The organism is Niallia sp. M35 (assembly GCF_050971705.1).
GTDB lineage: Bacteria > Bacillota > Bacilli > Bacillales > Cytobacillaceae > Niallia > Niallia circulans_A.
Map to the genome: position 1 here is coordinate 1 of NZ_JBPCEP010000017.1, position 57,385 is coordinate 57,385.

Sequence of the window (57,385 nt, forward strand, 5' to 3'; positions counted from 1 at the left end):
TTTAAAAGAATGTATATGTATAAACTAAGACAAACTCCTAATTACCGAATTAGGAGTTTGTCGACAGTCTGAGAGAAGCTTATCACATAGTGATAAGCTTCTCTCACGATGCAGTCCCCTTTAAAGCTACTAAATTATTCTCATATTAATAAAGTCCATAAGTTCCTATATATATATTGCACAATTACCTATTTGGCTAATATAAAAAAAGAGCTGATGATTATTTTTCTAATTAATGCTCAAACAATTTCTTTTTTGTATCACTCCCAACCCTTACATACATCCACCCATTCCTCTACATTTCCGTATATATAAAGTTCTTCATTGGTTAATTCAATAGCTGAATTGCTACTGCCGCAAGCCGGAAAGACCGTATTAAATCGCTTCAATGATTCATCCATGTAGACAGGTAAATCTTCCGTTAATCCAAAAGGACAAACACCGCCTATAGCATGACCAGTTTTCTCTAAAACTTCTTCTGGTGAAAGCATCCTTGGTTTTTCCGAAAAAGCTTGTTTGAATTTTTTATTATCAATTTTAGCATCACCTGCTGTAACAATTAATATCGCATTATTATCCTTACGAAATGACAATGTCTTCGCTATCCTTTGTGGTTCTACCCCTAAAGTTTCAGCTGCCTCCAAAACCGTTGCACTAGAAGTTGTAAATAGTCGTATATCTTTCTCTTTATTCCATTTACTTAGATATGCTTGTACATTTTCTAACGACAATGACGGACCCCCTTTAGAATTTTCATAATATTTTAAATATATCACTTAACAGATCTCAGCTCAAATACTTTTTCCTGCACTCCATTACGCCTAAAAAAAAGTGTCCTCTAACTAACAAAGGACACTTTCTATATTGTGTAGACACAATATAGACAATTGGTTTAGAAAGTAATTAGTTTTTTGAATTCCTTAAACCCAATAATATAGCTTGCTGCAATTAACGCATTAATAAAGAGGATATAAAATAAGCCAATAATATAAACTTTGTATTTTTTCCACTTTTTTTTCATTTGTTGTCCCACCTTTATAACTATTAATATCCTCTTTATTGGTAAATTTATGTATACATAAATTAATACTAATAATAATTTTTTAATCCACTCATACTAATTTTATAAAATCTTCTTCAAATCAAGGATAAAAAGTGGTGACATACATGTTAAGTTTTATCTTACACTATCCTAGCAATATTGAAATCGAACAAGAAAAAGAAAAATTAACTCAACTTTCCATCGATCATTGGCTGCAGCATGACTTTTTGTCGACGAACTGGTGGATTCTATTTCTCGCAACCATTATTCCTTATTTTATTTGGTGGAAACTTGTAGATAAAAATCGTTTTTTTGAAATTTTTTCTTATGGGATGGTGTGTGCCACTTTTTGCATGATCCTTGATGTTATTGGTACTGAGTTTATGCTATGGAGCTATCCAGACAAAATTATCCCCATTATCAGTCCTCTCATTCCTGCTAATTTGGTCATTATTCCGATAACGGCTATGATTGTCTATCAATATTTTACAAATTGGAAACACTTTATGTTAGCGACATTAGGTTGGTCGATTCTATTCTCTTATATTATTGAACCATTATTTATGCTTCGAAAAATGTTTATATTAGGCGAGTATTGGTCCCATACAAGATCTTTTATTGGTTTTATCATACTAGGCGTTATCTTAAAAAGTATTTTTGAAAAGATAAAAAAGGCACTTCCTAATTAACCTTTTCTTTTATATCACATATAATTTTCATTTTTTCACAAACTAACGAAAGTAATAACTTAAAAAGGAGGGAACAAAGATGAAAGATCCTAATGTAAAAAATGCGAACTTTCAAGATCGATTAGGTCTAGATGAAGATGAACAAGAAATGAATGGTTTATACGGCATGGCGGAAACAAAAGAAGAAGATGTGCGTCATAACTCAAATAGTCAATTAAAGCAATAACTAAAAAAGCCCCTGCAGCATACATATTAGACTACAGGGGCATTTAATCTTATATTTTTTTTCTTTCTATCGCTTTTAACATCGCTGTTTCGATCTCTTCATAACTTGTACAGCGACATATATTCGATTCTAGCCATTCTTTTATTTTTTCTTTATCAGGATTCTCTTCATTTAGAAGCAATGCATGGCCGTTCATAATAAACCCAGATGTACAATACCCACATTGGAAAGCAAATTCCTCGATAAATGTTTGTTGAAGAGGACTATTCTCTAATCCTTCTATAGTTATTACTTCCTTTCCAACAGCTTCTATTGCAAGCATTAAACACGATTTCATCGCCATTTGATCAACCATAATGGTACATGCGCCACAATCTCCATTGAAACAGCCAGGCTTAGATCCTGTTAAAAATAAATCTTCCCTTAATACTGCTAGTAGGGTTTGATATGGAGGAATGACTACTAAATGATTTTCCCCGTTGACACGTAACTTCATCGTCAGCAAATTAGGTTCTTTTTCGACCATTAATCTCCCTCCAGTCGTGCTATTACTTTTTCTAAAAGATCTGTAAGCACAAATATACGGTATTCATCTGATCCCTCGACATCATTTAAAATGGGCCCAGGTAATTGATTTACGATTTGATTGATTCGTTCTTGCCGACTGAGCACTCGATTATTGATTATATTTTCTAATATGAGGGAACGGAACGGATAAGGGCATAAACCACTAAAGGCCATTCGCATTTCACCATCTATTTCTAATGCAGCAATGGTAATTAACGGATAACCGGTTTCCCATTGCTGCCTCACTTTAATGGCAATGTACGCACAAGTTATGTACCTTTTTTCAATAAATGCCTGCACAAATAATTCTCCATCTGGAAGCTGTAATTGCTGATGGAAAACATCATGAATATATTCTGTTCTCAATCCATTTTTGCCAGCAAGCACAAGAATGCTGTCTGTCAAAAGAAAAGGTAAAACAGCCTCTCGATAAAAAATAGCACCGCAAATATTACCACCAACTGTTATTTTATTTCTCGCAGTACGATCGGCAATTTCTTTGCAGACATCTGTTAGTAATGGAAAATGATTATGTTCCTCTATTTCAGTTAGAGTGAGACAGGAACCATAAACAAGATAGTCTTCTGTCAGCTGATGAACAAGGCAAGCTGGAATATCTTTAATATCAATGGCTACATCAATGTTTAACTGTTGAACTCTTTGTAATGTGAGGATTTCTGTGCCACCAGCATAATAAGCAGGTTGTCGTTTTTCCGTCTTTGTTTTGGCAAACTGTGCAAATGCTTGACCGATAGTAGATGTCTTCTTAAATTCAAAGTCCATGTACTTCCTCCTTTGTCTGCCGCCAGATGGATTCTGGAGTCAAAGGCAGCCGGACTAATTCATGATTAACTGCTTTTGAAAGTGCATTTGCTATTGCTGCAGGAATACCGATCAAACCATGTTCGCCTGCTCCTCTTGCTCCAAACGGCGCTTCTAAATGAGGTGTTTTTATTATTGCTACCTCATATTTAGGATGTTCGCCAAACCTTAGAGGCCGATAGGTTCGTAATTGCAGATTAAGAATCCTCCCATTCTCATCAAAATAAAAGGCTTCCCTTCCAGCCCAAGCAATGCCCATGCTCATGGCCCCTTTAATTTGTCCCAGTACTCCTTTGTAGTTCAATACCTCGCCAATATCTACAACGGTTATTGCTTTAAGGATTTTGTAGCGAAATGTTTTTATGTCTATCTCTATTTCGACTCCTTGTGCTGCGACTGCCCATTCAGGACCAGGATTCCCTGCACCAGTTTCAGGGTCTAATTTCGTTAATCCAGTAAGTGTATAGCTTCCATTTGCAATAATTTGCCCACCAATAGAATTGCCATTGGGAAAGGTGTAACCATAAACAATATCTTTAAAAGGCACTAATTTTTGCGGATTATCTCGTAAATATACCGTTTCATTAGCAACCTCTATGTCATCTTCTGAAGCCCTTAATACGATTGCTCCCATTTTTTTCAGTTGGCGAATGGCATCATCTGCTGCAGCCATTACTGCTCTACCGGCCATTAACGTACCCCTGCTTGCTACTGTCTTCCAATGCTCTGGTTCTGTTTGTGTATCCACCGTCATTCTTACATGAATTCTCTCCACCTTCATTTGCATCTTCTCTGCTAAAATTTGTGCCAAGACCGTTTTTGTTCCCGTACCTATTTCCACTAAGCCTGACATAAGATTGATGCTCCCATCGGAGTTAAAGGTAATAACGGCACCCGAACTGACACCAGGACCAATAGTTGAATTTTTCCAGCTGCATGCGATTCCTTTTACGCGTACTTTATTAGGAGAAATTTCTTCTAATTGTCCTTTTTCCCATTCCATCATTTCATGTAATCGATCAATGCATTTTTCAACATTTCCAACTTTACTGCTTGTTAACAACACTTGTGTTGGTGTGGTATCACCAGGACGGATTACATTTATACTGCGAAACCGAAGAGGATCCATTCTCACTTTTTTTGCCAGCATATCCATTGCTCTTTCAAAAGCAAAATGTACCTCTCCATGACTGAAGCCCCTATATGGAGCAGGATATGGATGATTGGTATATATACATAAAGCATCACACCAAACATTCTCTATTTTATAAGGTCCTGTACAATCAACCGCTCCAGCTGTACTAAGATGTGGAGATTTATCGGCATATGCGCCCCCATCAAATACGTATTTCAGTTTTGCAGCTGTTATTTTTCCGTCCTCTGTGCAAGCGAGCTGAATGGTTGCTTCTAAACCGATATGTACTGGCGAAACCGCAATATCTTCTTCTCTTGTATTAAATAAACGAACTTTTCGCCCGCCGACTGCTCTTGATGCAATAAAAGCAAAAATTTCAAGCTGTACAGATGCCTTGCCACCATAGCCACCACCAACAAAGGGGGTTTCCACCACAACCTTCCCTGTTTCCACCTTGAAATCCCTGCTGATAATTTTTTTCACCATATAAGGGGCTTGAGAGCTGGTTACAATTCGAACAATCCCGCTTTCGGTAATTTCACAAAGAGCTGCTCTTGTCTCCATTGCGGCATGATCGGATAAAGGAATGGAAAAATGAGATTCTATTTTGACTTCCCCTTCTTGCAAACCTGCCTGAATATCCCCTTTTCTGATCTTAGTATGATTAATAATATTTGTTCCTTCTACAGGGTATATTCCTTCGTCTTTTGTATAATCAAGCATATTTTCATGAAGAAGAGGTGCGTTTTCTTCAAGACCTTGAAGCGGTGAATTTACAATAGGTAGAGGGTCGTATTCAATGCGAATAAGCTGTGCTGCCTTTTTGGCAATAGGAATGGTTTCCGCTACAACAAGCGCAATTACTTCCCCATAATAACGAACTTTATTAACTGCAAGGGCCGGTCGATCAATTACTTCCTCCCCAATTAGAGGAAGATTATCTCCGAGAATTATTGCTCGTACGCCATCTAGCCTTTGTGCTTCTTCTATTTCAATGGAGCGAATATTTGCATGAGCATAAGAGCTTTTCACCATTTCCACATGTAGAGCATCACTAGCGAGATAATCAGCCGTATACCTTGCTCTCCCTGTCACTTTTTCGAGGGATTCTTTTCGAAAAACACTTTTTCCAATATACGTCACTGTGCCCCTCCTCCTTCTATTCCTCGAGATTATTCTAGAATGGATTTTATGAGATTATTCAATTATAAAAAAACTTGGTCAATAATAAACAAATCTCTATATGTATATGAGGATATTTTCAAAAATATAGGTGGTGTAAGCAAAAAAAAGGAAATTTTATGAATGGTTGAGGAAAATCCGTTAACCATTCTCATTGTCTAATGAAGAAAATAAACAAAAAAGAACAGTCTATAAATTTTGTAAAGGTTAATGAGGTAATGGCTACTATATAATAATTAAGTAGCTAGAACAATACAATCCATTACTTTTTTATTCTGAGGAGAATTCCATTATAAATGAAAGGATTAAACGGAGTAACCGGAATACACATAAAAAAAACAGCGCAACAAGACTGGAGAGCCTGCAATCATAAAGTAATCGCGACTAACCCAATCCTTCTGTATTCCGGCTCCGGTTCAAACCTTCATTATCTTCTCGAAATCTATTTAAGCACAGAGACGAAATTAAATTGTCCTTTTCGGAAAACTATTCAGATTCAAATAATCCCTTGTTTACTGAGAAAGAGCTTTCCTACTATCTTCTTAATCCCACCCCATCTTTTTACATAAATTGATAATGTGAGCAAGATGGTGCCGACCATGCCAGGCATACGTTCCCATTAATAATTCAATCGACTGCTTACCATTTTCAGGATGTAAAAATTCTTTTTTTCTATCATCAGTAAAGAGAATGGAGCGGAGTAAATACGTCCATCTTTCATGAAGTGAAGTAAGCAATTGGAGCGAGACAGAAAGAGGCAGTGCAGAATCGGCGAGCTCTGCCCATTGTGCTTCTTCATACGGCTTAATCGTCGGCTCTTTTTCTGTTAAAGTTAATTTTGTTCTGATATAGGCATTCATATGGCTATCTGCTACATGGTGCACCACTTGACGAATTGTCCAGCCGCCATCCCGATATGGAGTATCTAACTGTTCTTCATTTAAAGACACAACTGCTTTTGCTAGTTTATCAGGATATTCCTCCAATTCAGCAAGCCACTGTTGTAAGACTTCTTCGGTAATTTCGCTTTGCCATTCAAATAATCCAATTGGATATTTTTCATCCATATTTTTTATTCCTCCTTATTGACGTTGTAATTTTGAAAAGAGCTTCATTTCTCCAAAAATAATAAGATAGAATCGATCTTTGGCTCATATCCAATTTCCATGTAAATCTTATTGGACGTAGGATTTGTTATATCCGTATAAAGACTCGTAGAGGAAAATCCAGAGGATAATAATCGTTGTGTAAGCTCTGCAACACAATTTGATGCATACCCTCTTTTTCGGAATTCCTTTGGTGTATAAACAAAATTTATCGTTATATTATTTTTCGTCGGTCTGCTTGCATTAGCCATGCTGACTACCTGATTATTTACTTCCCAGAACGCTAGCCGATTACTATCAATCAGTTCTTCTGCCCGTTTAGCAGCTTGGTCCATTTCCATAGGCTCATTGATTGAAACTGCGAAATCATAAACCCATTGCTGGGTGATGGCCTGATCGCTTTTATTCGCCCATCTAAAAATACCAGTATGATCTGCCTTTTTCTTTAATTCCTTCAATTGATAAATACGTTGATCCATGCCAAGAACAACTTTTAAGTTGCGTAATGAGGCAATATGAATGGCAAGTTCTTCTACAATTGCTTTCTCTCCAATTAAACCAGGAATATCCGTGATACTTTCATGTACCAACTTGCTAATAAGTGGTAAATCATTAGGCAAAATCCTCTCAAATACTGCGACGATGATTTGTTTTGGATGTGTTTGCAATAACATGAGAACAGGTTGTTCATTATCATATAAGCCAGCCATTACAGGTGGCTTTACATCTTGATTAGCGTTCATTAAAATTCCAAGAGGCAATCCATTTACCGCTTCATCTTTCTCTAAATGAGGAATCATCACGTTCTTGAAATCTTCTAAATCATAAAACTTCTGTACTAGATACATAGCTGTTCTACTCCTATCATGAATAAATTTAAAGGTTAAAAAATTACGATTGACTTACTTCAATGAACGTTTTAATGGCTGGCGGGGTATAAGTAGTGAATTGATCAAGTAATTGTTTTGGATTAGAATCTACTATCGCAATGGAACGGTATTGCTCTTGTAAAAATTCCGCATCCGCCATATGATTAATTAATCCCACAAGAGGATCGTAATAATGATTAATATTCAAAATTCCTAAAGGTTTTTTATGTAATCCAAGCTGTGCCCAAGTAAATATCTCAAAAAATTCTTCCATCGTTCCTGCACCGCCAGGAAGAGTAATAAAGCCATCTGCAAGCTCAGTCATTTTTGCTTTTCGTTCATGCATGGACTTAACAATAATTAACTCACTTAAAGCTGGATGTGCTATCTCTTTTTCTTGCAAAAAGTCTGGAAGCACACCAATTACTTTACCACCAGCTTCCACCACACTGTCTGCAATGGCTCCCATTAAACCTACGCATGATCCACCATATACAAGTTCTAAATTTCTTCTTGCTAATTCCTTCCCTAACGCAATTGCTTCCTCCGTATAGATTGGCGAAGCACCTGTACTTGAACCACAGAACACAGCAATTTTTTTCACCTTGATCCCTCCATTTTAAGAATAGTACACTTTCTATTTACCAACCTGTGTTCAACAATGTTGAAATGGAAAAATTTTCTCCTTCCTATTATTCTAACTGGATTAACGGCTTAAAAGAAGTCTTATTTTCACTAATTCCCTATTATATTTTTATGATTTTCCTAAGATTCATAGCACATAAGAAAACGGGAACCTATTTTTCAAAAAAAAATAATAAAAAATAGGTTTATATTATTTCAAGATTGGGTAATTGAAACAAGAAATCATCTCTAAGTACACCTAATATCAAGGAGGTTTATAATGGAAGAAGGGAAGGTTTTGTATAAAGGCAGAGTGTTCAAAGTTTTATTTTGCTATGATACAGGTTACTGTGAAATTAGGGATATTTATAATGTTTTTAAGGTAGAACTCGTACATAATTCTCAGCTTACACAATTAGAAGATGTCTGCACACAATAGGTTTATTTTTTTGATAAAATGGAACACTTTTCTTTTCAGATATAAAAGTAAGCGCTATCCAGTTATTTTTCCCTAGATCAACTCCTTTTTTAGATTATTGACCATTTTACATATTTAACAATTTTTGATGAACTTGTCCACACCATAGTCGGTCACTTTCATATCATATAGTAAATCTATAGGTGGAGGTGACTGATATGTCTGAATATGGAGGCGGATTTGGAAGTAACTTTGCTTTAATCGTCGTATTATTTATTTTATTAATTATCATCGGTGCATCTTATGTAGGCGGTTATTAATTCATGTAAAGATTACTAAGGTCTCAAGAACAATCATATATGTGATTGTTCTTGAGGCTTTTTTCGTTTTTAGTATATCTAGTCTATTATTTATTAGTTGTAAGCCTTTAATGAAAAAGCCTTTTGTTCTACCTATGGGATTCTTGTCCATTCACTCTTCTACTTGTTTACATAGGATATATTGTAACTAGTAGAAGGAGGTGGCACACATGTCAGATTGTTATGGCGGTGGCGGCGGTTACAGTAGTAACTTCGCTTTAATAGTTGTATTGTTCATTTTATTAATTATCATTGGGGCTTCCTATTTAGGAAGTTATTAATCCGTAAAAAGAAAGCACGGTTTGTGCTTTCTTTTTTTGTCCTTTTTTGAATACAGATCCTCGCTTATACAAAAAAGGGCACCTATATATATTTAAACAGGTGCCCTTTCCTACTTGCATTAGAAGAATCTTCTTCTTGGTCTACAGTTATTTGAGTTATTAATGTCAGCTCCACAATCAAAATCTTCCACTACTGTTTCGTTTACTTGTCTTTCTGTTACAGGGAAAAAGTTTTCATTACGAACTACAGTTCTGTTTACATTGATGATTTCTGTTGGATGAATATTACGGATTCTGCGTTCATTTGTTGTTGTACGAACAACTGTTTTAGTTGGATGGATGATATCTTCTACTGGGGAAACACGATTAGAACATTTATTGCAATGTTTGTTATTACCTGAACCACCTACATTATTATTATGACGACCCATTCTCTTTCGCTCCTTTCAAATTTTGAATTTCACTTACAATATATATTATGTAAGGAAACAATGCTTGTCCGAGCTTTTATACTATTCTTTGTCAAAATATGCAGAACTACTAAGAGAAAAGTCTATTAATAGAAACGCGGATAATATGTCTAGTAAATATAGATGATTTTAATAAAGCTAAACACAAGGAAATCGGAGCATTTTATAATACCAGCAAACGATCTACAGCTAATGATTCACTAATTAGAACAAAAGCTTATAGATTCACAATCTAATATGATAGATTCCCCTTTTTTAGAAAGAACCCTACAAGTCTGAAATATCTATACTGGCTCCCATTCATCTGCAACAACATTCAATCTTATCTGTTCAAAAATAAAAAGCTATCTCCTCAGGAAAAAGCTTCTAAGCATACAATGGATGTCTCTTTTTTACAAAGGAGGCTGCTAAGATGGAACCCAACTTGAAAATGCGTGGCTGCTTCTTTTTTAGACAATAGGCCATTATGTATATGTCTGTGACTCCATACACCAGTATTGTACGCTGGGAGACAGTATTATCCTTTTTTACATAGATAATCTCAATTGGTCTTTTTTCTTTCCATGCTTTTTCTAATTGCTTTACCATCGTTAACTCCTCCTTCTTTTTCATTATACAAGAACATTCGTTCTTATTCAAGTCATTTGCGAACTAATGTTCTATCCTAAAAACTTTTTACTCTTTCGGGGAGATTTTTTTATCTTTGCTGTTAGACACCCATTTTAATAAAGACAACCAACTTTCCACAGAACTAAGAATAAGATAAAGCAAAAACAAAGGAGTTTTAAGATGAACCTAGCTATACCGCATAGGCTCGAAGGATATCCATTTTCCTCTCATAGCCAATGGAGCCAACTATCCAATTCTCCTCATCAAAAATATTTTACACCTTTTAATCTACCATCATATTCCTACAGTCTTTATAGGCAACCTAATCAAACTTCTATCCGAAAGAACCATTTACTTTCACAAATTACAAAAGCAATTAATGGAGAATATGCAGCCATTTCTTGTTATCATACCCTAAAAAATATCGCTCCTTCGAAAAAGGAACAAACAGTCATAACAGAAATTCGAAAAGATGAAATTAGACATTATAATACTTTTTCCAATTTATATACTCAATTAACAGGAAAAAAACACACACCAATAATGAAAGAAAAATGTCCAACTAATTATCGAAAAGGAATCGATGCTGCCTTTCTTGATGAACAAGAGACTGTCGATATGTATTTAGAAATCGCCTATAATACAACGAACCATCAAGTAAAAGAAGCTTTTTTAAGAGCCGCGCATGATGAGCAAAATCATGCCGTTTGGTTTTTATATTTTATGAAATAAAAGAGGTTAATCTATAATTAATAAGCTCCCCGGAGAAGTTATTCTTCAGTCATAGGGAGCTATCTTTCTTAAATTCAGCTTATTTTCCAATATAATGTAAGACAGTCGGAATACTAAATGAGAACAAAACAACTAAGCTAAAGAGTGTGCCGATTAACAAATAGCTATTTGTAAACTTCCCAGACAAAGTAAACCCTTTCAATTTTGAAAATAGGACAACTATAAAAAAAATTAAGATAGGTAAAAACGAAAATATAAATGCTACTAATAACGCGGCAAGCAATTGAAAAAACACTAATCCACTCATATTAGTAAAATGGCACCTCCACTTTTTCTATGATTACACTCGTACTATATGATAGATATAACGATTTATTACTGTTTTTCATGAGAACTTGACAAAGAAAAAAATAATCGTTTCTCTTTTTGTATGAATCCGTTTACATATATAATTATATAATTTCTTATTTCTTCCTCTTTACTTATTATCTATCTAACTTATTATACCATTTAACTAAACGAATTTTCTGATACGTAATCGTTTTTTTTAAAATGATGGATTACTAAACTCCTATTAACTCCTATTTACAGGTTTGTCTATAGTCTGAAATAATTATTATCATTTAGTTGTCATGAGACTACCTGTAATTAAAATAGCTTTAATTAGGAGGTGTTTCCATTGATTAAATTATTTAGAAAACGATGGATGCTCTTTGATCAAATAGTGAAGACTTATAAACCTTTTGTTACAGTTGATTATGGTGTCATATCTGTATCTCCAAATGACATCATCGGCCTTTCTACACCAGTTAATCAAGTAAAGAACAGCGATAAAATGAAAGAACTTCGAAATTCACTTGAACAAAAGGGCTGGCATGATGAATGTCCCGTCGATTTACATTTATATAGGCTTCCTAATGGGAAATATACAGTTGCAACAGACGGGAATCACCGTACCTATTTAGCAAATCAACTGGAGATACCAAAAATAAAAGCAATGGTTTCGCTCCTTATTCCAGAAACCTATATCCCGGAAAATATCAAAGCAAAAATCGAGGAATATGAACAGAAGGAAAAAACATACCGTTTCGAAGCAGAAAAGCTTAGTAAATCATTGCAAAGTCTTGGAGAAAAACGCAAAAAAGCTAAAGACGAATTCGCTTATAAAAACTTTTGTAAACTAATAGATGATATGTATAGTAAACGACAATATATGCTTCTTGGATTTGCCCGTTTTTTAAATTTAGTACCAAATGAAACAGCGGACTAATCCGCTGCTTTAGTGATTACTTCTCATCGTTACTCTTCTAGGCATGCATGGGAAAGGCTATAAATAGATCATATTTATAGCCTTCTTAAACCATTATAATTATGCTTTTACAGGAAGATGATGATGATCATGATGATGTTTCCCTTTGTGCTCTTTACCAATAGTAATACTATATTCTGCATTAAAAGGAATATTTAAAATAGTAACAGTTAAATCAAAACCGAAAATTGTAAATGGCATAAATTTCACCCCTTTATTAAAAGAATACCTCCAAGCAATCAAAGGATTTATTAATTGCTTGTCCTTTCCATATATAGTATGAAAATGGTGAAACAAATGATTGTGCCATTAATAATTTTTCTATAAAGAAAACCATAAAAAATAAGAAAGCAGCAGTACTGCCTTTGTTTAAATATAGATTTCTTAATTTTCCCTATAGTTAGTTTATATTGCTCAAATTCAGGTAAATATACATTAATTAACAATCAAAGGAGATTGCAACGGTGGATTCATTAAGAAAATTAAGTAATGATCACTTAATGACTGCATACTTTTCTGCAGTTAAACTCAAATTATCAAAAAGACGAATGGTACTTACTTTAAAAAGAAGTATCATTTTTTATTATCAGCTGTTAATCATGTCATCCCCCCTCATTAACCTCTTACCATTTTCCAATACTATTGGACTTCTTTCATAAATATAGTGGTTGTTAATCGCATTTTGGTTAGTTTTATTTCTTTCTCATAACAGTCTTGTTATAATAAAAAAAGATCAATACGAAGGGACTGAATTATGCACAGATATCAATATATAACCCCAAACTAAACTTATAAAATGGAGGGAAAATATTGATTACAGAATTACACACTACAAGACTATTATTAAGAAAAATGAGAGACTCAGATTCAACTAGTTTATTTCCGATTTGGTCGGATCCAGAAGTGACAAAATTTATGAATATCGACAGTTTCACAGAGGAAAGTCAAGCTAAAGAAATGATTTTTTTCTTAGATGAGCTAGCAAAGGAAGATAAAGCCATTCGCTACGCCATCATTGAGCGGGAATCGAACCAAATTATCGGTTCTTGTGGCTTTAATTTTATTGATTTTGACAATGCGAAAGCGGAAATAGGATATGAATTAAGCAAACTCCATTGGGGACAAGGATATGCAAAAGAAGCAATTTCATGCTTAATTCAATCTGCTTTTACTGATTTAAACCTAAATAGGATTGAAGCTAAAATCGAACCTGATAACTTTAATTCAATCAGACTTATAGAAAAGTTATCTTTTACTTACGAAGGAACTTTAAGAAAAGCGGAAAAGGCTAAGAATCGTTTTATTGATCTCAAATTGTATTCACTTTTAGCTTCAGATTAGATTTTTATTAATCAAATTCCTTCAAAAGCGGAGTGATTTATCATACGCTGCTTTTGAAGGATTATTCACGCTTCGTTTATCCCAGTAAGCAAAGCCGCTTAGAAGGAGGCTTGCATTATTTTTTCATACTATTACTGTAAACAACTGTTATATATCCTTTGAACCTTTATTTTTTGAAAAAACTTTTCTAGAAAGGCGTTGTTCCAAATCCTCATAATAGGCTAAAAATTGATTAGTCAACTTTAATTTTGGTAAAGTCAAATATACTAAAATGGATGACATAGTCGCAATGAATGCCCCAACGAAAACATCCATTGGATAATGTACTCCAACCCATATACGCGATATCCCAACAATAAGTGCAAGAATAACCCAAAACAACCAAATCCCTCTTTTAAACAAATAAAAGGATAGACAAATGGAAAAAAATAAAATTGTATGATCGCTTGGAAAAGAATTATCCACAGCCTTTTCAATCAATTTATTTACATTTAACAACTCTTCAAAAGGTTGATAATTTGAATGCAGTATTCCAGCTATTTTCCCTCCAATTTCTGCAAATAGGAAACTAACCATGGCACATAATACCATCATCCTATTTTTCTTCTTGCTACTGAACCAGAGCAGCAAAGTTGCAATAGCTAAGAAATAAACCATATACTCGGCAATGAGTATCATTGGTATATTCAAAAAGGTGTATTGCTTTCCTAAATCATTAATGTACCTAAATAAGTGAATATTAACCTCTGAAAAAATCATAAATATCTAAATCCTCTCTTTTGATATACTATGACTTTTAATTTAAAGTAAAATACGATTTTTCTCCTTCCAAATAGATAACATTTTTCTTTATAAACGAACAGTACTGTAATTTTAATGTGACAATAATGTTTGATTTATAGCTGGATTATTCAAAAATTCGACAATTTGAGCTTTTTCTTTTTTAAATCGTGCATTTTACTCTCTAAATCAACATGTCGTAAACTGCGAGGAGGTGCAATAATGCAGAATTGAATAAAAAAATAACTTGGTCCTGTCTGGAATTTTTTTGCATATAAAAAGCATCCATTTGAGGATGCTTTTTATGCTTTAAATTTTATTCACTATTTCTGAATATTTTTTAAATAGTTCTTCAATTTCTTCTGGTCTGACATCTTCTCCAAAAAGGTCTGCCTGTTTCACATGTAAGGCTAGTAACTCCATAATCATATCGTATTTATTTCTTCCTGTTGTTTTTAATTCCATCATTCCACCTCACCTCTTTTTCATATTTCGTCATAAAATCTTTTTATGTTTTAAGGTTCATTCCAAAACAAGGTAGAAGCATAAGGGATTACAATTGTTACAAAAACAATCAGAGAATTTCCAACAAGAGCAAAAGTCTTAAATATTCCTTTTTTGCCAACTATTCCTAAAACAAGACCGATTACAGGTAATACCCACATAAAGAATATAGCGAATTCTCTTTTAAAATTACTTGCGTCCCAAAAAAATCTTATAACACCTGTTAAAGATATAAAAAAGATAATAAAAGAAGCAATGCTAAAGAACTTTTTCATAGTTTCTCCCCCTACTGTTAAATATTACCACAAACAGAGTTTTATAAAAATAGGGAATATTAAGTTACTATTCTTTTTATTTCTCTTTTATTCATCTCATTATGCGCTTTAATTCTGCTATATACTGCTTTATTCTTTTTAATAAAAATCAACACAAAATTATAGATTTCCTTACTCTTTATTTCTCTTTCTAATTTTCATCATTGTATTTGCATTTCTTTGGAATTCATATGGCACGCGAACTTCTTCAACATCATGCCCATTATTTTTGAGTATCTTCACAATCTCATCTAAATGCTCGTATCTGTTTCCAGTAAGATCAACAAGTGGAAAGATACGAATTTCTTCTTTTGCTATCCGAAGCAATTCTGCAATCACATCGAGGTGAAATACTTTATTAAGACGATCACCGTATGTAAACAAAAAGTGTGCAGAGAGAATCAAGTCAAATTGTTCACTTTCAAACGGGAGTGAAGGCAATGTCACAGGAATATAGCAGCCAGGATTCTCTTTCATATCAGCTGCACAATCATTAAGTGCTTGGGTTCGGTGCTGCGCTAGATCTTTAACATCTTTAAAATAATCAAACACGTACTGTTCTTTTGCTTTTTCTACACTCTCCATTGCGTGTTCAAGATCTTTTCTCCCCTTATTGGCAAGCAATTCACCCGGATGATAATAAGCGATATCACATGCGGTGACTTCCAGTCCTTTTTGCTTGCCGATGGCTGTAAAAGAGCAGGCTCCTGCCGGACAGTCTAAAATCTTTTTTCCTTGTAATTCGTCTAACGAAAGTGAAAACATCTCCATATATTCCTCAAATGTTCTTCCGATAAAAACGATCCGTTCTAAATCTAACCCATTTTTACTCATATCTACTCATCCCCTTAATTTATAAAATAAAAAAGGGTCCTCATCCTAATAAAGGACGAGAAACCCCGTGGTACCACCTTCGTTCGTTTATTAAAAAATAAACGCACTTTACTATACAGAAACAATTTATAATTGCTCCATATATTGTCCTTTTTATCGGTAGGACATTCCGCCATAACCTACTATTCATTCAGCTTGGTTGCTCAGAAGCCCATTCAACAAAATTCCCATACCGATTCTCACCAACCATCAGCTCTCTAAAATGTTCCTAATGTTTACTCTTCTTCATCATCACATAATATATTTGGTTTTTATTTACCATTTTTCAAAGTGTTTTTTTTATTTTATTACCTATTTAAAAAATTGTCAAAATATTTTATGATTCACTAACTACACCATTGTATTACAATTCATTTAAGAGGTTAAATGACTTAACTTACTGTCAAAGATCCACTGAAAAACTGGATGGAATTCCATCATTCCATTCTACTAAAACTTTTTAAAACATCTGCATTTATTCAGAAGAAACTGATTAGGATAAACACAGAGAATTTAGTGAAGACTAATATTCCTAAATGATTAATAACCAAAGTTTATGCAAGCTTTACTTTTAAAACCATCACATATAAAAAGTCTCGGTATTTTATTAAATACCGAGACTTTTACTAATCAATACATTTCCATATACTGGTCGCGCTCCCATGGGTGCACTTGGACACGGAACATATCCCATTCAATCTCTTTAGCTTCTACAAAGTGATCAAAGATATGCTCGCCTAGAGCGTCAATCATTGTTTCATTTTGCTTTAGCTCATCTAATGCTTGCGCTAAAGTTGATGGTAAATCAACAATGCCTTCCGCAATTCTTTCTTCTTTGCTCATGATGTAGATATTTCGATCTACTGGAGCAGGAGGAGTCATTTGGTTTTCGATTCCGTCTAAACCTGCTTTTAATAAAGCTGCCATTGCTAAGTATGGGTTAGCAGCTGGATCTACACTACGTACTTCTACACGAGTACTTAAGCCACGTGAAGCTGGAATACGCATTAGTGGAGAACGATTTCTAGCAGACCATGCAACATAGCAAGGTGCTTCATAACCAGGTACTAGACGCTTATATGAGTTTACAGTCGGGTTAGTAATGGCTGTAAAGCTAGTAGCATGTTTACCGATACCAGCGATAAATTGCAATGCTGTTTCACTTAATTCTAATTCACCTTTTGGATCATAGAAAACATTTTCGCCATTTTTGAATAGAGAAAGGTTGCAGTGCATACCTGAACCATTCACACCAAATAATGGTTTTGGCATAAATGTTGCATGAAGTCCATGCTTGCGAGCAATTGTTTTAACAACTAATTTAAATGTTTGAATTTGATCACAAGCTGTAATTGCATCCGCGTATTTAAAATCAATTTCATGCTGTCCTGGTGCTACTTCATGGTGAGATGCTTCAATTTCAAAGCCCATCTCTTCCAATTCTAACACGATATCACGACGACAGTTTTCTCCTAAGTCTGTTGGTGCTAAATCGAAGTAACCACCATTATCATTAAGTTCTAAAGAAGGTGCGCCTTTTTCATCCAATTTAAATAAGAAAAATTCCGGCTCAGGCCCAAGATTGAAATCTGTGAATCCTAGATCTTCCATCTCTTTCAAGACTCTTTTAAGATTATTACGAGGATCTCCTCCAAATGGTGTTCCATCTGGATTGTAAATATCACAAATCAAACGTGCTACTTTTCCTTTTTCAGCAGTCCATGGGAATACTACCCAAGTGTTTAAATCAGGATATAGGTACATATCTGATTCTTCAATACGTACAAAGCCTTCGATAGAAGAACCATCAAACATCATTTTATTATCCAATGCCTTATCTAACTGACTAATTGGAATTTCCACGTTTTTGATTGTTCCTAGGATATCCGTGAACTGTAAACGGATAAATTTCACATCACTTTCACTTGCAAACCTTTTGATATCTTCTTTAGTGTAATTTTTAGCCACGACTATTCCTCCACTCCCTACTTTTCTTCTTATCTATTTTTGAAAATAACGAGACATGTCTCCTTGTCTCATAGAGGGACGATGAGTATCATTAAAACGACCTGCATTTAATAATTCTTTACGCAATAATTTACGCAAATCCTCATCAGATAATTCTCTGCGTGCTTTTTCTGCTTCTTTCTTTACTTCATCTGTCAGCACTTGTTTTTCTTGAACAGAGAATATTTGTTTAATTCCAGCAAGGTTTACTCCTTGATCAATTAGATCTTTAATCTCCAATAACTTATCAATATCCGATAATGAAAAAAGTCTTCTATTGCCATCCGATCTTGCTGGAGCCACTAATTCGTGTTCTTCATAGTAACGAATTTGTCGAGCAGACAGCTCTGTTAATTGCATGACAATACTTATTGGAAAAAGAGGCATCGATCGACGAATTTGACTACCAGACATAGCATTCGGCTCCTTTAAATTGATTTAATTCCCCTTCATTATATGATTGGGGAAAAAAGATGTCAACTAATGTTACAATTTCTTCCCAACTGATGTAACAGATTGTTATACTCAAATAGTAATCAGTTTTTGTTCTAATAATTGATTAATGGCAATACATATAGCAATTTTAACATGCGAGTACGTTAATCCCCCTTGAACATAAGCAACATACGGAGGTCGGATAGGTCCATCTGCTGTTAATTCAATACTTGCCCCTTGAATAAAAGTCCCAGCTGCCATAATGACATCATCTTCATATCCTGGCATGTAATTAGGATATGCCGTTACGTGGGAGTTTATCGGCGAAGCATATTGAATGGCTTGGCAAAAAGCAATCATTTTGTCTTTATCATCAAATTGAACAGATTGAATAAGATCCGTTCTTTTTGCATTCCAGCAAGGCGAAGAATTCATCCCCAATTTCTCCAGCATAGCTGCTGTGAAAATTGCTCCTTTTAAGCTTTGACCAACTATATGTGGAGCAAGAAAGAACCCTTGATACATTTCTTGTAAACTGTAAAGTGAAGCCCCTGCCTCCGCCCCAATACCTGGAGACGTCATGCGGTAAGAACAAGCTTTAACGAATTCCTCTTTTCCGACAATGTAGCCGCCTGTTTTAGCAATTCCCCCACCAGGGTTTTTGATTAAAGAACCTGCCATTAAATCAGCACCAACATGGCACGGCTCCAAATCTTCGACAAATTCCCCGTAGCAATTATCAACAAATACAACTACATCACTTTTAATTTCTTTAACAAAAGCAATCATTTTTTCTATTTCTTTAATGGAAAAGGAAGGTCTCGTTGCATAGCCCTTTGATCGCTGTATCCCAATCATTTTTGTATTTGCATGGATAGACGCAGCGATTTTTTCATAATCTGGCTGTCCATCTGGAAGTAAATTAACGCTGTTATATCCGATGTTAAACTCTCGCAGCGACCCAGTCCCTTCCCCTCGTATCCCAACAATTTCTTCTAATGTATCATACGGTTTGCCTGTAATATATAGAAGTTCATCGCCTGGTCGAAGGATTCCAAATAGCGCCGTACTGATAGCATGTGTTCCTGATATAATTTGTGGTCTCACTAAACCAGCTTCCCCGCCAAACACTTCCGCATAAATACTTTCCAAAGTATCGCGACCAATATCATCATATCCATACCCAGTAGACGGAATAAAATGTGATTCACTTACTTTGTGATTTTGAAAGCTTGCTAAGACACGAAATTGATTGGAATCAATTCTTTTATCGATTGATTGATGTACTTCCTTTATTTGTTCTTCCACTTCCATTACTAATGTTTCTAGCTGTGTTCCATATGTTAACTGTTTATACATTTATTTCTCCCATTCCTCTTTTTCTATCGACTTTTTATAGTTTAAAATAGCATGTTCTTTAAACGCATACCCTTTACACAAATAGTTTTGCGTTTCTTCATCAAAAATTAAGCTGCGCAGGACTGTTTCATTTTTTAGCTGCGACAATAATTTCCCGTTATTACTTTCAACCGTTGTTTCATAATATTCCATGTTTTCCATCATCATTTGTTCAATTGTCTGCTTTAGCTGTTCCCGGTCTTCTTTATCAAAAGCACTGATTAAAATACTTTCTGTTTTGGATGTAGGGACAAATTTTGGATGCACTAAATCCTTTTTATTATAGACCGTTAAATGCGGAATTGCAGGTATTTCCAAATCTTCAAGTAATTTATGTACGGTTTCCTCATGCTGATAATATTCCTCATTGGAACTATCCACAACGTGAAGCAATAAATCAGCTTCTCGGACCTCTTCTAAAGTAGAACGGAAAGCAGCAACTAATGTTGTTGGTAAATCTTGAATAAAGCCTACTGTGTCCGTAATCAGTGCCGAAAATCCGCTTGGCAAAATAATTTTGCGTGTCATTGGATCTAAAGTTGCAAACAAAATATCTTCTTCAAATGAATCTGCTTCCGAAAGGCGATTAAATAGTGTCGATTTACCGGCATTTGTATAGCCGACTAAGGCGATTTGGAATGCTCTGTTTTTCTTTCTTCTCTCTCGATAGCGATCACGATGCTCGACAATCACACTTAATTGCGTTTTAATATCATCAATTCTCCGTCTAATATGCCTTCTATCTGACTCAAGCTTTGTTTCACCAGGACCTCTTGTCCCAATCCCCGCTCCTAATCTCGATAATTGCAGACCTTGACCGCCTAAACGCGGCAATAAGTATTGTAATTGAGCAAGCTCTACTTGCAGCTTTCCTTCTTTCGATCTTGCTCGCGAAGCGAAAATATCTAAAATAAGCTGTGTACGATCAATAATTCTAGCGTTCAAATTTTTTGATACATTACGCACCTGACTTGGCGATAACTCATCATTAAAAATGATTAAGTCTGCTTCTAACTCCTCTGCAAGCATTTCTAGCTCTTCTACTTTTCCTTTGCCAATATATGTAGAAGGATGAATTCTTTCTCGCATTTGGGTTAGAGTAGCGACAACTTCTCCATTTGCTGTTTTCGTTAAATTCGCAAGTTCTTCCATCGAATATGCAAATCGGGCAGCATCATTTTGTGTCTCGCAGCCGACCAGGATTACTTTTTCTTTTTCTATTTTAGTTTCTTTCAAGTATGTAAACCTTCTTTCCATGTCGAACTTTATCTATTATAGCAAACAAACAATGTTTCTTCTATTTGCTCCTTATAAGGTTACCCAAAATATGTCTTAGTAAAAATGCCTTTTTAGAAAAATACAGAAAAAAGGTTATTCCACGAGAATTACTTCTTGTAGAATAACCTGCTATCCTTATTTTTCATGGGAGTTTAACATTAAATCATTACTTCTAAGAGTCATAAGTTCGTATTTATCATAATTACTTTCTAATAGTAACCTCATCGCTTGTGCTCTTATCGATTTTTCAATGATATTACGAATATAGCGGCCATTCGAAAAACTTTTTGGATGCTGGACATTTCGTACATATGAAAGATGTTCTTTAAGTTTTTTTTCTGCCTCATGACTTAAAGCATACTCCCTTTCTTTTAACATTCGATCAGCAATTTCCATTAGCTGATCTGTCGTATAATCGGGAAAGTCAATGACAAGCGGGAATCTGGAGTGAAGGCCAGGATTTAATGAGAGAAAAAAATCCATCTCTCTAGAATAGCCTGCTAATATTAGTATAAAATCATGCTGTTTATCTTCCATATGCTTGACTAATGTATCAATTGCTTCTTTCCCGAAATCCTTCTCTCCACCTCGACCTAAAGAATAGGCTTCATCAATAAATAAAATTCCGCCCATTGCTTTTTTCACGAGATCCCTTGTTTTTTGTGCTGTATGTCCGATATATTCACCAACTAAATCAGCACGCTCGGCTTCTATTAAATGCCCTTTTGATAAGACATTCATTTTTTGAAAAAGCTTGCCAATTAACCTCGCAACCGTTGTTTTACCAGTTCCTGGATTCCCTTTAAACATCATATGCAATGCTTGTTTTCCAGTTTTCAGGCCACTTTCTTCTCTTTTTTTATTTACATAAATCCATGCGTATATTTCTTTTATCATTTTTTTCATTTCATCCATGCCAACAAGACTTCCTAATTCCGCTTCAATTTCCCTAAGTGCTTCATGTTCACTCGGAACATTTCTGGGGATTGACTCAGCTTCTGGCTTTTCCTTTGGAAGAACCTTCTTTTTCTGTGAATTGATTACTACGCTGATCTGTCCATTATTCTTCATCCGGATTGGATGCTCCAAAAGCCACACCTCCTCTTAAAACAAAACGCTTTAAACACTTGCCCATCAAAAGCATTATTTATCACTATTTATAAGCCTTTTCATTGATTCATACTGTTTGCTACTATTCCCCATTGTTAATGTATATTCAGAACCTTTACTATTCATTAAACTATTTTAGATTATTTTTTTTAGTGCTTTCGAGGAGACTTCTGGAGAGTCCATTCTATGGAGTAAGTTATTATGCTGAAATAAAGAAATATTTCAAATATTATATTTAAGCAAAAAAGGAGATAAAATGGCTAGCATATTTTTAACTTCAAACGTTTTTTTACCGAAACAATTAAAGCTGAATTCTTATCCATACTAAATCAGTATAATTTGAACCCAAAAACTGTTATCAGACGACCAATATATTCTTTTTCATACACGAGAAAGGATAAAAAAAACAGACTAAACCTATATTTGATTTAGTCTGTTTCTCATTAAGCTATTCCATATTCATTTCCCTGCAAATGCCTATGTATCCCTATCTTTAACTCGATTGAACAATAGGACTTATATTTGCCCTATAATGAGACTATTTTACTGAACTTGCGTGCCTTCTAAATCAATCTGTACATTTTTTTGTGGAGCAAACGTAGAAATTGCATGCTTATAAACTAACTGCTGCTTACCTTCTGATTCAAATAATACCGTGAAATTATCGAAACCTTTTATAAATCCACGTATTTGGAATCCGTTTAATAAGAATACCGTTACGTTTGTGCCATCTTTACGTAATTGATTTAAAAACTGATCTTGAATATTAACTGATTGCTTCATGAAAATCCTCCTCTTTTCTCTCTACTATTATGTATTCGATTTAATCTCTAGCATTCCTTCTAAATAAGAAGAAATTTCCTGTATTTTTTTTGTTATGTCATTTGTTTTGACGGTTTCTGTCATATCATACCATTGTACATCCATTTTATTGCGAAACCAAGTTAATTGCCTTTTGGCATATCTTCTTGAATTTTGTTTTAACTCTTCAATCGATTCATGTAAGCTTAGAAGTCCATCGTAATACTTATAGATTTCCTTATAGCCAATTGCTTGAATGGACTGACAGTCTCTTATGCCTTGATGATAAAAATGCTCCACTTCCTCTAACAATCCATTTTCAAGCATTTGATCGACTCTTTTGTTAATTCGCTCATAAAGAATTTCTCTATCCATTGTCAAACCAATTAATGCTGTATCATAGAGTGGCTCTTGCTTCTGCTCTTTTTGGATTTCAGACATTTTTCTTCCCGTGACATGAAAGACCTCGAGTGCTCTTATTACACGTCGTACATTATGGTGATGGATAGCAGCTGCAGCCTCAGGATCTATTTCCTTCAGCCTGTCATGAATTCTTAAGCTTCCTTCTCTCTGCGCCATTTCTTCCAGTTTCATCCGAAACGCTTGATCTGAAGCTGTTTCTTGAAATTGATAATCGTATAAAACCGCTAGAATATACAAACCAGTTCCGCCTACAATAAATGGCAACTTTCCTCTTGCTGTAATCTCTGTTATTTTTTTGCGCACAAGCTCTTGAAATTGGGCGACGGAAAAACTTTCGTCTGGTTCTACAATATCAATTAAATGGTGCGGAACCCCTTGCATTTCTTCTGGAGAGATTTTTGCTGTCGCAATATCCATCCCCTTATATATTTGCATGGAATCTCCACTAATAATTTCTCCGTTGTATTTTTTAGCCAGTTCAATACTAAGATTAGTCTTTCCTACAGCAGTAGGTCCAATTAGCACCACAACTTTTTCTTTAATTGTCAAATGATTCAACTGCCTTTTACTAACATTTAGCCAAAATATATATAAGCTATTATTATTATTTTATCACATTCTTCCGCGCAGTTTAACCTGTAAGCATTATTACCAATCCTTTATGAAATATACGGAATTTTATCAATCAATTTTTATTTTTTCCTTCTCTGCTGAGTAAATGGTTACATTATTCTGTTACTTTCCCTTGTTCGGAAAAATCCCCTAGCCATAGTTTTATCCCTTTTTTCTCCGCTTCTGTAATAACTTGATAAGCTTCTTTCTCTTCCCCCAAGAGTATCTTCCCGATAATATTATTGGACGATGTAGGATGTATTTTTCTTTTTCAAAAAATCAGTGACAAAGCGAGTGATTTCTTTTACTTGGAGCTTGCCTCGATTTATTCAATAGGACCCCTCCCTAATATTTGTGTTAAATATCGAATTCTACTTCTTTTCTATTATTTCCATATATTTTTATAACATAGGGAGCATGGTTAAAGAGTTTTTGAATGTCTTCATGTTGGAAAAAGAATTGTATAGATCTTTTTAACTCTTTGGCTGTTTCGATGTTTTTCGCCCGATCTTCATCTGTTGTGAAGGCTAATTCAGTATATATATCGAATTTCAATTGCTCGTCTTCATATGTTGGATAGACATCATATACTTTATATTTGTCGCCGCCAAACATATAAGCTTCTAAAAGAGCTGGTACAATATTCCACATTGCTTTTTCCATCTCTACAACTTCTGCATCGACCTTTCCGAATGAGAAGTTCCATTCACTATCAAATTTTGTCATAATATTTTTGATTTCTTCCTTGATCATCGTTTCTTCTTCTTTTGGAATAGACTCAGATAAAAGGATTTCCCTTGATTCGCCAGATGAATCACTTACATAGTTTTGCATATAATAATAGGTATTTGATGTAAGTAATTCGTATATTTCTTGTTCCATTTCCAGCTGTTTATTCTCTGCTGTTTGTTCATCTGTTTGTTCATCTGTTTGTTCATCTGTTTGTTCTGCTTCAATCACTTGGTTCATCTCTTCATATCTAATTTCGTAATCCAAGTCCCTTTCCTTTAAATAAGATTCGATGAACATTGTTACCTCTTCTTTATTTTCTAAACTCTCTGCTGTGCTATATTGGACATATAAAATATTATTTTCCTCTTCTGGATAGGCATAAATATCGGTATAGCCTTTTTGTTGAATCTCCCTTCCTAGCTGAAACACGCCTCCCTCCTTATAAATTTTATATACATCCGGTCCGAGACTGACTCTCGTCTTTCCTAGCGTTTTCTGATTAATGGATCCACCAGCAAATAAAACAACTATCGTAAAGATAAGGAATAGTGCCTTTCGCTTACCTTTAAGGCGAGTTTCTATGTATTGGTTTTTCTTTTCAAAACGGAAAGAATCTAGTAAAAAATTTTTTGCGAGATTTATATCTTTATTTATAGCAGCTTCAACTTGTTCAATGGGAATTAACTTGCCATTATTTGTCCATAGAAGAAGGGCATCATAAATTATTATTTTCGCTTTTCTCTCAGAGATATGTAGATTCCGCGCTATTTTCTTATAAGAAAAGCCGTAATAATACTTTAGTAAAAAAGCAACTCGGGCATTTCCTTCTAGCAAACCTATTCGATTTAATAGTGTGCTAAAATCCAAATATTTATCATTACATTCATTATTTCGACTAAATTTAATATATTCCTTGATTACTGGTTTTGCCCATAAACGCTCAAAATGGCGATAGGACCACTTATCCTTTACTTGTTCTACCGCCATATTTAACAATTGTTCTGCTGTTACTCTATCTCCAGTTAATAAAAATGCTAGAAGATACCATTCATTTATATAGGCTTGTATTTGTTTCTTCCATTGTCTATGACGTCTATTCAGCGTATATTCCACCTTTCGCCATTCTCCATATATTACCTATATTTTAAAGGAAGATAGAATACTTGTCATTAACCATCTGTTTGAAAATTCAACTTTGAATAAATATTCTGGTTAAATTATAACTTACTTCTTTTTATTGTTGCGATATGTAATGGCATCTTAACTTAACCAAAAAAACTGCCTTTATTTTACAAAGCAGTTTTCAGCTTAGAATTCAGGATAATTCCAACATTCTATCCAATGCTATTTTTGCATTAGACGCTATTGGCTCTTCGACATTAATTCGATTCCTTTCAAAATTGTCTTCAATTGATTCTAAACACCATACGAGATGAGGTAAATCAATCCGATTCATTGTTAAACAAGCACACATATATGGGTTAAGGGAAATAATTTCTTTATCCGGGTGTTCTTTCATAATCCGATTAACTAGGTTCATTTCCGTACCAATAGCAAAAGCACTTCCAGACTCTGCATTTTCGATTACATCAATAATATAATTGGTTGAACCAGCTAAGTCAGCTGCCGCGACAACTTCTCTGCTGCACTCTGGATGGACAATAATTTTCATGTAAGGATATTGTTTTCTAACTTGCTCGACATTTTTCACGGTAAAATTTTCATGTACAGAACAATGACCTTTCCAGAGTATTACTTTAATATCTTCTATCACGCCTTCATAAACAAGTTCATTTTTAGCCGGATCCCAAATGGCCATTTGCTCTAAAGGAACCCCTAAATTATAGGCAGTATTTCTTCCAAGATGCTGATCTGGTAAAAATAGTAATCTTTCCTTTTTTGTAAAGGCCCAGGATACCATTTTTTCAGCATTAGAAGAAGTTACGGTTGCTCCCCCATTTTCTCCGACAAAGGCTTTAATGGCTGCTGTTGAATTTACATAGGTTAGTGGTATGATCGTGTCTCCGAACAATTCCTGCAGCTTGATCCATGCTCGATTAGTCTGATAAATATCGGCCATATCCGCCATCGAGCAACCCGCCCGCATATCTGGCAAGTAGACTTTCTGCTTCTCTGTAGTAAGGATATCAGCTGTTTCTGCCATGAAATGAACCCCGCAAAAGACAATAAACTCTGCTTCTGTATTTTCAGCCGCAACTTGCGCTAGCTTTAAGCTATCCCCTGTAGCATCAGAAAATTGAATAACTTCATCCTTTTGATAATGGTGACCTGGAATAAATAGTTTTTTGCCTAATCGATTCTTTACACTAACCACTCTTTCTTCTAATTCCGCATTTGACATGGCCAAGTATTTCTCTGGTATTGTATTTGATGCTTGCAGCCCCTCTAAAAGATTCATTTTCCTCTCCCCTTTTTACTCTTTAATCAAAGCTTACTTTCACACTAATATCTACTGCTTTCACCGAATGGGTTAAAAATCCTAATGAAATATAATCCACTCCACACTCTCGATAGGAAGCAAGATTTTCTAATGTAATTCCACCAGATGCTTCTGTCGTTACAGTTTCTGGAACATGTGTAATCCACTCCACAATTTCTTCAGGCTTTCGATTGTCAAACATAATTACATCAGCGCCAGCAGCTAGAGCTTCAAACATTTGTTCCTTTGTTTCCGTTTCAACTTCTACCTTAACCATATGACCAATTGACTGTTTAACCGCTTTTACAGCATTAGCGATCGAACCGGCGAAAGCAATATGATTATCTTTAATCAACACCGCATCATACAATCCGAAGCGATGATTATGCCCTCCGCCAACTGTTACCGCATATTTTTCTAACATCCTTAACCCTGGTGTCGTTTTTCGCGTATCACTTATTTTGGTGTAGCCACTATTTAAAGTTTCTACTGCTTCACATGTTTTTGTGGCGATACCACTCATTCTTTGGACAAGATTTAAAATAACACGCTCCCCTTTTAATAAATCACGAATCTTTCCTCTTACCGTCGCCAATTTTTGACCTACTTCCATTCGGTCTCCATCATGGATACGCATTGTGACTTCTGTTGCCGGATTCAAAACTTGGAATCCTACCTGAATAATCTCTTCCCCACAAAAAATTCCATTATCCTTCGATAAAAACACGATTTCTCCTTGCTGCTCTTTGGGAAAAATCGCATCTGTCGTCACATCACGTTCACCGATATCTTCCATAAAAAATGCTTCCAGCAGTTTCTGCAATTTTAATTGGTTCATTTTGATTCTCCTTTGTTTGTTCACGATTCATGCAGATCTTTTTTTTCATCCATTCATTCTTTTCCATAGGATAATCAGAACGAAAGTGGCCCCCTCTGCTTTCTTTTCTTTCCAATGCAGATTTGGTAATTAGAAAAGCTGTTAAAAGCATAAAATACTTTTCTATCTCCTCGACTGACTTATTTTCTAAAGAGATCTGTTCCAGATTGGTTATTCTGAAACCTTCAAGCCATTCAAGATGCATCCGTAAGTGGATTCCATTACGGACAATGCCTACATACTCCATCATTCGATCTTGAATCTCTGCTTTTTCTGGCAAAATCGGAAAGAAATTCTCATTTTTTTCTTCGTTTTTCCATTGAATCGTTTCCGTTTTTATTTTTTGCTTTTTATGAAGAAGTGTCGCAAGGTTTTTCCCCATATATAAACCCTCTAAGAGAGAATTGCTTGCTAAACGGTTCGCTCCATGAAAACCTGTGCAAGCTGCTTCACCAATTGCATAAAGATTATCGATATTTGTTCTTCCATGCAGGTCTGTATCAATTCCCCCCATTAAAAAATGACTGCCTGGCGCAACTGGGAGCAGACCTTTCTGCAAATCAATGCCTGCTTTTAGACACATATTTGTAATTGTAGGAAATCTCTCTTGAAAATTTGCAATCATGGAAATATCTAAATAGACTGGTTCCCCTTTCGATAAATACTGATAAATTGTTTGGGAGACGATATGCCGTGGAGCTAAGTCTTTATAAGGATGGACATGTTCCATCACGTACTCTCCAAAAGCTGTAACTAGTCTTGCACCCTCTCCTCTGACAGCTTCTGAAATCAGTCCAATCGTTTTTCCGTTAACATAAAGCAGGGTAGGATGAAATTGTATAAACTCCATATCGCTAATATTTGCCCCTGCTAAATAAGCAAGCGCAATTCCATCTCCCGTAATGGTGGAAGCACTACTCGTATAGGTGTAAAGATTTCCACACCCACCTGTTGCAATAACAGTATGAGCGCTATAAAATTCTGTTCGTGTTCCATCTGAAAATATGCCTTTTGCGCCAAAGCATTGTTTAGTATTAGTATTTACCATTAATTCATAGACGAAAACATTTTCGATGATTTTGATATTATTAGTCTTTGTTTCCACTAAATACTGCATCAACTGTTTTCCAGTAGTATCACCGCCACTGTGTACTACTCTGTTTTCCGAATGAGCACCTTCCATTCCTAATGCAAGATTTCCTGCCATATCCTCATCAAATTTGCATCCCCCCTGCCGCAATTCATTTATTAAGATGGGTGCTGCGTTTGTAATTTTCGTTACTACTTCAGGATTATTGTGAAAGCGTCCAGCTTCAAATGTATCAAGTGCGTGCTTTCTATAATCATCTGAATCTCCCATGCTTGCAGCAATTCCACCTTGAGCTAAATAAGAATTGCTGCTTTCTATTTTAGATTTTGTGAGAATTATCACATTGAAATCTGTTGAAAGTTTTTTAGCTAGCTGCAAGCTAGCGATTCCACTACCAATAATCAATACATCCGTGTCCATTTTTCACCATCCTATTTTACAGGTGTCTTGACACTTATATTTACATAGTTTTAAAATTAAGGCAAGGGTTTTTTATGGATAGATTTTTAGCTTATTAATCTGGTTCCCGTAAACAACTGATTTTTTTGGAGGAATTTTTGATGAAATATTTTGATTATGCAGCAACTACTTCTTTAGATTCCGATGCTGCTTCTACTTATGTCGAAGTTGCTTGTAAATACTTTGGAAATTCGAACAGTCTTCATGATATGGGAGATACAGCTACTAGAATCGTCGAGAATTGCCGTGAAGAATGGGGAAGATTAATAAACGTAGATAAAAAAGGCATTTACTTTACAAGCGGTGGTACAGAAAGTAATTTTCTTATTTTGCAAAGCTTACTTAAGGGGACAAAAAAGGAAGGAAAACACCTTATTACATCAATAGCAGAGCATGCTTCAATTCACGGTACGATGCATGTCTTAGCAGACAAAGGCTATGAAATTACGTATTTGCCATTATCAGAAACTGGCTTAATCGATACTCGGTTACTAGAAGAAACAATTCGTCCTGACACCGTGCTTGTTTCTATCCAACATGTGAATTCTGAAATTGGTGCAATCCAGCCAATAAAAGAAATCGGAGCGATTTGTAAAAAGCATCACGTTCTTTTTCATAGTGATATGGTGCAAAGTATTGGAAAAATAGAGGTTAAAGAAGTAACCCCCTATGTCGATGCATTATCCCTTTCGAGTCATAAATTTTATGGACCCAAAGGTGTCGGCCTTGCCTATATTAATCCAAATGTTCCTTGGATTCCAATCGTATTAAATGGTAGCCACGAAAATGGCTTTCGCTCTGGTACAGTTAACACAGCTGGGATTGCAAGTATGACCGTCGCTGCCCAAAAGGCATGCTCTACAATTTCGGAGAACGAAACGAAGCATTCTAAGTTCCGAAGGTTATTTACAGAGATGCTTCCGAAAGAAACCGTTACTGTTTTTGAATGTACGGATCAATATCCAGGAATTATCGGATTACGAGTTAAAGGGATAGAAGGTCAATGGCTTATGCTTGAATGTAATCGTCGTGGATTTGCCATCTCCACAGGCAGTGCGTGCCAGGTCGGAAAACAAGCCCCTTCCAAAACCATGAAGGCGTTAGGATTGGCTGATCAAGAGGCAAAAGAGTTTGTTCGGATATCGATGGGCAAAGACAATATGGAAGAAGATGTAAGAGATTTAGCCAATACGATTAAACAGATTGCACTAAACAGTTCACTTCCTAAGTAAACCATTTTACTCGTATAAATTGTGTATCTATTATGGAAACATCTATTATAGCCTACTCACTTTAACCTATTTTCGCTTCTTTAACATTTTGTTTAATTCTTACATAGAAATGGCGCAACTATGAAATATTAATATAAAATCAAAAAATAAAATTGTATTTGATATATGCACTTGTTGGAGGTGCTTTTATGAAGAAGATCAGTCATGATGTAGAACTAACCACAGCTGAAATAGCGAACCTTTGGACTCAATACATAAATGATTCTTTATCCATATGTATTCTTACCCATTCAATTGAAAAAGCAAAAGACGAAGACATTAAAGAAGTACTCTACTTTTCCCTTAGCATTGCTGAAACCCATATCACTAAAATTACTGATTTCTTTACTCAAGAGAACCTTCCCATTCCCAAAGGTTTTTCAGTGGAGGAAGATGTTAATTTAAATGCTCCTTCTATCTTTACAGACGCTTTTATTATAGCGTATTTACATATTATGACCTTACTAGGATTGACTGGATATGCAGGTGCCGTTTCTACATCATCAAGAGCTGACCAGTTAGATTACTTTATCCAATGTAACAAGGAAACGATGGAGTTACATAAACGGATCGTTTCCATCATGCTAAATAAAGGATTCTATAGTAAAACTGCTAGAATTAATACACCAGAGCAAGTCAAATTTGTCGATGACCAAAGTTATTTAGCTGGATGGTTTGGGAAAAAACGACCATTAAACGCTATTGAAATAAGCGGTATGAGCTTTAACATGAAAAAAGACGTAGTAAAAACAGTTTTAGAATTAGGCTTTGCTCAGGTTTGCCAAACAAAAGATATTCAAAAATATTTTGAAAGAGGCAAAAAAATTTGTTTGAACCACTTCACTACTTTTAATACTATCCTTACAAAGGAAGACTTATCTTCTCCAAAAACATGGGTGTCGGAGGTAACAAATTCCACCGTTTCTCCTTTTTCTGATAAATTAATGTTATTCCATATCGTTACATTGGTTTCTTCTGCAGTTGGCTATTATGGTGCTGGCTTATCTGTTTCTCAAAGAAGACATATTGCGGCAGAATATACTAAATTCATGGCTGAAGTAGGTTTATACGCTGAAGATGGATGTGAGTTATTAATAAAGTATGGATGGCTAGAGCAACCTCCTTTAGCTGATAACAGGCAGACTTTAGCAAATAATAAGGAATAATTCTTATTACTAAATTTACTATTTAGGGAAAAAGTATATGGAGCATTGTCTTCTAGACTTTGCTCTACTTTTAGAATCCATTTGAAGATTGCTCTTTATTTCATTTCGCTCATGTTTACTTACTCATTTTCAAATCCTGTCTTTCTATTAATTGTAGAAATTTATTCTTTGTTTCTGGATGATAAGTTATGATTTCCCCATTATATATAACAGTAAATACGCCAAAAGGTGTCGGAGACAGATGTTGTACCATTTCATTATCGTTCATTTCAAGGACAGTTAATTTTAAGCCATGCTCATCTGCTGCAGCTTGCAAATTATCAACAGCATCTTGCGTGAACGGACATTGGTCTGACTTGAACACCGTAATCCCATTATCATATTCGTTTGCTATCAGTGACCAATCGATAAAGCTAGGTTTCCGATCATTTTGAAAAGCATAAGCCATTAATTCAAAATCCCCTCTTTTATCCACTTGATTAAAACCCTTTTTTTCAAAGAGAGTTTTGTCTGGTAACCAGCTTTTCTTACTGGTGACTATTGCAACACCATCCAAATGTAATTCTCTCGCATCCTTTATACATTCCTCTAAAAGCTTGCTCCCATAACCTTTTCCTTTGCTCTTGCCAACGATCCAGAAGCAGTGAATCACCATATATTTCTTGGCATTTATCGCTCGCCATGTAAATTCACTGGGAATATACTCAATAAAACCTCTTTGTTTACCGTCTTCTAAAAGGATTTTTACTTTTAACCCTTCTTTAAACCGTTTCTTCATCCACGCTAGTTTATTTTGATACCCTTTTGATTTCGGTTTGCTTCTCATACAAAAAAATCCGTATTCATCCACGTTTTCAGCATTTACATTCAAGATTTCAAACATCGTCTCTCCTCCTTATCTTTTAAATGGAATGTTCATCAACTATATACATTCTCCTACAGATTTAATGCTTCTCTATTGATAACAGCCGAACCACTTTATCTCTCCACCCTCCTTGCTATAGTTTCATTTTCAGCCCTTCATGTGTTGCTTGAAAGCCTAATCGTTCATAAAAACGCATGGCATCTGGTCTTTGTTTGTCAGTCGTAAGCTGAATCAAATGACAGCCTCTTTCTTTAGCACGCTCGATTGCCCAGTTAATTAGTTGAGTACCTACCCCTTTTCCTCTTACAGAAGAAACAGTTCTTACCCCTTCAATAGTCGCTCGCCATCCTCCTTGATGGGTAATATATGGAGAAAAAGTAATTTGTTGAACACCAACTACTTCATTTCCAAAGCAAGCTACCACTAATTCATTATTGGGATCTTCTGCAATAGCTTGAAACGCTTGCAGGTAACTGGCAGGAAGCGGCTGTTCATAGCGCTCTCGCTTACTACCTAACATATCATCAGCAAGCATAGCTACAATCTGATCTAAATCTTGTAATGTCGCTAACCTAAACTCTAATGACACTGTCATTTTTAATTCCTCCTTTAGTAAAAATTATTTTGATAATTCTCAAATGTTCTTCCATTCGTTTGAAAAGCTAATAGATCTAACGACAATTTTATTGATGGCGGTAATTTACTTTTCAGCTCCTATTTTAGATTAAAGCCATTCTGCAAACCAAGCCACATAATAAGCTGCAGGCAAAAAGATTATTTGCGCTACTATCGTGCCGATAAATTTAGAGCTAACCATTGTTAATGAGTAGCTTTTCAAATAAATATAGTCCGTTTGTTTTTTCATGACGCGATCAGCTAACACAGACGCCTTTGGATCAATAAATAAGGTCAGAATGATGGTGGCAATCCCGTTTATTACCCCTGAGGACATTAAAGCTGCCTGAGAAACTTTTGCTGGAACTAACATGGAAGCATATATGGAGGATATGACACCCGTCGTAAATATAGCTGAAATAATGACATTTAATACAAATAAACGCTTTGGAACTGTGTTTAAGGTAATTCCTTTAAAATAAGATAATCGCGGTAATTTAAGACATTTTAGAAGCTTGTTTAGGTTGTTCTTCTTGAATAATTTAGAAAAAAGAGCTAGCATGGACCCTCTTTCATTTGCTAATTGGACAATTGCTCGTGAAAAGATATTTATAAATGTTGGAAACAACAGGATACCAATTAATACCCCCATTGATGTTACTCCTATTAAAATTCGATATTGCGCCGCAATAAAAGTTAATTTGTCTGCCCCTTTGGGAACTTCTGCTATCAATTTTGCTGTTAATGGCTGTTGAAACATAGTAGAAAATCGCGAAACAATAACCATCGTGCTAAATAACGATATTGCAGTAGCTATTAACTTAACTCTCGTACCAGATATTCTCGTTGAATAGGCCAATGTTTCTATCATTGTAATCACTAACAGTAAAATAGATATGATGATGACCTTTGATGTTATTAATTCCATAAAAACTCCTTTAATTTTTCTTCTAGCTACATTATAACTCTTTTTTTGGAATTAACTAGAAATATTTGCTAAAGTTGATTTTACATTAAGTAGATGTTGTTAAAGTAATAAAAGGACACCGTAATAAGTGTCCTTTTTCGTTTATATGTATTTATTTTAAAGGCTATTTTGCTGTAACTTTACGATATATAATATAATTCGCCGTGTTCAAAATAATTGTCACAGAAAGGAGAACGGCAGTCGCAACCACTACCCCACCTGATGTGTCCATCATTGCACTCCAATCCTCCATTTTTACAAGATAATAGCTATAGAAAATCTGAAAAGAGATAGAAATCGCACAAGCACCCATGCTAAGAAAACAAATCATTAGCCCATTTCTCTGAACTTTCTTTTTATCTCTCATTAAGTTTGTAGCCGGCAATATCCAAGCAATTAAACCAAGCACCAGGCTACCCAATATTCAGTAACCCCATCCTATTTTAATGCCTCCTATTATATACATTCCACATTTAATAGCCCTAGAAGTATATTCCCTTATTTTAGTATAAAACTAGCTCTTTATCATAGAACTTAATTACTTCCTTATCTAGTATCATTTTTTAACCATTTAAACCATCGTCCATGTCCGTCTGTTTCTGCAATGGTATTTTCACTCTTCTTACCGGCCATATAATAATCTAAGTGTAAGTATCTATCTTGAATATTATTATAAAGATGAAATACTTCTCTGTGCTTCCCAATTTCTTCCACACCTTGTAACAGAAGCTCCTTCCCTTCTCTTGGTATTTGATTCGCTACATGGGTATGAAAGATGCAAATGGCACTGCCCTCTGGAATAGTTTCGGCATAATATGGCAGCAAGCTTACTCCATCACCGCTCACTACGTTCAAAGCACCTTCTCTTCTGTAATCTGCCGCTTTTTCAAATAAGAATAATCTCTCTCTATGTTCTGGCCATATCAATGCTTTTAGCCATAATTCTTCGTCTTTGTCATGTAAATCTATCGTATGTAAATCAAAACCAATCCTTATCGTAACAGGAGGAGAAGTTTTCAATAAGAATGGCATATTTTCTCCTATTACAGTCGCAGTAATTGGCAGTTCTGACTCTGAATTTCCATACCATTCTTTACCGTATGAATAGGCATACTTATCCCATTGAAGCTGAAAGCCTGCGCTAGTGCCTATTTCGATTAACGCTAGCGGTTTCTTAGCTAGATTATATATCATGCAAAAAGCAGGATAAAGGTAAGAACATCTTCTCACCTCATTCGTTTGAACTAACTTCGTTTGGAGAATCCATGTAATCTCCTTTTGATATTTGAGGCAGAAATCTTTAAAAATAGGAAACGAAGCCTTAGCTGTTTTGGGATTCTCTGTAATACTAGGGTAATAATCTTTTAGCGAGTGATTGGTCCCCTTTAACAGAAGGTAGTGAACGGCACCAAATAATAGATTAGGGACAGGCTGCCCAACTCTAGCACATTTAGCAATATTAAGAAGCGTTTTATCCATTGCAATTTGTTTAGACAAAAGTGCGTAGAGGACGCTTGATCCCTTACATTCCTTTTCTGCAAAGGTTAAAAATGTTTGAGACAGCATTTCATTAGTACGCATTCTCCTAATCATCCCCTCATATGAATTGGTAATCTATCCTGTTTAATGCTGTATGTGCAAAAATGCTTTAAAAATTTCTCTACTTATTATATGCAGTTCGGCCTGATCCTCTTCTTTTTTGGCTGATAATTTCGGTGTTTGGCTGATTCTCCTCTAATTTTGGCTGATAATTTCCTTGTTTGGCTGATTTCCACCTTACTTTGGCTGATAATTTCGCAGTTTGGCTGATTCCCACTATACTTTGGCTGATAATTTCGTAATTTGGCTGATTCCCACTATACTTTGGCTGATAATTTCGTAATTTGGCTGATTCCCACCTTACTTTGGCTGATAATTTCCTAGTTCGGCTGATTCTCACCTTACTTTGGCTGATAATTTCGCAGTTTGGCTGATTTCCCTCTTACTTTGGCTGATAATTTCGCAGTTTGGCTGATTTCCCTCTTACTTTGGCTGATAATTTCGTAATTTGGCTGATTCCCACCTTACTTTGGCTGATAATTTCGCAGTTTGGCTGATTTCCCTCTTATTTTGGCTGATAATTTCCTTGTTTGGCTGATTCTCACCTTACTTTGGCTGATAATTTCGCAGTTTGGCTGATTTCCCTCTTACTTTGGCTGATAATTTCGTAGTTTGGCTGATTTCCACCTTACTTTGGCTGATAATTTCGTTGTTTGGCTGATTTCCCTCTTATTTTGGCTGATAATTCCCTAGTTTGGCTGATTCCCACTATACTTTGGCTGATAATTTCCTAGTTTGGCTGATTTCCCTCTTACTTTGGCTGATAATTTCGTAATTTGGCTGATTCCCACCTTACTTTGGCTGATAATTTCCTAGTTTGGCTGATTCCCACTATACTTTGGCTGATAATTTCGCAGTTTGGCTGATTCTCACCTTACTTTGGCTGATAATTTCCTTGTTTAGCTGATTTCCCTCTTATTTTGGCTAATAAATTCGTTATTCAGCTGATTCCCTTCATATTATGGCTGATATTATATACTTCTCTATTTAATTGAGAGCCTATTAATTTATCCACCATAACTCCCCATTATAATTTCAACTCCAAATATCTAGGCTTCTCATATTAAATAGAATAAAGCATAGTAGACTCCATTTAAAAAGATTTATTGATATTCAACTTCTTTATTACTCGTATTGCTCGTTCCCCAAAGAGCTGAATAATTAAATTAGACTTAACACTTAGACAAAAATAAATACTTATTCCCACAACCATACAAACAATCACTATAATACATGCGTCTACCTTAGCTTGAGCTGATAAAAATAAAGTTAATAGCATATAGGTAAATAGTGTTCCAATAAACATAGCGAGTGTAAAGAATCCGATTTGCAGTACTCTTTTGATAACTAATCTTAAAGAATAGCCAGCAAACTTTTTTATCACATAAAAATTAATTATAATTGCCATTAAATACCCAATACTAGTAGCTATTACTGCCCCACTGGTTGCAAAAATTTTGATAAGTGGTATGTTCAGACATAATTTCACCATTAAACCTAACAGCAAACTTATAATAGTATATTTTTGCTTATTTATTCCTTGAAGAACCGCTGCTGTAATAGAGAAAAGGGAAAATAGAATAGCTACCGGAGCATATATTCTTAATATGTCCGTACCAAGTTCTTTATGATGATAAAATACGGTATAGATCGGTTCGGCAAGCAGCGAAAGACCTACAACAGCAGGTAATGTAAAGAATAGAACAATCTGAATTGTTTGATTCACTTGTTGAACTAAACTGACATGATCTTTTTCTGTGTATGCCTTCGTAATGGCAGGAACTAGCGTTAACGAAAAAGCAGTTGCTAAAGAGACTGGAATAATGACAAGTTTATGAGTATTTAAAGTCAAAACACCAAATGCAGTTACTACTTGATCTTTTAAGCCAATAGATTCCATTGCACCTTTGAAAGTAAGTTCATCAATAAACTGGAATAATGGATTTGCAAGCCCTACAAAAATAAAAGGGATTGCATATACGATAATCTCTTTATATGTTTCCTTAAGTGAAACATCAATGACTCCTTTATCTTCTAAAAGAAGCTTATCAAGATGGGGTTTTCTTTTATACCAATACCATAATAAGACTACTAAACTTCCAACTGCACCAATAAATGCCGCAAAAGTTGCTACACTGACCGCAGTAACCAAACTTCCTTTTAAGAGATTTAGTATGATATAAGCACCAGAAAGCATAAAAATAACTCGTACAATCTGCTCAACTACTTGAGAAACTGCCGAAGGTCCCATTGATTGATGCCCTTGAAAAAAACCTCTAATTAAACTCATAAATGGAACTATGACTAAAGCAAAGCTAACCGCACGAATAACAGTCGTCCCATCTTGAACACTTACATCGGCGTTATCAGGTATGCTAGCTGCTGCTAAAATGGGCGCAAAGAGATATAAAATAACAAATGCAACAATTCCAGTACAACTCATCATAATAAGCCCAGATTTAAATAGTTTTCTCCCTACTGCATACTCCTCTAGAGAATTATATTTAGAAACAAACTTTGCCACTGCTAATGGCAAGCCAGCAGTGGCTATACTGATAAAAATAGAATAAGGGATATAAGCCATCGAGTATAATGCATTTCCTTTTTCCCCTACTATATGATAAAAAGGAATAACATAGAGCATACCAAGAACTTTTGAGATAATTGTTCCTAGCGTTAAAAGAAATGTTCCTCTTAGAAGTTTTGATGATTCCATTAAATCCATCCTTTTAATTATCTTTTCAAATAACCATTAAAATTAAGCCAGCAATAATTTTTATTTTTCTGAAATTCCATTTGCCAGCAACAAAAAATATGTCCAAATGGTTATTGGAATCAACAAAATAATATTAGATAAAATACTAAAAATTTTTATGTTTTTATTTTTAGATTGTACACCTATAATAAGTGAAACTAGTAGGCCTAAGTCTATTAATAAATATAAGGATATTGGTATCCACAGAGTTAAATTAGACCCCCTTACAAAAAGAAAAACTGCAATTGAGGCTAAGAATAAGAATAATGTTAAAATAATGGATATAAATTCTTTCTTATTTTTTTGATTCAAGTTTTCCCCTCCTTTATTAATAGATTATAAAATACTTGTTGAAAAAAGACCAATATATGGTAATAAAATATTATGCAAATTAAATAAGATATAGAGCCTTTAAAAAGTGATGGAATTAATCGCCCCTAGAAGGATTCCTCTTGGTGCTGTAATAACTATGAAGTAAAAAATGTCTTGAAGATTGAGCTTAATAAATGTTTCGTTTTTTTATCCTATCATATTACCTGCAGGATATAATTTTTCGATTGTCTTACGAAAACTGTTTATAACTTCTCTCCCAAATGCTAAAATATGGTAACAACTATGTAGTGCTTTCAACAAATATCCGGCATGATGCTGAGTTAATAAAATTAGCAGATTAATAAGTAAACCTTTTACATCCTCATACATAACAAGAGATTACCTTATTGCATTTGAAGGGAGTATATATGAAGAAATGGACTAGAAAGTTATTAAATACCTCTAGGGGAAAATTTGAAATTTTTATTAAAGGGCAAGGTGAACCTCTTTGTATAACCCACCATTATGCAGAATTTAATGAGACAGGAGATTATTTTGCAGAATCCTTTGTCGATACGCATAAAGTATTTCTAATTAATCTCAGAGAAGCTGGTAGCTCCGATAAGGCTACTCAACCATATGAACTAGGGTTACTAGAGTCTATCTTCGACTTAGAAGCAATACGGGAAGCATTAGGATTTAAAAAATGGAACTTGGCAGGACATTCCACTGGGGGTATTCTAGGAGTTATTTATGGGATATATTACTCTAACAGTTTGAACAAACTTGTTTTAGTAGGAGCTGCTGCAAGAGAATATATGACATTTTCTCCTGACTGTATATACAATGATAAACACCCATCTTTTAAGAAAATGCAAGATTTGATAGAAAAGCTAAAACGATCTGATTTAACAATTACAGAAAAGATGAGAATTACGAAAGAACGAACAAAGTTATCCTTATATACTCCTGAAAACTACGAAGAGTATTTTTCCCTTCCTATTCAAAAGAAAATATCCTCGATTAGACTGAACTATTTTAGCCGGGAAGTGCAACTTTTTGATGTTACTAGGAAGCTTAAGTTGATTTCAACTCCAACATTAATCATTTGTGGAAAATTCGATGTTCAATGCCCTCTTTCCTATTCGCTTGAAATGAATGAGTGCATTCCTCATTCAAAATTATTGATATTTAATCAAAGCAATCATTATCCGTTTCTAGAAGAAGCTTCACGATTTAAGGATGAAATAGATGCATTTATGGGGGAAATTTCATGCAATTAAAGAAGATAGATATTGATATGATCGCTCACTCATTGCTTACTTCTCTGATAACCGCTATTTGCATTAGTACGATTTACCTTATTAATTCCTCTTATTTTAGTTTGTTGGGAATACTAATATTTAGTTTTATTTTCTTTTGCTTTTATCTGGTTATTGCGTCGCCGCTGCAAATTTTGCTAAATCAAAGACCAAAGAAATTTAGCATTTTCTACCTCGCGATCTATAATGTTTTTTCTGGTGTTGTCACATGGATTGTTGCCATGTTTTTTGATATGGAAGATCCTTTCCATTCTTCCATCTTTTATTTTGTGTGCATCTCTTTTTTGGAAAGTTGATTCTCTGTTACTTCAGAAAAAAGCGGAATAAATATTGAAATCTGCTGTGAGAAATTAGGAGGAAACGTATGAAAAACTCATTACAAATAATAGCAGAAGCTTCTTATTCATTAAATTTTTTGGTTTATGTTCAAAATATCTTTCTCAACCAAAATGATAATAAGGATAATTGGAAATTCCCCTATCCGCTAACAACTTGCGAGTTTCGAAAGGATTTTTTATTACAGTATCGCGACTTATGGACTAAGGTAACGAAAAGTATTTCTGAGAATAGAGATATTGACCAGGATATTTTCTATAATGAAAAACACTTATTTTATCATGAATTGTGTGATGTTAATGTCGATAATCTAACTGCTTTTGATCAAATATATGATTCCTTTTTCACTTGGTGGACTAGTCTAGCAGGTGGATTTTCCATTGAAAGAGCTATGGGCGAAACAATAGAGCATATCTATCATGATATTTCAACTATACTATTAGAAGAAAAAATCATCCCCAAAAAACCATTACATATTAACTTTATTTATGATAATTCTATAATAGAAGATTTAACCTCTTTTTCCTATTTCGCTGTATTATCAATAAATGATTGTATACTTCATTATAAAGAGGCCGTTGCTCGAATTAAGATTTGTGTAGATTAATTAGCTTCTATAATGGATTCAAAGTTATTTTTCATTTATAGAAGCCATAACTTAATAACAACCTACCTACTTGTTCCCAGTCCTTCACTTTCGTTATTCGTTCGTGCTTACACATTTGATTGTATGGCTTATCAAGTAGCAATACATCTATTCCACTATTTGCAATAGATAGTGCATGGGTAGGGTTGTCTTCAATAAATAGAGTAACATTATGAATGAAAGCACATTCAGGCTTACCATTTATATATTCTGAAGCGCATACTATATCATCTATGGGCAACTTATTTTTAACTATCCAAAGTTCCGCTGAATTCATCCACGCTTTAGGCCTCCCCGTCATGATTGATAGTTTTGAAGTTTTGCTTAGTTCACTAAGTACATCAATTTAAAATGGATATGGTTTAGCTGAATGCAGTTCCTTTTGGTTGATTGTAAAAAAATCTACAAATGCTTCAAAGGAATATCCATATAAATCCGAAACTCCGTACTCTACCATTTCTTCGTAATCCCAATTTTTGTTATGTATTTTATTTAAAAGTTTTACAATCGATTTTCTCATATCAACAAGTGTATCATCAAAATCTATTCCAATATGGTTCATATAGCCCCTCACATTTTATTTACTCTTAAAAGATTATAGAGCACCAGTATATTTGTTTTATTTTGGGCTCTAAATCCCGAAAAACTGTGGCACTTTTACTCCCCAGTCAAACAAGATTGCCATTATCGTACATACAAAAAACACCACAATGCAAAGGTTTACAATTAATTTTCCAATTCGGTTGTCGTTTTTATCTTTACTTTTCTGTTTTACTCTTTCTCTATATAGTTCTTGGACCATTTTCTGTTTTTGTAATTTCTCTTCTTTATCTCGCTTCATCCCTTATTCCACTCCTTTTTCAAATCCTTTCTTTTATACGCTTCTCGACTTAAAATATCATTCCATTTAGCATCGTTCTATTTTTACATTAACTTTTCTATAATGAAAGGCAATTCTCCTAAATCATCTACAATATAATCTGCTTCGGCATTTCTCCAATGCAAATCCTTCTTCCAAATCCCTTTCATCCCTACTTTTTTCGCAGCAAGCACATCATTTTCTGGATGGTCTCCGACAAATATAGCTTCATTTGGCTGCACATTCAGTATGTTTAAAGCTTTATTAAATATCCTAGGATCCGGCTTTTTTATTCCTTCCCATTCGGAAACCAATATGACATCAAAATATTTTTCAATCTGCAAAGACTTCATATTATCCATTTGAAATTGTCCAAACCCATTGGTTATCATTCCTAAAAGAAGATTCTGGCTTTTTAATCCCTCCAACATCTTCTTAAGATTGGGAAAAGCCATGCAGTGATTTTTAAATTGGCTAAGATAATCTTGTAAGAGCTCTTCCCATGTTATCTCCTTAAGCTCGAATTCAGCTGCTAATTGTTGATATACCTTATCCTTCCAAACATAGCCGCGTTGATCCAATTCAATAAATCTCTTTGTATATGTATCTTTGGGAATATGGCCAAGCTCTATATTCAATCTATCATATTGACAATCCACAAACATTTCTATTGATGCATCTCTATTCAATAAGGTACCATCTAAATCAAATATAATCGCTTTAATCATGGTTAATTGTCGATCCCCCTCCCTAATGTTAAAATTTTTTCTCTGTTTCTAAATTCATTTTTTTTAAACGATTCTCCTTTTTAATTACATTATTTGTTAAAATAAAGAAAGTGAAGAGAATTGGAGGAAGACAACATGCTTAAAAGAAAAGTAGTATCAGCTATTCTGACTTTATTTTTATCCACTTTTGTATTTACTGTTTTTCTTCCACTAGACTCATTTTTTACTCAACCGGTTATTCAAGATGTTGATTTAAAAGAAGATCTTATAAGCTATACTCTTTTTTTCAGCTTAGGTTTACTTCTATATGGGCTTCCGATCTCCATCTTAATAGAGAAAATAACAAGCAAACTTCCTCAAGGCAGGCTTGCATTCAGCTTTATATTATATGTTTTCTTTGGTTTTCTACCTTTCTTTTTTCTTTGGATTTTCACTATCTACTCCTTAAGTATATCTATTATGTTCTTTCTTATAGATGAATCCATAAGGCGATTTAGGCAAGAAAAAGATCGTATCATAAACAATGTTTATTGACTTTTTAATTGTCGGTAAGTCTTATTAAAGGAGGAGCAAACATTTGAAGAAAAAAGCGCTTATTATCTTTACTACCGTGACTTGGCTAATCATACTATGTCCTTTTGCTATATTAGGATATATCAACTATCAAAAACATTCATTAAAAAATGACGTATATGCATATCTTTTAGAAAAATATCAAGAAGATGACATACTAGAAATTGATACTACCTTGACAAAAGCAAGCTATCACTTTACCACGTTTGTGACTTTTAGAGATGAACCGGACCAAAAATATGAATATATACGAGTTGATAAGGAAATTAGACAAGCTTCCCCCAATCCTAATGAAGAGGAGGAACATTTATATAAACACCTTGATTTTAACAGATAAATTAGTTAAAATACAAATTTTCCCATCTCCTACACTGTTTTGCTGGAGAATGTTTTGTATTAGAGTAAAAGGGATTAGTTCGATATGTAACTTCTATTATTGATAATGTTCGTTGTATTTTCCTTCTTCATAAATTTCTCTTGCGCCAAGAGCTGTCCATTCTTGGGGTGTGAAATCTGGATGTAAATCTAAATAGGATCTCATCATTTGATAACCGACATTGTAACCATAATTATAAGGCAGTCCATTCCCGCCCGATATTATTTCTGCTGCCCTGTAGGAATCTTCTTGGAATAAATCTGGTTCAATTTGATTCCAATCATCCTTATTAAAATTGTAATTAACAGTAGTTAGAGTAATATCTGGATATACAAGCTTTTCAAACATTACTGCTTTTCCTTCAAGAATTAAGTTATCCAATACGGTATGAGAGTGAGAATTATTAAAGTACTTTTCCGTCCACACACTATGATGATATTCGTGAGCAATTCCTGCTTTAAGAGTTTCCTCATTAAAAAATTCATTGTATAATACACTGATTTTTCCTGCTCCCTCTGTAAACATTAAAGTTGTACTCTTAGTTGCCTCTGTAGGATAAATACATATATTCGTTTTTTGATTTGATGGTATATAATTAGAAGATTTTATTAAACTTTCCTCAATGGCTGAATTTATAGCCTTCACATCCATTGTTTGAATGATATTATTAACTTCTTCTCTATTTTCTGGTGCTTTAACAGTCTCTGTGAAATACTCTGCATCCTGATAACATGCCTCATAAATAGGATTAATTACTTCCTCGTCAAACACCTGACTTTCTGACATATTTACATCTTTTTTCATCCTTTTCTCGAAGTTCTCATATAGTTTATATACGTGAATTATATTGTACGCTTGACCAGTTTCAGGATGTTGGAATGAGTATGTAAGTCCTTCTTTTACCTTTTCTTCTTGTTCTACTACCTCATTTTGTTGACATGATGATAAGAAGAATATTGTAAATATCAAAAGATAGTATTTGATTCCCCGCAAAGTTATCCCTTACCTCCCATAGATTTTTCATTATTTGCACGTTCTAATTACATAAAAGTTCCCGAACATTCTAATAATTCTTTATATGAAAATAGAAGAAAATTTTTAAAATCCTCCTCTATTCATCTTAGAAAGAATATGTTACCAATACAGTTAGATACTTATATAATAGTAGAACTATTTGTCCAAAGTAAACTCGAATTCAAGACCAGTTGGCTTTCTTTTGAGAGGCTCATTGTATTCCTTAAATATTAATTTAATGTTTGACATATTATCAGGCAAGGGCGGTGTTACAATGAATTCGAATGATATATGCCCACCGGAAGCTCCACCATGATCGTTTCGACAGTCGTAAACAATATTGGTGCCATTGATGGAAAGTTCTATAAATATAAAATGGTGCATATCTCCAGGCTTCTCTTCGGAGACGTCCTTATCAATATTCAAGTGAACCACGCTGGCATTTTCATATTGACGAATAAATGGTACTGAATAGAAAACATTATTATCTTCATACGATTTTAAAACTGGTTTATTTTTCAGAAATCCTTTAGGTACTTCTATTGGTTTATATATATCCTCTCTTAGTAAATGGCTAAAAACATCATTTAAAAACTCCCCATTCAAATTATATTTTTTAGACCAAATAGCTATATGCTGCGAAGTTGGATCTCCAGGATCACTTGATATTATTTTTCTTTGACTTATTAATTCACATATTTTTTCATCAATTGACTCCACACGTTTATCATAATAGTTACCATACGATTCAAGTGTCATTTTGTACTCTCCTATACTCACGTTTTCATTTCCAATATAACACATTATACGAAATATTTTAAATTGGATAACAAATCACTTAAAGTGTAAATTTTATTAGTCTTTCATTCTTTTTTATTTTTTTGTGAGCAAATAAATAACCGTATTATCTTACCTTTTATCAAAACTTTTCTCCTTCCATCTAAATCCTCACTAATTTCAGTAAAATAATTTAAAACGCCCGCTTACATAGACAAATTTTAACAGATAATAAAACTAAAAAAGCTAGGAAATTTTTAAAATTTTCCTAGCTATCATGTTATTATTGTTGCGTTGCTTTATTCTCTTCCCAGTACAACCTGCTATAAATCTCTGCAAACGCCTCAATACTGCGGTTTATTTCTTCATTATTATTATCCACTCCCCCTACTTCTAACAATAATGCTCTTTTAGAAAAATTTTGATTGTAAACCCCATTCCCCGTATCGGCTCCTTTTAAGAAAACTCCTCTAGATATACCAGGATACTTCCTAGTTAATTCCTTATGGATCTTAACTGCAAATTTTTGGTTTTCTTCGTAGTTTTTATGTTCTTTGCCTATTACAAAGTAGAGTTTGGCGTACCTTTTATCATTTATAGATGCTGTTGTATGCTTTTTTCCTGCTGCATCGCGGTGTATATCTATTAAATATCCAAGTTTGTTGTTATTGCTTAGGGCCGTTTCAACTACTTCTTTTGATACAGTATAGGAATAAGTATAATTCCACTTTCGATCCAATATTAATTGATTAATGTTTGTTTTATCTAATTCAACACCGATTCCTTCTTGCTCGAGTAATTTAGTCAACTTTGCACTTACTCCAACCACATTGGCTCTTTCATCCGCACTTATAACATTGGGGTTGTTAGCAGTGTCTTTTAACAATGGGCGATATGCCTCATAATTATGTGAATTGTAAATAAATATTGTCTTATTCTTTGGTTTCCCAGCTACCTTTTTATTTTCATCTTTGTTTGGCTGTTCCTTCTGCTCTTCTTCCTTAACTTTTTCTTCATCGACCACTAATGGATTTTCTAGCATATCCTTTGAGGGAGTTGATTCAAATGGTAGATTAGCAAGAGTTGTCCCTTCCTCAGCCACGACAATTTCTGTATGAAAGTTCGCCAATGTAGGTAGTTCGCGACCAAGCAAAGTCCTTATATCATCAAGTCGCACATTAGCTGATAGTTGTAAAAAAAGAGTTGAAACTGTATGCTCACTAGCATTAGAGGGGGGGAAATGAATGATTCGAGATATGAAAAAATCCAGAAAATAATTCAGTGGAGTTAACTGGCTTTAATAAATCCATCATATTATTTGAAGTTAATTTCAATGAGAAAACTGATGTTGTAGTAACTGCTATACAGACAAACATTACAATAATCCCCATAATACTAATATTTATGTAATATATTAAGCTATGAGACTTGGATATTTTCATCTTCCATCCCCCTTTCAAGTATATATGTATGTTTTTGTAACGGAAGTTATTCTATTCATCTATTGAATAGATATATACAATCTTTAAGGTTTTACTCACAATACTATGCTATCCAAGATAAACAGTAGCGATTTGTTCTCTAAATCAGTATTTTTATACCAATATATAAACAAAAAAACCTCCAATAGGAGATCTTAAACTTTTACTTCATACTCTATTTCACCTTATGAGAAATCATAACAACTTCTGTCTTTATATCAACCGGCTTAGACATATCATCTATACGTTCATTCCAAAACTCAATATGCTATTTATCAATCAAATGCTCTGATTGTTCTACTTCTTGTTCACCTTCCCCTTGGATAGAATACCAGTAGAGATATTCTTCCCCATTTAGAGTTTCTCTAAAAATAGTCTCGAGAAACATTTTTTCTATTTTTAGCGAAAGAAATCTTAATAACCATCCTAATGTTTTGAATAGGAGACACTGTGATTGATTGTTTTACTATTAATATTTAGAAAAATAATAATACTAATTTCCTAATAAATTCTAAGTTTTACCTTATTTAGATAACTTTCTTTTTGAGCTTAGTTATTTACTTCATAAAAACAAAAGCCATTAATCATCGCATTTCAACAATGATTAATGGCTTCCTAATAGAATACTTAGTGATGTACTAAAAATGAATAATTAAATCAGGTATTATTTCTATACAATAGGAAAAGTAACAGTAACTTCTGTTCCGTTTCCTTCCTTACTCTTAAAATGAATGGTTCCATCATACTTTTCGATAATATTATAGCAAATCATTAATCCAAGCCCTGTTCCTTTCGCTTTTAAAGAATAGAAAGGTGTTCCAATCTGCTCTAATTGTTCTTCGTTCATTCCTGTACCCTTATCGATAATCACAATTTTTAATATGTCTAATTCTCCTATTAATTTTACATGAATTGTATCACCAGGCTGGGAGGCTTCAATCGCATTTTTCAATAAATTTACGAATAATTGTTTAAATTCCATGATATTACATTGAATCTTATAGTCCGTTTCACTTTCTAATTCAATATGTATCGTATCATTCATTGCATATGAATTCAGTAAGTCCATCACAGTATGCAGAGCTAGTTTGACTGAAATAATCTCCGTCTTCGTTTCGCTTGGTTTTGCTAATGATAAAAAATCAGTAATAACCGTTTCGGCTGCTTCTAGCTCATCTAACATTAGCTTATATTGTTTTTTTATATGTTCTGGTATTTCCTTATCCTTTTCATGAAGCTGGATAAATCCTTTTACTACCGTAATAGGATTACGAATTTCATGTGCAACAGCTGCCGCAAGCTGCCCTGTTGTCCTCAGCTTTTCAGCTTGCTTAACTTGAACATAATATAGCTCTTGATCTTTCATTCTTTTTTGAAAGAGCAGGAAAAGAAACAGCAGCAAAAGCTGTGTCCCCAAGAAATTAGTGATAACTCCTATAAAATCCAAATAGCTATAACTATGTATGCCAGGGGATTTATTCATCATCAAATAAATAATTACGCATAACATAATAGTAATATTCCCTAACAATGTGATATAAAATAATCTAATATGTAAAAACAAGACAGGAATAACTGGTATAAAACAAATCAGCAATATCAAAGCAAATCTGTCAGGAAACCGTAAATACATAAAGAAAAAATAGGCAGACATCAAAAATATAATCGTTGCTCTAAAATTTAATGTATCTTTTTTGGGAAAAATGACTAGTAGAATAGAAATACTTACAACGAATAAAAATTGCAAGATTAAAGACATCGAAATAATTCGATTATCCTCTATGTAAACTATCACTATCCCTGCGCTCATTAATATGATGAATAAGCCAATAATCATACGATAAAGCTTTATACTAGGTAAAAATTCATTGTCTATCATTAAAACAGTCCTCACATTTATATTAAATCGTAGGTTATTTAAAAATGGTACATCATAATCATAACTGAAGTTTTTATAGTATACAATTTGTAATCTTTATTCACTAAGCCGTTCAATTACTTGTCATAAGAAGGGTCTAATAGGTAAGCTTTTTATCCTCACTACTATGTAAAAGTCTATTTTACCTTATTGTTCCAACTTTTTGTAGTCTAATCTGACTATTCCTTTTTGATAATTCTATATTATTGCTGTGATCATCATTTATTTAAAAATCGCCATAATTCATTTATTAGCATTATTCGATCATTGTTTCCGTTTAAAAGAATTCAAAAGACCACCTAAGAAATCAAATTAGATGGTCTACTTGAATACATATAGAAAAATGTGTACATTTATAGTTAATTTCTTTCTGCTTTTAAATTACTCGACAATATCGCAAGGAAGTGTAACTCTCTCCTTCTACATTGCCGTATGTATCTTGTTCCTTCTTAAAAATAAATCCTTTCGCTTCATAGAATGGGATTCCTTTTTGATTACCTTTCGCTACTGACACCCATTGCTCACTTGCAGCGAACTCTTCCTTCTGCTGTTTTGTGAGAACATCTAATAATTTTGTACCAATGCCTTCATTCCGCCTATCCGGATTGATGTATAAAACAAACACTTCGCTAGCGGTATCATTTATCATGCCACCACCAATGGCACCGACTACTTCATCATTATCAATGGCAACAAAATAGCCTCCCCATTCTCTACTTGTTTCCGTAACTTCCTTGTGAATTCTTTCCCGATTATAAAACGTTGAAATAATTCTAGTAATATATTCTTTTGAACTGAGATCTTCATATGTTCCCCAGTAGCCATCCCTGCATACCTTTGCAATTCCTTCGACATCTTTCGGTTCCGCTTTTCTAACTTTAATCATAATCTCACCCCCTATTTTTTATGTTAAATCCATTATCTCAAAGGTCAGAAATCTATATATTATATCCTCTAGATCTTCAATAATCGCCTCTACTACTCTATAATTTCTTATCATCATTTTCTTGGTCAAGATGCACTATCAGATTATAAATCTCTTTTCTAGATTTCTCTATATGATGTATCTTTCTAAAGGTAAATAATGAAGGGAAGGACGCAACTAGATATTTAATATTTAATTCGTTATAATTTTGAATGATAATCTTTTGCATATAATTCTCTTTTGGCAGTATGCCTTATGAATAAAAAAATATCCAATAGCGTTTATTTATCCCCGAATCTGCAACTCACTATGCCTATCTCGCTTTTTATATTTTCATATTTCTCTCCATTATAGGATTATGAGTTTGCAGCCATTTTTCCGTGATACTTATCATCCAGTCTCCCATTACATTTAAAAAGTTTATGATTACTTCTGAATTAGTTATTGGGTTAACCGCATACTCCAGTGCTTGTTTCATTTCAGATTGTTTGCTTGGAAAGTGTTCAGAAAATAGTTTATATGCTGGGTACAAATCCCTTGTGTATTTGTTTTCTTCCACTAAAACCAAGGCTAGTCCTGCCCTAATTATAATTTTCATAATCCACCTGCAGCAATCCACTACATCTTCAACATCTTCGTTCCCAGAAAGTTCTTCTTTTGCCTGTTGAATTTGACTTTTTAAATTGACAAGATGTTCATTGGCAAGTGTTTTGTTTGCTTTATAGTTAGGTAAAAAATCCCTTATATCTTCTCCATAAACACAAATACTATGAGTTTTTATCATAAATGGTATTATCGAAAAGTTAGTAGTCTCTAAAATATCTTCAATAAAATAAAAACTAAGTTCAACACCATCAACTGCTTTAAAGTTTTCATTTAAGACTTCTTCTGCTCTATCAACCCAATTTAAGTCAATGGAATCAATATTTTTATTGGTAATAGCTATTGTATCCAAATCTGATACATTATCTATTCCTAACCCACGAGGAATAGAACCTCTAATATACACACTATGTAAATGTTCTCCTAAATGAGATACATATGTTGCTACCGCCGCTTCTATAATACATTTAAATTCTGGCTTTATGGCATTTATAGTCGAATCATTTATGATATTGCCTCTTGAATCTGTCCGACAAATACGCCCAATATTTTTAATTTCTATCAATAATCTCTCCTTTTAAAAAAATTCATGATTCTTCCAATTAAATTATGATACTATCATATTAACAGATTTTTCTAAACTCATGAACTAGGAGTATTGCTTATGAAAATTATCATATTAGGATCTACTGGATTTTTAGGATCTTCCTTATTTGCACTTGCCTCATCCATACCTGATTTTTCCGTTTACGGGACTTCTCGTTTTGCAAATGCCCATTCACATATTTTACAACTGGACACGAATAACAAACATCAAGTAACCCAACTAATGAACCATATTAATCCTGATGTTGTTATTTGGTCTTTGATGGATGGAGAAAATGAGAAGCAGCTTATTGAAATTGGCCTCCACAATATATTAACTGTCATTTCTCCAAAAACAAAATTAATATATTTGTCAACAGATGCAGTTTTTGTGGACGGCAAAGGTAACTATTCTGAAACAGATCTACCAGGATTTCTACCTAGTGGAGCACCATTATCTACATATATAAATGCCAAACACATTGGGGAAGATTTACTCCTTACAAATCACACAAACCATCTAATTATTCGGACAGGTCCTATTTATGGCAAAGATGCTAATCAAGAGATTGAAGCTAGAACAAAACGACTCGTTCATGAAATTAAAATACATGGATATGCGCATGCCCCTGCCAACACATTCAAAACTTTTGTTCATATTGATGATTTATCAAACGCAATAATCGAAATCATCAATATGAATTTAACAGGAATTTTACACTTTGGTCCAATACAAAAGGAAAGCTATTATTCTTTTTATGGCAAAAGATTATTGCAACTTGGATTTGCAACTACAAATCTTCTGCCCTTTTCCATTAACAAGTACGAAAAACCTTTTCATGCTTTTGATACTTCTTTAAATACTAAAAAAGCCACTAGCTTACTTAGAACTAACTTTCGCAATGTTGATGAGCCAGGCGGTATAAAAAAGATCATAGAAACAAATAATTATGAATCGCGATGGAAATAAATAGAAAAATCCCCAATACAGAAGAGAATATAAATATCATGCTCACAATTATAAAACTACAAGGAAAAGAATCGTGGAAAAAAACAATGATTTTGTGATTGAAAAGGAAAATAATTCCCTTCCATTATAACAAGGCTACATGCTCTTTTTTATCCTAAATGCAGACCAAAATGGAATTAACGGTACAATCACTAATAATCGAAACCAATTATTCGCTCCTAAAAAATAAAGGGCAGGCACAAAAAAGAGAATTCCACTAATTAAAACAATTTCCCAAGATCAGCGCCGTAATCCTATTAGGAAGACTAAGAAGGCGCCACCAGTTAATAACCAGAAAAGTTGACCGAACCAATAGACATACAATAGGCTGCCTCCTAAATATTTTAGTTATAAATGTATGATATTGCATATTACCAGTTCGAAAGGTTCTATTGTATTTCAACTAAAGCTATAAATGAAAAAAATAGCAATTATACATTTAAGACAATGGTTGTTCAAAATTTGCATTTAGAGAAAAAGAAGAATTATTTTTATAAGATTGTTATGCATATAACACTATTTCCCTTTATATGAAAATTACATCAGCTCGATAGAATTGGGTAAATGCTCCTTACCCTCTTTTTCCAACTGTATATTTCCAAAATAATAACAAGAGCTAATCATAATACAATATTTATAGGAGAAAATTTTTATTATGAGAACCTCTTTTTTATTATTACTTCTTTTCACATCTTTACATCCTGTGGTAGATGTAACCACCATATCAGAAGGCATTCCTCCAAAGGTAAACTCTACATTAACAGAGTCTGCTTTTTTAAGATTTCTCGGTCCAACCATACTTGAAATCATAGAAAAGCATGGCGATATGCAGCTTTATATGAATGAAAAAATAGAGTCGATTACTTTTAACGAACATGAAGATTCGTATGATGTCACATTACATGTAGTTGGGTTTGAAGGAGCCATAATCCTCCTTATAATTTCATTCGAATGGTCATTCGTATCCCGGGGAGGAAAAATATAACTGGTTATTATGATGTTGTCTCCTATAAGAAGCATTTGGTTGATAATGCGGATTACAAAGAATAATTATAGATTAGCCATTCTCCCTATTCATTATCTTCACTTTGCTAATAAACTCCATTAATTTTTATACTAGAATATTATCAATCATCATCCTGTTAGGTCGCTAGCAGTAATTTAAAGGTTTCTTAAGTTTCATACCTGGGATGTCTTAAAGTGGATTATCTTTCTCGATATGCTTCATACCAATGATATGGTTGTACTTCTGCTAATGTCTTAAAAATAATTTCATTGCCAGGATTCGTAATAGCTACTTTCACATCTGATCCCCAATAAAAAAGCCTTTCCTGGCATATTCCACATGGCGTGAGGATTGTAAAGGCAGCTTTTTCATTTTCCCTCACTACACAAATGGAATGGGTAATTCGGACAGCAAGTTTATGTGCTTCAAGTACAGCACCTGTTTCTATACATAATTCTGTAGAAGCATTAATAATTTCAGGAGCAACACTAGTCAAAATTTCCCCTTCATTTGTATACATAGCAGCAGCGCCTCCCCAACCTACTGGATACCTTTTTTCTATTAACGCTACTGCTTCTTCATATAGTCTTTTCTCTATATTCATTCTGTACCTCCTAAATATCTGAATCTATTTTTGTAAAAATTATTTTAACAGCGCAATTCGTTTCGAAAAATTCTGTTAAAAACAGTTTATCATATAGTGTAATAACGGAAAATCAAATAGTTCCATTAATGCGCAGAAAACCTAAAAAAGCAGTAATACACCTTAATACAGATAAAACGCTTGAAAAAAATCAAGCGTTTTATCATCTTGCTATTTTTCGTTGTAAATTAAAGCATTCGATTGCTTAAGTGAAAATACTCTTACTCTTTTTACCTTAACAAATTCTGATACCTTTATGTATAAAGCATTTCAAAGTATGACTTCTTACTAAGGGTAAGCCTATATAGAGCAATAAAATAAAAGTTACTTTATTTAATCTCCTTTAAGATTAGTTTTCCAACTTTTTTGCAGTTTCCGAATATAAACGATTTGTCCAATGTGGTATGCATTATGAGTGGTCAAATTGCTTAGAACCTCCCACCACTTTGCCGTCTCCGTGAACCCAATTACATCATTATCAACCTTTTCTTGTGTCAGTAGGTCTTGCCATTGAAGCAGAACAGCTAAAAGAGACTTTTTTAAATCAGCAAACGTTATATTTTCTGGAATAACAAAGCTTTCATTATTATCATTTATAGGGGCAACAGCATTGACATGAGATTCTTTGTATCTTGTTTGCCAAGTTTCATTCCAGTAAAGAAGATGTTGTACAATTTCTGCAATACTGTTGCTTTCATCATTAGGTTTCCAAAACGCTTCTTCCTCTGTTAAATTTACAACAGATTCCGAAAACGATACGTACCAGCTAGGATCATTCGCATTTGCTAACAATTGATCCTGCAAAACGTCTTTCGCGCGAGACATAACTAATCACACTCCTTCTGATTATAGATAACTATTTCGACGACCTTCTGAAAACTCCTGTATATTACATTATTATATATTTTTTTCCTGCTTCACTGCGGAAGACAAATCGCTATTACTTACAAATCTGTGAAACATAGTCAAAAAGGAATACACTAATTCATCTTAATAGAATGTACATTAAGGATCACTGGCTTTTTTGACAAACAGAACAAATACAGAACGGCAGCTTAATATATAAAACCCTCTATTTAGAGGGTTTGACCATTATCTATAGTAAATACTTGTCCGGTTATAGATTTTTGAATTAGTTGAAAAACTATTGCTTCAGCTATATCTTCTGGTGTGGAAATTCTTTGTAGTGGTAATTTGCCTGCAAGTTGATACATCTTCTCTTCATTACCAGCCCACCACCTTGTTTCAACTGCTCCAGGAGAAATGCTATTAACTCTTATGGAAGGTGCCAATGCGATAGCCAATGACCTTGTCATCGTATGTATAGCAGATTTTGTTGCTGCATATGGGATAGACGAACCTATACCAGTCATTCCTGCTACACTCCCCATATTTACAATTACTCCAGAATGTTGTTTTTTCATAAAAGGGACAACGGCTTTTATGCAATGGAACATTCCCTTCACATTTACACTGAAAAGAGAATCCTATATTTCATCTGTTAATGCATCTAAGTTATCCATAGCTATTTGCGCTGTGATACTCGCATTATTTACTAATCCATCTATAGATCCAAAAGTTTGAACAGTTTGGGATACTAATTCCTTTACTTCCTTTTCGTTTGCTACATTTGCTTTATAAGCAATAGCTATCCCGCCATTTTGTTTTATTTCATTAACAACTTTATGAGCTTCCTTTTCAAATTGGTTGTAATTTATCACTACTTTTGCACCTTCAGAAGCTAGTTTTACAGCTGTAGCTCTTCCTACTCCAGTTCCAGCCCCGGTAATGATTACTACTTTATTCATTAATTCCATTTCCGTATCATCCTTACTTATTTTTATTTGTACTATTACATTATGCTTTAATTAAAATGAGGAGTATAATACAGAATAATGAATTAGGTATCATTTTAAATGATACCAGAGAGAAGGCGCAACTATTGGAAAGTCATGAATTAAAGATTTTCAAACATGTTGCAGAATTGCAATCAGTATCAAAAGCAGCCGAAAAATTAGGATATGTACAACCAAACGTTAGTCAACGAATAAAAAATTTAGAAAATGAACTAGGCGTGCGATTATTTATGCGAAATAATCGGGGAGTAACATTGACTGAAGAAGGGGAAAAATTATTAGATTATACAAATGAAATTCTACAATTGATAGACGAAGCTAAAACAGCTATTAATCCTAATAAGTGGAGAGAATCATTAAAAATAGGAGCTTCTCAAACAATTTCTGCCGTTAAGATTCCTTCCTTACTTTCTGCATTTTTAAAAGAATCTAATAATCTAGATGTGAAAGTAAGAACAAGTAATAATTTGATGTTAGAAGAAATGCTTTTCTATGGTGAAGTGGATGGTATATTTGTAAATAATAGTAGTAAAAATACATCTGATTGCGAGATTGTTTATAGTTACTTAGAGAAAATTATACTAATTTCCCCTACACTTAACCCCATTCATATTAATTCTAATCAGACGTTGATAGTTAATAGTGATAGAAATTGCATATATAGAAAACAATTATTGGAGTGGTCCAAAGAAAGCAATTTTCATAGTTCTCACATCATTGAATTTGATTCTCTCGAGTCTATTATTCAAGCAGTTCACGATGGATTGGGTATCAGCATAATACCTGCAGATATTGCAGAAACTCGAAAAGGTACCAAGGAAATCATATTTACAGAACTACCTAAAAAGATAAAAATAGACTTTTTAATCAAAAACAAAAAACAGCAAATACCAGGTTTAAAAAAATTTATTCGCTTTTTGCGAGAAAATAATGAACGAAAATAAAATAGATTATTTTAGGTGGTTTATTGATTTATCTAACTAATTCTTAGATGCTGCTACTTTTAACTTCTAAAGTGTATATTCAGGCCGAACAATATATTACAACTCTCTTTAATTTTGAAAGATATAAGCAACAGCTAAATGTTTTATAATATTTAAAAAGAGAATCTCTCACTTTTATTAAGTAGGAGATTCTCCTTTATATATTCCTTTTATCAATTTCTTTCCCTCTTTAATATTTTTCTTTTATACTTCTGGTATTATTTGATTTTTGTTCAGCTTTGTTAGTAAATAAATTCATAAAAAAAGCATTAATCCTTCTA

The 57,385-nt window shown here is 34.0% G+C and carries 66 protein-coding genes, 2 pseudogenes and 1 other annotated feature; of the genes and pseudogenes, 19 read left to right on the top strand and 49 right to left on the bottom strand.

Features of this window, described 5'->3' with window-relative positions:
• Positions 1–260 precede the first annotated feature (260 nt).
• Both NiCM35_RS21255 and NiCM35_RS21260 read right to left on the bottom strand, forming a co-directional pair.
• A complete protein-coding gene (locus NiCM35_RS21255) occupies positions 261–731 on the bottom strand; it encodes a YbaK/EbsC family protein (RefSeq protein WP_095328491.1) in 471 nt (156 codons plus the stop codon).
• A gap of 161 nt (positions 732–892) precedes the next feature.
• Positions 893–1,021 (bottom strand): hypothetical protein, encoded by a 129-nt coding sequence (locus NiCM35_RS21260; RefSeq protein WP_268877100.1) that lies wholly within the window; start codon positions 1,019–1,021, stop codon positions 893–895.
• A gap of 146 nt (positions 1,022–1,167) precedes the next feature.
• Between NiCM35_RS21260 and NiCM35_RS21265 the strand changes: the two genes are divergently transcribed.
• Together NiCM35_RS21265 and NiCM35_RS21270 are read left to right on the top strand one after the other, a co-directional pair.
• Positions 1,168–1,731, top strand: a complete 564-nt coding sequence (locus tag NiCM35_RS21265) for a CBO0543 family protein (protein WP_095328490.1) — start codon at positions 1,168–1,170, stop codon at positions 1,729–1,731.
• A gap of 79 nt (positions 1,732–1,810) precedes the next feature.
• Positions 1,811–1,957 (top strand): DUF4021 domain-containing protein, encoded by a 147-nt coding sequence (locus NiCM35_RS21270; RefSeq protein WP_095328489.1) that lies wholly within the window; start codon positions 1,811–1,813, stop codon positions 1,955–1,957.
• A 49-nt stretch (positions 1,958–2,006) separates the two neighbouring features.
• Here NiCM35_RS21270 and NiCM35_RS21275 read toward each other — a convergent pair whose 3' ends face one another.
• The 6 genes from NiCM35_RS21275 to NiCM35_RS21300 all read right to left on the bottom strand — a co-directional run bounded on the left by NiCM35_RS21275 (position 2,007) and on the right by NiCM35_RS21300 (position 8,242).
• Positions 2,007–2,483, bottom strand: coding sequence for a (2Fe-2S)-binding protein (locus NiCM35_RS21275; protein WP_163188587.1), 477 nt, complete (start codon positions 2,481–2,483; stop codon positions 2,007–2,009).
• Entirely contained in the window at positions 2,483–3,307 is an 825-nt protein-coding gene (locus NiCM35_RS21280) for an FAD binding domain-containing protein (protein ID WP_095328488.1), read from the bottom strand. The genes NiCM35_RS21275 and NiCM35_RS21280 overlap by 1 nt, the downstream gene beginning before the upstream one ends.
• The gene (locus NiCM35_RS21285) at positions 3,297–5,624 is read right to left on the bottom strand and encodes a xanthine dehydrogenase family protein molybdopterin-binding subunit (RefSeq protein WP_433780730.1); all 2,328 of its coding nucleotides are present in this window, start codon (positions 5,622–5,624) and stop codon (positions 3,297–3,299) included. The genes NiCM35_RS21280 and NiCM35_RS21285 overlap by 11 nt, the downstream gene beginning before the upstream one ends.
• A gap of 581 nt (positions 5,625–6,205) precedes the next feature.
• Positions 6,206–6,730 (bottom strand): YfiT family bacillithiol transferase, encoded by a 525-nt coding sequence (locus NiCM35_RS21290; protein WP_095328486.1) that lies wholly within the window; start codon positions 6,728–6,730, stop codon positions 6,206–6,208.
• 44 nt (positions 6,731–6,774) lie between these two features.
• Positions 6,775–7,617: a GNAT family N-acetyltransferase gene (locus tag NiCM35_RS21295; protein ID WP_123257627.1), complete on the bottom strand. Its 843-nt coding sequence runs from the start codon at positions 7,615–7,617 to the stop codon at positions 6,775–6,777.
• A gap of 43 nt (positions 7,618–7,660) precedes the next feature.
• Positions 7,661–8,242, bottom strand: a complete 582-nt coding sequence (locus NiCM35_RS21300; protein WP_095328484.1) for an LOG family protein — start codon at positions 8,240–8,242, stop codon at positions 7,661–7,663.
• Between the two features lie 300 nt (positions 8,243–8,542).
• Here NiCM35_RS21300 and NiCM35_RS21305 point away from each other — a divergent pair, with 300 nt between their 5' ends.
• From NiCM35_RS21305 to NiCM35_RS21315, 3 genes are all read left to right on the top strand, one after another.
• Positions 8,543–8,701, top strand: coding sequence for a hypothetical protein (locus NiCM35_RS21305; protein WP_164463630.1), 159 nt, complete (start codon positions 8,543–8,545; stop codon positions 8,699–8,701).
• 197 nt (positions 8,702–8,898) lie between these two features.
• A complete protein-coding gene (locus NiCM35_RS21310; RefSeq protein WP_095328483.1) occupies positions 8,899–9,000 on the top strand; it encodes a YjcZ family sporulation protein in 102 nt (33 codons plus the stop codon).
• 209 nt (positions 9,001–9,209) lie between these two features.
• Positions 9,210–9,320, top strand: a complete 111-nt coding sequence (locus NiCM35_RS21315) for a YjcZ family sporulation protein (protein ID WP_095328482.1) — start codon at positions 9,210–9,212, stop codon at positions 9,318–9,320.
• Positions 9,321–9,439: 119 nt separating this feature from the next.
• Here NiCM35_RS21315 and NiCM35_RS21320 read toward each other — a convergent pair whose 3' ends face one another.
• Entirely contained in the window at positions 9,440–9,751 is a 312-nt protein-coding gene (locus NiCM35_RS21320) for a spore coat protein (protein WP_095328481.1), read from the bottom strand.
• A 405-nt stretch (positions 9,752–10,156) separates the two neighbouring features.
• A complete protein-coding gene (locus NiCM35_RS21325) occupies positions 10,157–10,378 on the bottom strand; it encodes a WYL domain-containing protein (protein WP_095328480.1) in 222 nt (73 codons plus the stop codon).
• 201 nt (positions 10,379–10,579) lie between these two features.
• Between NiCM35_RS21325 and NiCM35_RS21330 the strand changes: the two genes are divergently transcribed.
• Positions 10,580–11,131: a ferritin family protein gene (locus NiCM35_RS21330; protein ID WP_123257626.1), complete on the top strand. Its 552-nt coding sequence runs from the start codon at positions 10,580–10,582 to the stop codon at positions 11,129–11,131.
• Between the two features lie 79 nt (positions 11,132–11,210).
• Here the strand turns inward: NiCM35_RS21330 and NiCM35_RS21335 are convergent, their stop codons facing one another.
• A complete protein-coding gene (locus tag NiCM35_RS21335; RefSeq protein WP_095328479.1) occupies positions 11,211–11,438 on the bottom strand; it encodes a hypothetical protein in 228 nt (75 codons plus the stop codon).
• 372 nt (positions 11,439–11,810) lie between these two features.
• Between NiCM35_RS21335 and NiCM35_RS21340 the strand changes: the two genes are divergently transcribed.
• Positions 11,811–12,401 (top strand): hypothetical protein, encoded by a 591-nt coding sequence (locus NiCM35_RS21340; RefSeq protein ID WP_163188591.1) that lies wholly within the window; start codon positions 11,811–11,813, stop codon positions 12,399–12,401.
• 99 nt (positions 12,402–12,500) lie between these two features.
• On the opposite strand, the gene NiCM35_RS21345 is transcribed toward NiCM35_RS21340, so the two are convergent.
• Complete coding sequence (locus NiCM35_RS21345) at positions 12,501–12,641, bottom strand: hypothetical protein (RefSeq protein ID WP_163188593.1); 141 nt, start codon at positions 12,639–12,641, stop codon at positions 12,501–12,503.
• Between the two features lie 263 nt (positions 12,642–12,904).
• Here NiCM35_RS21345 and NiCM35_RS21350 point away from each other — a divergent pair, with 263 nt between their 5' ends.
• Positions 12,905–13,099, top strand: coding sequence for a hypothetical protein (locus tag NiCM35_RS21350; RefSeq protein ID WP_172860331.1), 195 nt, complete (start codon positions 12,905–12,907; stop codon positions 13,097–13,099).
• Between the two features lie 151 nt (positions 13,100–13,250).
• Positions 13,251–13,781 (top strand): GNAT family N-acetyltransferase, encoded by a 531-nt coding sequence (locus tag NiCM35_RS21355; RefSeq protein ID WP_095328477.1) that lies wholly within the window; start codon positions 13,251–13,253, stop codon positions 13,779–13,781.
• A 147-nt stretch (positions 13,782–13,928) separates the two neighbouring features.
• On the opposite strand, the gene NiCM35_RS21360 is transcribed toward NiCM35_RS21355, so the two are convergent.
• From NiCM35_RS21360 to nadB, 15 genes are all read right to left on the bottom strand, one after another.
• Positions 13,929–14,540 carry an undecaprenyl-diphosphatase gene (locus NiCM35_RS21360; protein WP_095328476.1) on the bottom strand — a complete coding sequence of 204 codons (612 nt, stop codon included), beginning with the start codon at positions 14,538–14,540 and terminating at the stop codon, positions 13,929–13,931.
• A 330-nt stretch (positions 14,541–14,870) separates the two neighbouring features.
• On the bottom strand, positions 14,871–15,029 hold the full coding sequence (locus NiCM35_RS21365; RefSeq protein ID WP_164463629.1) for a hypothetical protein: 159 nt from the start codon (positions 15,027–15,029) through the stop codon (positions 14,871–14,873).
• A 47-nt stretch (positions 15,030–15,076) separates the two neighbouring features.
• Entirely contained in the window at positions 15,077–15,340 is a 264-nt protein-coding gene (locus NiCM35_RS21370; protein WP_123257620.1) for a hypothetical protein, read from the bottom strand.
• A 171-nt stretch (positions 15,341–15,511) separates the two neighbouring features.
• The gene (locus NiCM35_RS21375; protein ID WP_123257619.1) at positions 15,512–16,213 is read right to left on the bottom strand and encodes a class I SAM-dependent methyltransferase; all 702 of its coding nucleotides are present in this window, start codon (positions 16,211–16,213) and stop codon (positions 15,512–15,514) included.
• 48 nt (positions 16,214–16,261) lie between these two features.
• Positions 16,262–16,514: a binding site (T-box leader), on the bottom strand.
• Between the two features lie 368 nt (positions 16,515–16,882).
• Positions 16,883–18,220: a type I glutamate--ammonia ligase gene (glnA, locus tag NiCM35_RS21380; protein ID WP_123257618.1), complete on the bottom strand. Its 1,338-nt coding sequence runs from the start codon at positions 18,218–18,220 to the stop codon at positions 16,883–16,885.
• A 33-nt stretch (positions 18,221–18,253) separates the two neighbouring features.
• Entirely contained in the window at positions 18,254–18,673 is a 420-nt protein-coding gene (locus tag NiCM35_RS21385) for a MerR family transcriptional regulator (protein WP_016204997.1), read from the bottom strand.
• 111 nt (positions 18,674–18,784) lie between these two features.
• Positions 18,785–20,053 carry a methionine gamma-lyase family protein gene (locus NiCM35_RS21390; RefSeq protein WP_172859555.1) on the bottom strand — a complete coding sequence of 423 codons (1,269 nt, stop codon included), beginning with the start codon at positions 20,051–20,053 and terminating at the stop codon, positions 18,785–18,787.
• Positions 20,054–21,349 (bottom strand): GTPase HflX, encoded by a 1,296-nt coding sequence (hflX, locus tag NiCM35_RS21395; RefSeq protein ID WP_433780731.1) that lies wholly within the window; start codon positions 21,347–21,349, stop codon positions 20,054–20,056. It lies immediately after the preceding gene.
• A 156-nt stretch (positions 21,350–21,505) separates the two neighbouring features.
• The gene (gene spoVK / locus NiCM35_RS21400) at positions 21,506–22,459 is read right to left on the bottom strand and encodes a stage V sporulation protein K (protein ID WP_095328468.1); all 954 of its coding nucleotides are present in this window, start codon (positions 22,457–22,459) and stop codon (positions 21,506–21,508) included.
• Between the two features lie 564 nt (positions 22,460–23,023).
• Positions 23,024–23,263: an RNA chaperone Hfq gene (gene hfq, locus NiCM35_RS21405; protein WP_031538267.1), complete on the bottom strand. Its 240-nt coding sequence runs from the start codon at positions 23,261–23,263 to the stop codon at positions 23,024–23,026.
• Positions 23,264–23,290: 27 nt separating this feature from the next.
• Positions 23,291–24,253, bottom strand: coding sequence for a tRNA (adenosine(37)-N6)-dimethylallyltransferase MiaA (gene miaA / locus NiCM35_RS21410; protein ID WP_433780732.1), 963 nt, complete (start codon positions 24,251–24,253; stop codon positions 23,291–23,293).
• 420 nt (positions 24,254–24,673) lie between these two features.
• On the bottom strand, positions 24,674–26,161 hold the full coding sequence (locus tag NiCM35_RS21415; protein WP_433780733.1) for a sigma factor-like helix-turn-helix DNA-binding protein: 1,488 nt from the start codon (positions 26,159–26,161) through the stop codon (positions 24,674–24,676).
• Between the two features lie 202 nt (positions 26,162–26,363).
• A complete protein-coding gene (nadA, locus tag NiCM35_RS21420; RefSeq protein ID WP_095328465.1) occupies positions 26,364–27,467 on the bottom strand; it encodes a quinolinate synthase NadA in 1,104 nt (367 codons plus the stop codon).
• Positions 27,468–27,489: 22 nt separating this feature from the next.
• Positions 27,490–28,326 carry a carboxylating nicotinate-nucleotide diphosphorylase gene (nadC, locus tag NiCM35_RS21425; RefSeq protein WP_095328464.1) on the bottom strand — a complete coding sequence of 279 codons (837 nt, stop codon included), beginning with the start codon at positions 28,324–28,326 and terminating at the stop codon, positions 27,490–27,492.
• The gene (nadB, locus tag NiCM35_RS21430; protein WP_249878583.1) at positions 28,268–29,875 is read right to left on the bottom strand and encodes an L-aspartate oxidase; all 1,608 of its coding nucleotides are present in this window, start codon (positions 29,873–29,875) and stop codon (positions 28,268–28,270) included. Before nadB ends, nadC begins: the two co-directional genes overlap by 59 nt.
• Positions 29,876–30,015: 140 nt before the next feature.
• Here nadB and NiCM35_RS21435 point away from each other — a divergent pair, with 140 nt between their 5' ends.
• Together NiCM35_RS21435 and NiCM35_RS21440 are read left to right on the top strand one after the other, a co-directional pair.
• Positions 30,016–31,146: an IscS subfamily cysteine desulfurase gene (locus tag NiCM35_RS21435; RefSeq protein WP_433780734.1), complete on the top strand. Its 1,131-nt coding sequence runs from the start codon at positions 30,016–30,018 to the stop codon at positions 31,144–31,146.
• 188 nt (positions 31,147–31,334) lie between these two features.
• On the top strand, positions 31,335–32,351 hold the full coding sequence (locus NiCM35_RS21440) for a DUF3231 family protein (RefSeq protein ID WP_433780735.1): 1,017 nt from the start codon (positions 31,335–31,337) through the stop codon (positions 32,349–32,351).
• Positions 32,352–32,466: 115 nt separating this feature from the next.
• Here the strand turns inward: NiCM35_RS21440 and NiCM35_RS21445 are convergent, their stop codons facing one another.
• From NiCM35_RS21445 to NiCM35_RS21480, 8 genes are all read right to left on the bottom strand, one after another.
• Complete coding sequence (locus NiCM35_RS21445; protein ID WP_433780736.1) at positions 32,467–33,234, bottom strand: GNAT family N-acetyltransferase; 768 nt, start codon at positions 33,232–33,234, stop codon at positions 32,467–32,469.
• A 115-nt stretch (positions 33,235–33,349) separates the two neighbouring features.
• Positions 33,350–33,811 carry a GNAT family N-acetyltransferase gene (locus NiCM35_RS21450; protein ID WP_123257613.1) on the bottom strand — a complete coding sequence of 154 codons (462 nt, stop codon included), beginning with the start codon at positions 33,809–33,811 and terminating at the stop codon, positions 33,350–33,352.
• A gap of 129 nt (positions 33,812–33,940) precedes the next feature.
• The gene (locus NiCM35_RS21455) at positions 33,941–34,759 is read right to left on the bottom strand and encodes a lipid II flippase family protein (RefSeq protein WP_095328458.1); all 819 of its coding nucleotides are present in this window, start codon (positions 34,757–34,759) and stop codon (positions 33,941–33,943) included.
• Positions 34,760–34,922: 163 nt separating this feature from the next.
• Positions 34,923–35,219 carry a hypothetical protein gene (locus NiCM35_RS21460; RefSeq protein ID WP_433780737.1) on the bottom strand — a complete coding sequence of 99 codons (297 nt, stop codon included), beginning with the start codon at positions 35,217–35,219 and terminating at the stop codon, positions 34,923–34,925.
• Between the two features lie 125 nt (positions 35,220–35,344).
• Positions 35,345–36,379, bottom strand: a complete 1,035-nt coding sequence (locus tag NiCM35_RS21465) for a DUF2332 domain-containing protein (RefSeq protein WP_433780738.1) — start codon at positions 36,377–36,379, stop codon at positions 35,345–35,347.
• 79 nt (positions 36,380–36,458) lie between these two features.
• On the bottom strand, positions 36,459–36,737 hold the full coding sequence (locus NiCM35_RS21470; protein ID WP_171509602.1) for a hypothetical protein: 279 nt from the start codon (positions 36,735–36,737) through the stop codon (positions 36,459–36,461).
• Positions 36,738–37,490: 753 nt separating this feature from the next.
• Positions 37,491–39,113 (bottom strand): putative polysaccharide biosynthesis protein, encoded by a 1,623-nt coding sequence (locus tag NiCM35_RS21475; protein ID WP_123257610.1) that lies wholly within the window; start codon positions 39,111–39,113, stop codon positions 37,491–37,493.
• Between the two features lie 60 nt (positions 39,114–39,173).
• Entirely contained in the window at positions 39,174–39,464 is a 291-nt protein-coding gene (locus NiCM35_RS21480; RefSeq protein WP_095328450.1) for a hypothetical protein, read from the bottom strand.
• 428 nt (positions 39,465–39,892) lie between these two features.
• On the opposite strand from NiCM35_RS21480, the gene NiCM35_RS21485 reads away from it, so the two are divergent.
• From NiCM35_RS21485 to NiCM35_RS21495, 3 genes are all read left to right on the top strand, one after another.
• Positions 39,893–40,747: an alpha/beta fold hydrolase gene (locus NiCM35_RS21485; protein ID WP_433780739.1), complete on the top strand. Its 855-nt coding sequence runs from the start codon at positions 39,893–39,895 to the stop codon at positions 40,745–40,747.
• Positions 40,748–40,764: 17 nt separating this feature from the next.
• Positions 40,765–41,082 carry a UPF0715 family protein gene (locus NiCM35_RS21490; protein WP_433780763.1) on the top strand — a complete coding sequence of 106 codons (318 nt, stop codon included), beginning with the start codon at positions 40,765–40,767 and terminating at the stop codon, positions 41,080–41,082.
• 68 nt (positions 41,083–41,150) lie between these two features.
• Positions 41,151–41,729: a hypothetical protein gene (locus NiCM35_RS21495; protein WP_123257607.1), complete on the top strand. Its 579-nt coding sequence runs from the start codon at positions 41,151–41,153 to the stop codon at positions 41,727–41,729.
• 31 nt (positions 41,730–41,760) lie between these two features.
• Here the strand turns inward: NiCM35_RS21495 and NiCM35_RS21500 are convergent, their stop codons facing one another.
• The 4 genes from NiCM35_RS21500 to NiCM35_RS21515 form a co-directional block, all read right to left on the bottom strand.
• Positions 41,761–42,045, bottom strand: a complete 285-nt coding sequence (locus tag NiCM35_RS21500) for a hypothetical protein (RefSeq protein ID WP_172860271.1) — start codon at positions 42,043–42,045, stop codon at positions 41,761–41,763.
• Between the two features lie 69 nt (positions 42,046–42,114).
• Entirely contained in the window at positions 42,115–42,330 is a 216-nt protein-coding gene (locus NiCM35_RS21505) for a hypothetical protein (RefSeq protein WP_172860272.1), read from the bottom strand.
• Between the two features lie 69 nt (positions 42,331–42,399).
• Entirely contained in the window at positions 42,400–42,609 is a 210-nt protein-coding gene (locus tag NiCM35_RS21510; protein ID WP_095328445.1) for a hypothetical protein, read from the bottom strand.
• An 83-nt stretch (positions 42,610–42,692) separates the two neighbouring features.
• Entirely contained in the window at positions 42,693–43,355 is a 663-nt protein-coding gene (locus tag NiCM35_RS21515) for an HAD family hydrolase (protein ID WP_095328444.1), read from the bottom strand.
• Positions 43,356–43,490: 135 nt separating this feature from the next.
• Here NiCM35_RS21515 and NiCM35_RS21520 point away from each other — a divergent pair, with 135 nt between their 5' ends.
• Both NiCM35_RS21520 and NiCM35_RS21525 read left to right on the top strand, forming a co-directional pair.
• Entirely contained in the window at positions 43,491–43,889 is a 399-nt protein-coding gene (locus tag NiCM35_RS21520; RefSeq protein ID WP_095328443.1) for a hypothetical protein, read from the top strand.
• A gap of 43 nt (positions 43,890–43,932) precedes the next feature.
• Positions 43,933–44,265, top strand: a complete 333-nt coding sequence (locus NiCM35_RS21525; RefSeq protein WP_095328442.1) for a DUF3139 domain-containing protein — start codon at positions 43,933–43,935, stop codon at positions 44,263–44,265.
• A 96-nt stretch (positions 44,266–44,361) separates the two neighbouring features.
• Here NiCM35_RS21525 and NiCM35_RS21530 read toward each other — a convergent pair whose 3' ends face one another.
• The 7 genes and pseudogenes from NiCM35_RS21530 to NiCM35_RS21560 all read right to left on the bottom strand — a co-directional run bounded on the left by NiCM35_RS21530 (position 44,362) and on the right by NiCM35_RS21560 (position 51,587).
• A complete protein-coding gene (locus tag NiCM35_RS21530) occupies positions 44,362–45,297 on the bottom strand; it encodes a DUF2268 domain-containing putative Zn-dependent protease (RefSeq protein WP_163188502.1) in 936 nt (311 codons plus the stop codon).
• 177 nt (positions 45,298–45,474) lie between these two features.
• A complete protein-coding gene (locus tag NiCM35_RS21535; RefSeq protein ID WP_163188504.1) occupies positions 45,475–46,077 on the bottom strand; it encodes a hypothetical protein in 603 nt (200 codons plus the stop codon).
• A gap of 301 nt (positions 46,078–46,378) precedes the next feature.
• Positions 46,379–47,377 carry a stage II sporulation protein P gene (gene spoIIP / locus NiCM35_RS21540; RefSeq protein WP_433780764.1) on the bottom strand — a complete coding sequence of 333 codons (999 nt, stop codon included), beginning with the start codon at positions 47,375–47,377 and terminating at the stop codon, positions 46,379–46,381.
• A gap of 374 nt (positions 47,378–47,751) precedes the next feature.
• Positions 47,752–47,973, bottom strand: a pseudogene (locus tag NiCM35_RS21545) (DUF6176 family protein).
• Between the two features lie 273 nt (positions 47,974–48,246).
• Positions 48,247–49,455 (bottom strand): sensor histidine kinase, encoded by a 1,209-nt coding sequence (locus NiCM35_RS21550; protein WP_095328437.1) that lies wholly within the window; start codon positions 49,453–49,455, stop codon positions 48,247–48,249.
• A gap of 415 nt (positions 49,456–49,870) precedes the next feature.
• Entirely contained in the window at positions 49,871–50,380 is a 510-nt protein-coding gene (locus NiCM35_RS21555) for a GNAT family N-acetyltransferase (protein ID WP_095328436.1), read from the bottom strand.
• Positions 50,381–50,744: 364 nt separating this feature from the next.
• Positions 50,745–51,587 (bottom strand): nucleotidyltransferase, encoded by an 843-nt coding sequence (locus NiCM35_RS21560; RefSeq protein ID WP_433780740.1) that lies wholly within the window; start codon positions 51,585–51,587, stop codon positions 50,745–50,747.
• Between the two features lie 99 nt (positions 51,588–51,686).
• Between NiCM35_RS21560 and NiCM35_RS21565 the strand changes: the two genes are divergently transcribed.
• Both NiCM35_RS21565 and NiCM35_RS21570 read left to right on the top strand, forming a co-directional pair.
• On the top strand, positions 51,687–52,577 hold the full coding sequence (locus NiCM35_RS21565; protein WP_123257598.1) for a sugar nucleotide-binding protein: 891 nt from the start codon (positions 51,687–51,689) through the stop codon (positions 52,575–52,577).
• Positions 52,578–53,271: 694 nt separating this feature from the next.
• Positions 53,272–53,601 carry a hypothetical protein gene (locus NiCM35_RS21570; protein ID WP_433780741.1) on the top strand — a complete coding sequence of 110 codons (330 nt, stop codon included), beginning with the start codon at positions 53,272–53,274 and terminating at the stop codon, positions 53,599–53,601.
• Positions 53,602–53,821: 220 nt separating this feature from the next.
• Here the strand turns inward: NiCM35_RS21570 and NiCM35_RS21575 are convergent, their stop codons facing one another.
• The 3 genes and pseudogenes from NiCM35_RS21575 to NiCM35_RS21585 all read right to left on the bottom strand — a co-directional run bounded on the left by NiCM35_RS21575 (position 53,822) and on the right by NiCM35_RS21585 (position 56,082).
• Positions 53,822–54,226, bottom strand: coding sequence for a cytidine deaminase (locus NiCM35_RS21575; protein WP_433780742.1), 405 nt, complete (start codon positions 54,224–54,226; stop codon positions 53,822–53,824).
• 372 nt (positions 54,227–54,598) lie between these two features.
• Complete coding sequence (locus NiCM35_RS21580; RefSeq protein ID WP_433780743.1) at positions 54,599–55,090, bottom strand: DinB family protein; 492 nt, start codon at positions 55,088–55,090, stop codon at positions 54,599–54,601.
• Between the two features lie 251 nt (positions 55,091–55,341).
• Positions 55,342–56,082: pseudogene (locus NiCM35_RS21585) on the bottom strand (SDR family NAD(P)-dependent oxidoreductase).
• A gap of 125 nt (positions 56,083–56,207) precedes the next feature.
• Here NiCM35_RS21585 and NiCM35_RS21590 point away from each other — a divergent pair.
• A complete protein-coding gene (locus NiCM35_RS21590; RefSeq protein ID WP_433780744.1) occupies positions 56,208–57,065 on the top strand; it encodes a LysR family transcriptional regulator in 858 nt (285 codons plus the stop codon).
• Positions 57,066–57,385 lie beyond the last annotated feature (320 nt).

Coding starts and splice junctions, on each gene's coding strand:
- NiCM35_RS21490 (WP_433780763.1), top strand. CDS start 40,765: ATGATCGCTCACTCATTGCTTACTTCTCTGATAACCGCTATTTGCATT.
- NiCM35_RS21565 (WP_123257598.1), top strand. CDS start 51,687: ATGAAAATTATCATATTAGGATCTACTGGATTTTTAGGATCTTCCTTA.
- NiCM35_RS21510 (WP_095328445.1), bottom strand. CDS start 42,609: ATGAAGCGAGATAAAGAAGAGAAATTACAAAAACAGAAAATGGTCCAA.
- NiCM35_RS21500 (WP_172860271.1), bottom strand. CDS start 42,045: ATGAATTCAGCGGAACTTTGGATAGTTAAAAATAAGTTGCCCATAGAT.
- NiCM35_RS21330 (WP_123257626.1), top strand. CDS start 10,580: ATGAACCTAGCTATACCGCATAGGCTCGAAGGATATCCATTTTCCTCT.
- NiCM35_RS21580 (WP_433780743.1), bottom strand. CDS start 55,090: ATGTCTCGCGCGAAAGACGTTTTGCAGGATCAATTGTTAGCAAATGCG.
- NiCM35_RS21390 (WP_172859555.1), bottom strand. CDS start 20,053: ATGTATAAACAGTTAACATATGGAACACAGCTAGAAACATTAGTAATG.
- NiCM35_RS21320 (WP_095328481.1), bottom strand. CDS start 9,751: ATGGGTCGTCATAATAATAATGTAGGTGGTTCAGGTAATAACAAACAT.
- NiCM35_RS21520 (WP_095328443.1), top strand. CDS start 43,491: ATGCTTAAAAGAAAAGTAGTATCAGCTATTCTGACTTTATTTTTATCC.
- nadC (WP_095328464.1), bottom strand. CDS start 28,326: ATGAACCAATTAAAATTGCAGAAACTGCTGGAAGCATTTTTTATGGAA.
- NiCM35_RS21265 (WP_095328490.1), top strand. CDS start 1,168: ATGTTAAGTTTTATCTTACACTATCCTAGCAATATTGAAATCGAACAA.
- NiCM35_RS21270 (WP_095328489.1), top strand. CDS start 1,811: ATGAAAGATCCTAATGTAAAAAATGCGAACTTTCAAGATCGATTAGGT.
- NiCM35_RS21260 (WP_268877100.1), bottom strand. CDS start 1,021: ATGAAAAAAAAGTGGAAAAAATACAAAGTTTATATTATTGGCTTATTT.
- NiCM35_RS21345 (WP_163188593.1), bottom strand. CDS start 12,641: ATGCCATTTACAATTTTCGGTTTTGATTTAACTGTTACTATTTTAAAT.
- NiCM35_RS21295 (WP_123257627.1), bottom strand. CDS start 7,617: ATGTATCTAGTACAGAAGTTTTATGATTTAGAAGATTTCAAGAACGTG.
- nadB (WP_249878583.1), bottom strand. CDS start 29,875: ATGGACACGGATGTATTGATTATTGGTAGTGGAATCGCTAGCTTGCAG.
- NiCM35_RS21435 (WP_433780734.1), top strand. CDS start 30,016: ATGAAATATTTTGATTATGCAGCAACTACTTCTTTAGATTCCGATGCT.
- NiCM35_RS21575 (WP_433780742.1), bottom strand. CDS start 54,226: ATGAATATAGAGAAAAGACTATATGAAGAAGCAGTAGCGTTAATAGAA.
- NiCM35_RS21440 (WP_433780735.1), top strand. CDS start 31,335: ATGAAGAAGATCAGTCATGATGTAGAACTAACCACAGCTGAAATAGCG.
- NiCM35_RS21370 (WP_123257620.1), bottom strand. CDS start 15,340: ATGAAAAAGTTCTTTAGCATTGCTTCTTTTATTATCTTTTTTATATCT.
- NiCM35_RS21310 (WP_095328483.1), top strand. CDS start 8,899: ATGTCTGAATATGGAGGCGGATTTGGAAGTAACTTTGCTTTAATCGTC.
- NiCM35_RS21315 (WP_095328482.1), top strand. CDS start 9,210: ATGTCAGATTGTTATGGCGGTGGCGGCGGTTACAGTAGTAACTTCGCT.
- NiCM35_RS21495 (WP_123257607.1), top strand. CDS start 41,151: ATGAAAAACTCATTACAAATAATAGCAGAAGCTTCTTATTCATTAAAT.
- NiCM35_RS21505 (WP_172860272.1), bottom strand. CDS start 42,330: ATGAACCATATTGGAATAGATTTTGATGATACACTTGTTGATATGAGA.
- NiCM35_RS21485 (WP_433780739.1), top strand. CDS start 39,893: ATGAAGAAATGGACTAGAAAGTTATTAAATACCTCTAGGGGAAAATTT.
- hflX (WP_433780731.1), bottom strand. CDS start 21,349: ATGGAAAGAAGGTTTACATACTTGAAAGAAACTAAAATAGAAAAAGAA.
- NiCM35_RS21445 (WP_433780736.1), bottom strand. CDS start 33,234: ATGTTTGAAATCTTGAATGTAAATGCTGAAAACGTGGATGAATACGGA.
- NiCM35_RS21335 (WP_095328479.1), bottom strand. CDS start 11,438: ATGAGTGGATTAGTGTTTTTTCAATTGCTTGCCGCGTTATTAGTAGCA.
- NiCM35_RS21385 (WP_016204997.1), bottom strand. CDS start 18,673: ATGTCTGGTAGTCAAATTCGTCGATCGATGCCTCTTTTTCCAATAAGT.
- nadA (WP_095328465.1), bottom strand. CDS start 27,467: ATGAATCTTTTAGAGGGGCTGCAAGCATCAAATACAATACCAGAGAAA.
- NiCM35_RS21275 (WP_163188587.1), bottom strand. CDS start 2,483: ATGGTCGAAAAAGAACCTAATTTGCTGACGATGAAGTTACGTGTCAAC.
- NiCM35_RS21455 (WP_095328458.1), bottom strand. CDS start 34,759: ATGGAATTAATAACATCAAAGGTCATCATCATATCTATTTTACTGTTA.
- NiCM35_RS21535 (WP_163188504.1), bottom strand. CDS start 46,077: ATGACACTTGAATCGTATGGTAACTATTATGATAAACGTGTGGAGTCA.
- NiCM35_RS21555 (WP_095328436.1), bottom strand. CDS start 50,380: ATGATTAAAGTTAGAAAAGCGGAACCGAAAGATGTCGAAGGAATTGCA.
- NiCM35_RS21550 (WP_095328437.1), bottom strand. CDS start 49,455: ATGATAGACAATGAATTTTTACCTAGTATAAAGCTTTATCGTATGATT.
- NiCM35_RS21290 (WP_095328486.1), bottom strand. CDS start 6,730: ATGGATGAAAAATATCCAATTGGATTATTTGAATGGCAAAGCGAAATT.
- NiCM35_RS21365 (WP_164463629.1), bottom strand. CDS start 15,029: ATGATGGAATTAAAAACAACAGGAAGAAATAAATACGATATGATTATG.
- hfq (WP_031538267.1), bottom strand. CDS start 23,263: ATGAAGCAATCAGTTAATATTCAAGATCAGTTTTTAAATCAATTACGT.
- NiCM35_RS21360 (WP_095328476.1), bottom strand. CDS start 14,540: ATGATTTTTTCAGAGGTTAATATTCACTTATTTAGGTACATTAATGAT.
- NiCM35_RS21465 (WP_433780738.1), bottom strand. CDS start 36,379: ATGCGTACTAATGAAATGCTGTCTCAAACATTTTTAACCTTTGCAGAA.
- NiCM35_RS21280 (WP_095328488.1), bottom strand. CDS start 3,307: ATGGACTTTGAATTTAAGAAGACATCTACTATCGGTCAAGCATTTGCA.
- NiCM35_RS21515 (WP_095328444.1), bottom strand. CDS start 43,355: ATGATTAAAGCGATTATATTTGATTTAGATGGTACCTTATTGAATAGA.
- NiCM35_RS21475 (WP_123257610.1), bottom strand. CDS start 39,113: ATGGAATCATCAAAACTTCTAAGAGGAACATTTCTTTTAACGCTAGGA.
- NiCM35_RS21570 (WP_433780741.1), top strand. CDS start 53,272: ATGAGAACCTCTTTTTTATTATTACTTCTTTTCACATCTTTACATCCT.
- NiCM35_RS21305 (WP_164463630.1), top strand. CDS start 8,543: ATGGAAGAAGGGAAGGTTTTGTATAAAGGCAGAGTGTTCAAAGTTTTA.
- NiCM35_RS21325 (WP_095328480.1), bottom strand. CDS start 10,378: ATGGTAAAGCAATTAGAAAAAGCATGGAAAGAAAAAAGACCAATTGAG.
- NiCM35_RS21375 (WP_123257619.1), bottom strand. CDS start 16,213: ATGAGTAAAAATGGGTTAGATTTAGAACGGATCGTTTTTATCGGAAGA.
- NiCM35_RS21450 (WP_123257613.1), bottom strand. CDS start 33,811: ATGACAGTGTCATTAGAGTTTAGGTTAGCGACATTACAAGATTTAGAT.